The following is a 57438-nucleotide window of genomic DNA, read 5'->3' as shown; positions in this document are numbered from 1 at the left end:
GCCGAGATGGCGCTCGTGTCCCTCCGGGAAGGTCAGGTCAAGACTCTGGCCCAACGCGGTCGGCGCGGCGAGCGGGTGGCGCAGCTGACCCGGGACCCGAACCTGTTCCTGTCCTCGGTCCAGATCGGTGTCACGCTGTCGGGCTTCCTCGCCTCGGCATTCGCGGGCGCGAACCTGTCCTCGGACCTGGCGCCGGTGCTCCGACGGATCGGGGTGCCAGGTGGCGCCTCGGAGCCGGTGGCGCTGGTCCTGATCACCGTGGCCGTGTCGTACGTCTCGATCGTCCTCGGCGAGCTGGCTGCCAAGCGCCTGGCTCTGCAGAACGCCGAAACGTTCTCGATGGCGCTCGGCCCGTTCATCCACCGAGTGGCGCGCCTGTGCCGGCCGATCATCTGGTTCCTGTCCAAGTCCACCAACGTCGTCGTACGCCTGCTTGGTGGTGACCCGAACGTCGGCCGCGAGCAGATGTCCGACGAAGAGTTGCGCGAGCTCGTCTCCGCCCACGAGACCCTCGGTGAGGAGGAGCGGGCGATCGTCGACGAGGTGTTCGCCGCCGGTAGCCGGCAGTTGCGCGAGGTGATGCTGCCGCGGACCGAGGTCGACTTCCTCGACGCCGACATCCCCGTCTACAAGACCGTCAAGATGGTCAGCGACCGGCCGCACTCGCGCTACCCGGTCATGCGGGGTGACGCCGACGACGTGGTGGGCTTCGTCCACGTCCGCGACCTGCTGAACCCCGAGGTCGCCACCCGCTCGGTGCGGGTGGGCGACCTGGCGCGGGAGGTGCTGCTGCTGCCCGGCACGAAGCGGCTGCTGACGGCGCTGTCGGAGATGCGTTCGACCAGCCAGCACCTCGCGATCGTGCTCGACGAGTACGGCGGGACGGCCGGCATCGTCACCCTCGAGGACCTGGTCGAGGAGCTCATCGGCGACATCCGGGACGAGTACGACACGGTGGCCGAGGCCTCGTCACGCCGGCTGGTCTCCGGCGATGTCGAGGTCGAGGGTCGACTGGGGCTCGACGACTTCACCGACGAGACCGGGATCAGCGTTCCGGACGGCCCGTACGAGACGGTGGCCGGGTTCGTCATCGCCCGGCTGGGACATCTGCCGTCGGTGGGGGAGCAGGTGGAGTTCGAGGGGCACCTGTTCACGGTGATCGAACTCGACGGCCGCCGGGTTGCCCGGTTGCGGTTCAGCCCGCGCCCGCCGGACGCCGCGCCCGAGCCGGCTGCCTCCCGCCCCGCCGCAGCGGCGCCGCCCGCCGAGTGACGTCAGCCGGCAGGAGTCCCGCCGCGCGTGCCGCCCGCCGAGCCCGCAAATGACCACGCTGAGCAGGCCTCTGGTACCCGGACAAGGCGTCGGCACCTGTTTCGCGACCACCGGCATGGGCAGCGTGGTCATTTGCCGGCCCCGGGCGCAGGCCGGGTCGGGGCCCAGGGCGGAGGCCGGGTCGCTGGCCCAGGTGGCGGCCGCGCCGCTGGCCCAGGTGGCGGCCGCGCCGCTGGCTCAGGTGGCGGCCGGGTCGCTGGCCCGGGTGGCGGCCGAGGACAGGGCCGGTTCGGGTTGACCGGGTGGACTCGCGGATCGACGGCGTATCGAGCCCTGGCACAATCTTGGGCATGTCGCGACCGCGCGTGTTCTCGGGCATCCAGCCCACCGCTGACTCGTTCCACCTCGGCAACTATCTCGGCGCCGTCCGGCAGTGGGTGGCGATGCAGGACACCTCCGACGCGCTGTACTGCGTGGTCGACCTGCACGCGATCACGATGGGCCATGACCCGGCTCTGCTGAAGGAGCGCACGCTGCGTTCGGTGGCCCAGCTCGTGGCCGCTGGTCTCGACCCGGAGCGGTGCACGCTCTTCGTCCAGAGCCACGTCGCCGAGCACGCCCAGCTCGCCTGGGTCCTGGGGTGCCTCACCGGCTTCGGCGAGGCCAGCCGGATGACACAGTTCAAGGACAAGACGGCTCGCGGCGGCGCGGAGAGCGCAACGGTGGGCCTCTTCACCTACCCGGTCCTCATGGCCGCCGACATCCTGCTCCACCGCACCAACGCCGTTCCGGTCGGCGAGGACCAGCGTCAGCACCTCGAGCTCACCCGCGACGTGGCACAACGCTTCAACGCCCGCTTCGGCGAGACGTTCGTCGTGCCGGAGCCGTTCATCCTCGCCGAGACGGCGAAGATCTACGACCTGCAGGACCCCAGGGCCAAGATGAGCAAATCGGCGTCCGCGCCCGGCGGCATCATCGAACTGCTCGACGATCCGGCGGTGTCGGCCAAGCGCATCCGCAGCGCGGTCACCGACTCCGGCCGCGAGGTCCGCTTCGACGAGAACGAGAAGCCGGGCGTGTCGAACCTGCTCAGCATCCTCTCGGCCCTGACCGGCCGGCCCGTCCCCGAGTTGGAGGAGGCGTACGCCGGCAAGGGTTACGGCGACTTCAAGCGGGACGTCGCCGATGCGGTCGCGGAGTTCGTGACACCCTTGCGGGAGCGCACGATGGCACTTCTCGAAGACCGTGAGACCCTCGACGGCATCCTCGCCCGCGGCGCCGACCGCGCCCGGGACACGGCGGTGGACACCCTGCGCACCGTGTACGAGCGCATCGGATTCGTACCCTCGAAACGATAGGTGGTCGCGCGTGCGCACGATCGGCGTCGCCATCGCGATCCCGGAGCCGTACGGCGGCGAACTTCAGCGCTGGCGAGCGGCTCTCGGTGATCCACTGGCCGAGGCGATCCCCACCCACGTCACGTTGCTCCCGCCGACGCGGCTCGTCGACGAGGAGATGCCGGCGATCGAACGGCACCTTCTTGCGGTGGCGGAGTCGGGCCGTCCGTACGACATGCGACTGCACGGCACCGGCACCTTCCGTCCCGTCTCGCCGGTGGTGTTCGTCGCCGTGGCCGAGGGCATCTCGTCGTGCGAACGCCTCGCCACCGGTATTCGCAGCGGGCCACTCACGCGGGAGCTCGCTTTTCCGTACCACCCGCACGTCACCATCGCCCACGACCTGCCCGACCACATGCTGACGAAGGCGTACGAAGCACTCGACCTCTACGAATGCGCCTTCACCGTGGAGGCGTTCAGCCTCTTCGAACACGGCGCCGACTCGGTGTGGCGGCCGCAGCGGGACTTCGCTCTCGGCGGGCCCCTTCCCGGTCCGCATCCACCGCCCGATCCCGGGTAGCGATAGGACGTGAACCTGGAGCGGATCAAGGACCGGCTGCGGGCGGTCCTTGAGCGGGCCCGGGCGCGCTCCGGCCTGCTCGACCATCTCGTGCGGGCGGTCGAGCACTACTCGGCGGTGATGGGTACCCAGCTGGCGGCCGCCGTCACGTACTTCGCGTTCCTGTCGTTCTTCCCGCTGGTCGCCTTGTGCTTCGCCGCGGTCGGTTTCGGGGTCGCCTTCATCCCGGGCGTGGAGCAGGCGGTGACGTCGGGACTGGTGCAGACGTTCCCCGGCATGATCGGGAACGCACCGAACCAGATCGACGTCCAGGCGATCGCCCGCCAGAAGGCGAATGTCGGCGTGATCGGGCTCCTTGTCCTCCTCTATTCGGGGCTCGGCTGGGTCTCGGCGCTGCGTACGTCCCTGCAGGCGGTGTTCGAGTCCGCGCCGGAACGCAAGCGTGGACTGGTCAAGGGCAAGGCCTACGACCTCCTGGTGCTCGTGGTCGTCGGCATCGTGCTGGTCACATCGGTCGGTGTGGGCACGGCGGTGACGGGGTTCACCGAGATCATCCTCGACCTGCTGGGACTCCGCGGCGTGCCCGGAGCGGGCGCGCTGCTGTGGGTGGGCGCGCTGCTGGTCGGGGTTGCGGCGAGCGTCCTGCTCTTCTTCGTGATCTACCGGGTGCTGCCCCGGCACGACGTGTCCGACCGGGCGATCCTGGGGGGCGCGTTGCTGGCAGCCGTCGGGTTCGAGGTGCTCAAGCAGCTGGCGAGCATCGTGATCGGATTCGTGACGAGGAACCCGTTGTACGGCGCCTTCGCGATCATGGTCGCGCTACTGGTGTGGATCAACTACTTCTCCCGGCTGGCGGTCCTCGGCGCCGCCTGGGCCGTCACCACTCGCGACGAGCAGCCTCCGGACGAGCGAACCCCCGAGGGGCCCACCTCCGCCCCCGGCGACCCCACCACCACCCCGTGATCATGATCGTGATCATGAAGGGTTTGCGGCGTATATACGCGACATCTTTTCATGATCATGGGACCCCACGCGCGGCCACGCCGTCGCGGGAGCCACGCCGTCAGGTGGTCTGCTTACCGCGGGCGGTGTCGGGTGGCCTGCCTGCCGCGGGCGGCGTCGGGTGGTCTGCCTGCCGCGGGCGGTGTCGGGTGGTCTGCCTGCCGCGGGCGGTGTCGGGTGGCCTGCTAGCCGTGGGCGGTGTCGGGTGGTCTGCCTGCCGCGGGCGGTGTCGGGTGGTCTGCCTGCCGCGGGCGGTGTCGGGTGGCCAGCTAGCCGCGGGCGACGGCGCGGGTCCGGGCGTCGGACTGGCGTCGGGAACGGACGTAGCCGTAGACCCGCATGCTGGCCAGCACGATGAACAGCGCCCCGGCCGCCCAGATCCACAGCGGCAGGCGTTGCAGCGCTCGTGGAAGCACCGCCACCGTGGTGTCGACCGGTGGCGCCGCACCGACGGTCGGTGCTCCGGTTGCCCCGTCGGCCCCGGCCGCGGGTGCCTCTGCCGGGGCGGTGTTGGGTCCGGCCGTGGGGGTCAGCGCCGCCGTCTGGGCCTCGACCGCCTGGGTGACGTCCTTGGCGGTGACGAGGGTGCCGACGGGGGTGATGTCGCCGGCAACGGAGTAGCCCCAGTCGAGTAGGTCCGCTGCCTTCTCCCATGACGGGCTGTCGGTACGCATCAACGACACGACGAGGCGCCGGCCCTGCCGCTCGGCGGCGCCGATCAGCGTGTGGTGCGCCTTGGTCGTGTAGCCGTTCTTGACGCCGATGGCGCCTGGGTACTCCGTCATCAGGTCGTTGAGGTTCTGGATCTGGAACGTCTTGCCGTTCCGTCCGGGGAAGTCGTAGCGCAGGGTCGATGCGTACTTGCGGAAGTCCGGCCGCTCCAGGCCGGCCCGCGCGAAGAGCGCGAGGTCATAGGCCGACGACACCTGACCTGGTTCGTCGAGCCCGCTGGTGTTGACCACGTGGGTGTCGTACGCGCCGAGCCGGGCAGCTTCGTCCATCATCAGCCCGAGTGCGGTATCCATGCCGCCGCTGGCGTTGGCGAGCGCGTTGGCGGCGTCATTGCCCGACGGAAGGAAGAGGCCGTAGAAGAGCTGGTCGATCGTGTAGATGCGGTCGGCTTCCAGACCGACCTTGCTGCCCTCCATGTCCGCGTCGGCGCGGACAGCGGTGTAGCGGGCGCGTTTGTCCAACCTGGGCAGCAGGGTGAGTGCGGTGAGTGTCTTGAGTGTGCTCGCGGGGGGCAGCCGCAGGTGGGGGTTCTTGGCCGCGAGGATCTCGCCGGTGTCGATGTCGGCGACGACGTAGGACTTGACGTCGACGTCGGGCGGTTCCTTTGCCGCGCCGGGATCGACGATCACCTTGTCGAGCTCGGCGAGAGACTCACCACCGACGGGGCCCTGGAACGGGCTTCCCTCGCGGCCGCCGGGCGCGGGCGACTCCGTCGCGTCGGGACTCGCGCTGGGCTTGGCTGTGGGAGTGCCGGGGGCGAGGGGTACGACCGGCTGGGCGGTCGCGGGTAGCGTGACCACGCTGAGCGAGATCAGGGTGGCGAGGACGGCCACGGCGGCGGTGCGCGTGGCACGACGACAACGAGTACGGAAGTCCCGAGTCATGGTGCCGTCAGAGTAGTACGCCCAGTTCAGATGCCGTTTGTGTCGACCCGATCATTCCGCAATCCTGGGAGCAATATGAGAGCGCCTGACTTCGTAGTGTCACCAAGTCGTGATGATCTTCGCGCTGCCGCCGCCCGGTTGGCGCCGCATGTCAGGCGTACGCCGGTCATGGAGATCGACGGCGGCGACCTTGGCACAAAAGCGCGGGTCGTCCTCAAGCTCGAACTTCTGCAGCACACCGGTTCGTTCAAGGCCCGTGGCGCTCTCAACACGTTGCTCACCCGGTCGGTCCCCGTCGGCGGTGTCGTGGCCGCGTCCGGCGGCAACCACGGTGCGGCAGTGGCATGGGCAGCGAGCCGGGCAGGCGTACCCGCGCAGGTCTTCGTCCCCGCGACGTCCCCTCCGGTGAAGGCGCGCCGGATCGCGGCCTACGGCGCCACCGTCGTCGTCGTCGTGGACGGGTACTACCCCGACGCCCTGGCCGCGAGCCGGGAGTGGGCGGCCGACCGACAGGTCACCGAGGTTCATGCGTACGACGCTTCCGAAGTGGTCGCCGGGCAGGGCTCGCTCGGTCTCGAACTCGCCGACCAGGTCCTGGACGCCGACCAGGTGCTGGTGTCGTGCGGTGGCGGAGGACTCTTCGCCGGTGTGGCTCTCGCCCTCGATGGCGGCCCGACGGTGCTCCCCGTCGAGCCCGAACGGTGCCGCACCCTCCACGCGGCACTGGCAGCCGGCGGACCCGTCCAGGGCGAGGTGGGTGGGGTGGCGGCCGACAGCATGGGTGCCGCGACCGCGGGCCGGATCGCTTACGAGGTTGCCGCGAGCAGAAGCATCACTCCGCCACTTGTCCCGGACGACGCGATCGTGGCGGCGCGGGAGTTCCTGTGGGAGCGTTGCCGGATCCTGGCCGAGCCTGGTGGTGCGACCGCGTTCGCGAGCCTGTTCTGCGGTGCGGTGCGCCCCGCCGCCGGTACGACCGTCGTGGTCGTCGTCTCCGGCGGCAACACACTCGAGATACCGGACGCGACGTCCGAGGCGTGACGCGCCCGCTCAGCTCGCCGGGTCCCGGCGTCGCTCAGCTCGCCAAGCCCTCCAGCCAAGGATGGCGAGCACCACGGCGATCGCAAGATTGACCACGATGAGAACCGTGTGCGCGACGTAGAACCCGGTCGGCCGGCCCTCGGTCGCGGCGAGGTTACGGATGAACACGGCATAGGTCACGACATTCCACGCGGCGACGACGAGCAGGAACGCGGCGATCCTTCTGGTGATGCGCACCCGTCAAGTATGCGTACGTGCGCGGGCACTCGTACGCACGCGTGCCCTGCGGCCGGTGGCGGCGTGGACCTCGAGCATGGCGGATACGGACGCGCTCCACGGATAGCACTCCGCCTGCTCGCGCGCGGCCTTTCGGCGGGCGTCGCGGTCGCGCGCCAGCACACCGGTCACCGCGGCCGCGAGTGCCCGCGGATCTGGTTTCGCCCAGGCACCCGAGGCCAGCGTGACGAGCTCCCGGCCACCACCGGTGTCCGCCGTCACGACCGGCGTACCGCAGGCGAGCGCCTCGAGGATCGCCAGCCCGAACGTCTCGAACGGGCAGACCGACAGCGACACGTCCGCGACGGCGAGTTCGGCGGCCAGCGCGAGCCGGTCACCGACGTACGGATGGAACACGACCGGTGCGTCGCCGGCGAGGTCCTGCAGGGCCGCGCGGTCCGGTCCGTCACCGAAGACGTCGAGCCGGAACGCGAACCGCTGCCGGTGCAGCTCGACCGCGGTCGCGACGGCGAGGTCGGGCCGCTTCTCCTGCGACAACCGGCCGGCGTGGATGAGACGCGGGACCTCGCCATCGCGGTCGGCGCCTGCGGCAGCGGCGGCAGCGGCGGCAGCGTTGGCGGCGTGGGCAGCGTTGGCACGGGTGGCAGCGGGCGAAACGCGGTCCGGATGGAACGTCGTGAGGTCCACGCCAAGCGCGACCTGGCGTACCGGCCGCACCGCGACCCGCTCGAACTCCCGCGCCGCGAAGGCCGACGTGACCACCACCTGGTCGAACCGCCGCAGCAACGACCGGTTGAGGAGGTTGACGCCCGCGACCAGGCCGGGCCGCCACCCGATCCGCGGACTGAGGTGGGTGTCGAGGCGCTCGTGGGAGAGTAGGACACTGCCGCCGCCGTGCCGCCGCGCCCAGCTCGCGGCGGTCGTCATCGTGAGCTTGTCCGACACCTCGACGTTGGTGGGGCGCAGCCGGTCGAGTACGTCGCGGATCCGCCAGGTCTCGGGGACCATGCGGTAGGACGTACCGGGCAGGAGTGGGGCGCGGAACGTCACGACCAGGCCGTGCTCGGTCTCCTCCCACGCGTCGTGAGGCCCGGGAACCAGCAGGGACCGGCGGTGCCCAGCCTCGACGTACCCACGACCGAGCGCGTCGATGGCGGTACGCAGACCGCCGGACGAGGGGCCGTAGAAGTTCGCCAGCTGGGCGATGTGCATCGATGTCCTCCGGTCACGGGCGGCTGGTCGTGCGTATGGCGGCGACTCAGGCAGCGAGCGTCGGTGTCGCCGGCCGGCGGAGGACCGCGCGGTAGTGCACCTCGATCAGCTCGTCGAGGATGCGCTCCCAACTGCGCTCGCGCACCGACATCCGGGCGGCCTCGCCCATCTCCTGCCGCAGCGGCTCGTCGTGGGCCAGCTCGAGTACCGCATCCTGGAACGCCTGCACCGCCGCGTCGGACTCGACCGGCGGATACAGCAGGCCCGTACGCCCCGGAACGACGAGATCGAGCAGGCCGCCAGCGGCCGGGGCCACGACGGGTACGCCGCTGGCGAGTGCCTCCTGGGCCGCCTGGCAGAACGTCTCGTGCGCTCCGGTGTGGACGAAGACGTCGAGGGAGGCGATGGCCCGGGCCAGGTCGAGGCCGCCCTGCATACCGAGGAACGCCGCGCCGGGTGCCTGCTCGCGTACCTCGTCGATGGCAGGTCCGTCACCGACGACGACGAGCCGGACACCGGGCAGCCCCGCGATGTGCCGGAGCAGGTGGACCCGCTTCTCGGTTGCCACGCGTCCGACGTAGCCGACGAGGACCTCGCCGCCCGGCGCGAGGCGGTGGCGAAGGCCCGGGTCCCGGCGGGAGGGGTGGAACCTCCGCAGATCGACACCGCGCGGCCAGCAGTGCAGGCGCGGCACCTTGATCTCGGCGAGCTGTGCCAGTGCCGCCCGGGACGGCGCGAGCGTCCGGCCGGCACGGGCGTAGCTCCGCCGCATCCACGCCCACAGCGCGCGCTCGACCCCGACGAAGCCGTACTGCTGGGCGAAGCCCACCACGTCGGTCTGGTAGATGGCGACGGTCGGGATGGCGAACTTCTCCGCCGTACGCAGCGCTGACATGCCGAGCATCAGCGGCGACGCGAGGTGGATGACGTCCGGTGCGAACTCGGTCACCGCCTTGCGTAACCCCGCGTCGGGAAGCCCGAGCGGGAAGTCGGGGTACATCGGCAGCGGCAGGCTGCGCACCCGGACGACGGGGGTGGGACCATGAGCGTCCTCACCTGGGCCTGGTGCGACGATGAGTGCCTGGTGCCCCCGCTCGACGAGATGGTCCACCAGGTGTCGCACCGAGTTGGCGACACCGTTGACCTGGGGCAAGAAGGACTCTGCGATGACGGCGACTCGCACGACTCCCCACGTTCGTGGTTGCAGGTAAACGGGCGGGACTGATCGTATTGCCGATCCGGGTCGAGTCTATGAGCCCTTCTGACCTGGACGCTTGTGGCGCCGTACGCTGGCGGCATCCGTGTCGGCAGGATGACGCTGAGACACAATTGCCGCTGGGCTCCGCCCACTGGAGGCGTACCGCCTCCTGGGGCCGCCGAGGCACACACGCCGGAGGACGCCGGATGACTGATCGTTCCGAGCCGGAGGCGGTCCCGACGCCTCCCAGAGTGACCGAGTCGGGACTTCCGTTCCGTGCCGTCTACGGACCGTCAGATCTCGCCGGCTGGGATCCGGCGGACAAGATCGGCGAACCTGGACGGTATCCGTACACCCGCGGTGTGTACGCGTCGATGTACACGGGTCGGCCGTGGACGATGCGGCAGTACGCGGGGTTCGGGACGGCGGCGGAGTCGAACCGGCGCTACCACCACCTGATCGAGGCCGGCAACGCGGGACTGTCGGTGGCGTTCGACCTGCCGACGCAGATGGGGTACGACTCGGACGCGCCGGTCGCGCACGGTGAGGTCGGCAAGGTCGGCGTGGCCATCGACTCGATCGACGACATGCGGTTGCTCTTCGACGGGATCCCGCTGGATCAGGTCTCGACGTCGATGACGATCAACGCGCCGGCCGCGGTGTTGCTGCTGCTCTACCAGTTGGTGGGGGAGGAGCACGGTGTCGCGCCCGGCCGGCTGAGCGGCACGATCCAGAACGACGTGCTGAAGGAGTACATCGCGCGGGGCACCTACATCTACCCGCCCAAACCGTCGCTGCGGTTGGTGTCTGACATTTTTGCGTACTGTCAAGCGGAGCTTGCGCGGTTCAACACGATCTCGATCTCGGGCTACCACATGGCAGAGGCGGGGGCGACGCCGGCTCAGGAGATCGCGTTCACGTTGGCGAACGGGATCGAGTACGTCCGGGCGGCGGTCGCGGCGGGGCTTGCCGTGGACGACTTCGCGCCGCGGTTGTCGTTCTTCTTCGTGGCGCGGACGACGTTGCTGGAGGAGGTGGCGAAGTTCCGCGCGGCGCGGAGGATCTGGGCGCGGGTGATGCGGGAGGAGTTCGGGGCCGCGAACCCGAAGTCGATGATGCTGCGGTTCCACACCCAGACTGCCGGGGTGCAGCTGACCGCGCAGCAGCCGGAGGTCAACCTGGTCCGGGTGGCGCTGCAGGGACTGGCCGCGGTGCTGGGGGGCACGCAGTCGCTGCACACGAACGCCTACGACGAGGCGATCGCGTTGCCGAGTGAGAAGGCGGCGCGGTTGGCGGTGCGTACCCAGCAGGTGTTGGCGTACGAAACCGACGTGACGAAGACCGTCGACCCCTTCGCAGGGTCGTACGCCGTGGAGTCGTTGACCGACGCTGTGGAGGACGAGGCGGTCGCGCTCATGGAGCAGGTCTCCGACCTCGGGGGTGCGGTGGCGGCGATCGAGAAGGGCTTCCAGAAGGCCGAGATCGAGCACGCGGCCTACCGGATCGCCCGGCAGATCGACGACGGGGAACGCGTCGTCGTCGGGGTCAACCGGTTCGTGACGCCCGACGACGAGGCGTACCAGCCGCTGCGGGTCGACCCGGCGATCGAGGAGGCCCAGCGGGACCGGTTGGCGAAGCTGCGCGCGGACCGCTCCGGCGCCGAGGTCGATCGCGCACTGGCGGCGTTGCGAGAGGCGGCGGCCGGCGCCGACAACGTGCTCTATCCGATGAAGGATGCCCTCGCCGCCCGCGCCACAGTCGGCGAGGTCTGCGACGCCCTCCGCTCCGTGTGGGGCGTCTACCACCCCGCCGACGCCCTCTGACCCCTCGCGGGTATCCGGGCGGCGTCAGGGTGGGATCCCGGGTGTGGGCGGGATTCGGGCGTGGGCGGGGATTCGGGCGTGGGCGGGGATTCGGGCGTGGGCGGGGATTCGGGCGTGGGCGGGGATTCGGGCGTGGGCGGGGATCCGTACCAGATTCGAGTGGGATCCGGGCCGGGGCGGGTACTCGTGCCGAATTCGGCTGGCTGCACGTGTGCGGCCATCATGGTCACCGTCCTTCCCGTGATCATGATCGTGATCATGAAGGCCCTGCGGAGCTATAGCCCCTTCGGCCTTCATGGTCCGGTTTCGCTTCATGGTTCGGCCAGTTGGGGTCGCCGTGGCAGGTAGCGCGGGACCGACGTCGGTCCTGCGGCGGTGGGGCGAGGTCGTATGGATGGGTCCCTCCGGGCGTGTGCCGCCGCCGGGTTTGGTGCGGGATGGCGCCGCAGGGGTTGGTGCCGCCGGGTGCCGCCGTCCCGTGGTTGGTGCCGCGAGATGGCGTCGCAGGGGCTGGTGCCGCCGGGTTTGGTGCCGCGGGATGGCGTCGCCGGGTGCCGCCGCCGCGGGATGGCGTCGCCGGGTGCCGCCGCCGCGGGATGGCGCCTCAGGGTTTGGTGCCGCGGGATGGCGTCGCCGGGTGCCGCCGCCGCGGGGTGCCGCCGGGTGTGGCGGTCCATTGGGTGCCGTGCGCCAGAAACTGTCCACAGGTGCGAAATCGGCCCAGTCGTCCACAGCCTGGTCCCGGGCAGCCACCTGACTGCGTAGGGCCGTCCATGCTCGAACCATGGCTGAACACCGGATACCGCGAAGCCTCCGCGAGACCATCGCGGCGCAGGAGGGCGTCCTCACCCGCCAGCAGCTCACCCACGCGGGCCTTCCCGGGGCCTCGTGCGTAGCAACGTGAGAGCAGGGCGCTGGCAGCGCGTGCTTCCACGGGTATACGCCACCTTCACTGGCCCGCTGACACGCTCTGCGCAAGTCTGGGCCGCCCTGTTGTACGCCGGCGCAGGGGCGACCGTGAGTCATGAGACCGCGGCAGAGCTGTGGGTCCTCGTCGACCAGCCGGGGCACGGTGTTCACGTGACGATCGGCGTGGATCGCCGGGTGAGAAGCCTGGTAGGCGTACGAATCCACTACTCGTACCGACTCGACGCGACCCGGCATCCCCACCGAAGCCACCGGTGACGAACGTCGACGAGACCGTCCTCGACCTGGTGGATCAGGCCGAGCGTCCGGAGGACGCCGAGAAGTGGGTGATCCGCGCCTGCCAGCGCCGACGCACGACACCTGAGAGGCTCGGGATCGCGTTGGACGCTCGGAAGAAGATCCGCTGGCGGAGCGAGGTGCAGCGCCTGCTCGTCGACGTGTCGACGGGGGCCGAGTCGCCCCTCGAGATCGCCTACGCCCAGAGGGTGGAGCGTGCCCACGGACTGCCTCCGGGTCGTCGGCAGCGTCGCCGCCGGTTCGGCCAGCAGAGTCGACGGAGCGACGTGGAGTACGAGGACTTTCGGACAGTCGTCGAGCTAGACGGGCTGACAGGCCATACCGAAGAAGTGCGGTTCCGCGACTACCAGCGGGACAACGACACGAGTGTTCGCGGTCGCGTCACCTTGCGGTACGGATGGACGGACACGACGACGAGGAGCTGCCACGTCGCCTGGCAGGTGGCCGAGGTCCTGAAGGTGAACGGCTGGCAGGGCCGCCCGCGACCGTGCGGCCCCTTCTGCGCAGTCGGTGAGCTCGCTGCGTGAGCCAGCGCGGTCGGTGAGCTCGCGGCGTGAGCCAGCGCGGTCGGTGAGCTCGCCCGGACTTGAGTCCGTACTGCTGCGATCACGCCGCGGCGGAGCTTTGTAGGCCGTGGGTCTGGCTCGCCGCGGAACCACCACTTCTCGCCGACTCTCGTTCCGACGCCCCGGCCGAGATCATGAAGCGAAACCGGGCCATGAAGGGAAACAGGGCTATATGTCGCGAGGATCTTCATGATCACGATCATGATCACGGGAAAGGGGGCGTGGCGACAGTGACATGTGCGGGATGCTTGAAGGGGCCTACGCAGCGTGAAACGGGGGTGGCGTGCGTCACAAAAAGGATGGGGTGGACAATCGAAAGGTGCCCCTCGAGGAGGAAATCGCCGCCGAAGTCGACCGGCTCGCCAAGACCTACGCCGACGAGCTGATCCTGTTCCGGCGCGACCTGCATGCCCATCCGGAGCCGAGTCGCGAGGAGTTTCGCACCACGACGGTACTCGTCGATCGGCTCGCCAGCGCGGGTCTCTCACCCACCCGGCTCCCCATCGGCACCGGCCTGTACTGCGACATCGGCAAGCCCCCACCTGGCCTGGGCAGGATCGCCCTCCGCTCCGACCTCGACGCGCTCCGGGTCGCCGACGAGAAGACCGTGCCGTACCGCTCGACGAGGGCCGGTGTCTGCCACGCCTGCGGCCACGACGTCCACACCACGATCGTGCTGGGCGCCGGCCTCGTCCTCGCCGAGCTCGCACAGGCCGGGATGCTCCATCACGGCGTACGCCTGCTCTTCCAGCCCGCCGAGGAGATCATTCCCGGCGGGGCACTCGACGTCATCGCGGCGGGCGGCCTGGACGGAGTCGACCAGATCTTCGCCGTGCACTGCGATCCGCGCCTCGATGTCGGCAAGGTCGGGTTGCGCACCGGCTCGCTGACCTCGGCCGCCGACCGTGTACACGTACGGCTGACCGGCCCCGGCGGGCACACCGCGCGGCCGCATCTCACCGCCGATCTCGTACATGCGCTCGCCACCCTGGTGAGCCAGATGCCCGCTGCCCTGTCCCGTCGGGTGGATCCAAGGGCGGGCCTGACCCTTGTCTGGGGTCGCGTCCACGCCGGCGCGGCCGCCAACGCCATCCCGATGGAGGGCGAGGCAGAGGGGACTCTCCGTTGCCTCGACGCCAAGGTGTGGGCCTCCGCGGCCGAACTCGTCCCCGCTCTCGCGCGGGAGATCGTCGCTCCGTTCGGCGTCAGTGTCCAGGCCGAGGTGCACCGTGGAGTACCTCCGGTCGTCAACGACCCGCTCTCGGTCGCCATCATTCAGGACGCGGCCGAGTCGACGCTCGGCCGCAGTGCGATCGCGCCGACGGACCAGAGCCTCGGTGGCGAGGACTACGCCTGGTACCTCACGAAGATCGCGGGCGCGATGGCGCGGCTCGGCGTCCGCGCTCCGGGCAGCGACGGGCAGTTCGACCTCCACCAGGGGACCTTCGACGTGGACGAGCACGCCATCGCCGTCGGCGTGCGTCTCCTCGTGGCGACGGCACTGCTCGCCGCGACGGACGGCCTCGACGCGCCCGTCCGTCCCGAGCTTCTCTGAGGTCGCCAGCCGCGCGCTCTGCGACGGTAGCGGATGGTGCCTCCGGCACCCTTTTTCCTACGCCAAATGTCACGGGAAGGTTTCACGTGGCATCAACCGCCCCGGCGGGTCTTCCGTGGACGCCCACGCGGCCTATAGTCACCGAAGCGCAGTGCCCGAGTGCCGTCGAGAGCGGCACGCGACGTGGCAGGGCATCCACCCGAATGGTCAGGCGAGAAGGGGTGTCTCTTGACGAAGTACCTCAGGGGTCTTGCTGTCTTAGGCGTTCTGGCGCTTGTCGTCACCGCCTGTGGGAGCAGGCCAACCGAGAGCAACGAATCGGAGGGCTCGGGCGGCGAGAAACCGGCCGCGGACGCCAAGGACTTCCGCGCCTGCATGGTTTCGGACTCCGGCGGGTTCGACGACAAGTCCTTCAACCAGACGTCCTACAAGGGATTGCAGGACGCGGTGAGCGAGTACGGCATCGCAGAGTCGACAGCGGAGTCCGACTCTGACGGCGACTACCCGGAGAACATCTCCGGCATGGTCAATGCCAAGTGCAACGCGATCATCACCGTCGGCTTCAAGCTCGGCAACCAGACCGCGATCGCAGCGGCGGAGAACCCCGACGTGAAGTTCGGCATCGTCGACTTCGACATCAACGCCGTCGACCTCGAGGAGGTCAAGCTCGACAAGGCGCCCACCAACGTCAAGTCGCTGCTCTTCGACACGGCACAGTCGAGCTTCCTCGCCGGCTATCTCGCGGCCGGGATGTCGCAGACCGGCAAGGTCGGCACGTTCGGCGGACTGCCGATTCCGACGGTCACCATCTTCATGGACGGTTTCTCCGAGGGCGTGGCGTACTACAACGAGCAGAAGGGCAAGGACGTCCAACTGCTCGGCTGGAACGACAAGACCCAGAAGGGCCTTTTCACCAACGACTTCGAGAACAAGGGGATGGGCCGGAACACCGCCACGAACCTGATCAGCCAGGGCGCCGACATCATCTTCCCGGTGGCCGGTCCGGCTGGACTCGGTGGTCTGCAGGCCGCGAAGGCCTCCGGCGGCAAGGTCAACGCGATCTGGGTCGACACCGACGGCTGCAAGAGCGCGGCCGAATACTGCAGTGTGCTCCTCACCAGCGTCTACAAGGGCATGGACGTGGCGGTCAAGAACGTCATCACGACGACGTACGAAGACAAGTTCGACAACACGCCCTACGTCGGAACCCTGGAGAACAAGGGCACCGGACTGTCGCCGTACCACGAGTGGGACAGCAAGATCCCCGCCGAGCTCAAGGCCGAGATCGAGGAGATCGAGCAGCAGATCATCGACGGGACGATCCCCATCGAGTCCAAGGCGGTCCCGCAGGCGCAGTAACGGCCAAGGGACAGCGGTTCCCCGGAGATCCCAGGTATTTCGCGGTACGACACACGACGGCGGAGGAGCGGGAGCGTGCCATGAAGCTCGAGTTGCGCGGGCTGACCAAGCGTTTCGGCTCCCTCGTCGCGTGTGACCACATCGACCTCATTGTCGAGCCGGGCGAGATCCATTGCCTGCTTGGCGAAAACGGTGCCGGCAAGAGCACGCTGGTCAACATGCTCTACGGCCTGCTGCAACCCGACGAGGGAAGCATCGTCGTCGACGGTGAACCGCTCGTCTGCACCTCGCCGCGCGAGGCGATCGCCGCGGGCATCGGCATGGTGCACCAGCACTTCATGCTCGTTCCGGTCTTCACCGTCGCCGAGAACATCATGCTCGGGCGCGAACCCACCCGCGGGCTCGGCATGCTGGACCCGGCCGCTGCCAGCGAGCAGGTCCGCGATCTTTCGCAGCGGTACGGGCTCGAGGTCGATCCCCAGGCGATGGTCGAGGACATCCCGGTCGGGGTGCAGCAACGTGTCGAGATCCTCAAAGCCCTTGCCAACAACGCCAAAGTCCTCATCCTCGACGAGCCGACCGCAGTGCTCACCCCTCGCGAGATCGACGAACTCATCGAGGTGATGCGGGCGCTGAAGCAGGGCGGCACCTCCATCGTCTTCATCACCCACAAGCTCAAGGAGGTCAGGGCGATCGCGGACCGGATCACCGTGATCCGGCGCGGCAGGGTCGTCGAGACGGTCGACACCGACGCGACCGAGGGCGAGCTCGCCGAGCTGATGGTCGGTCGCCCGGTGCAGCTCACCGTTGACAAGGCGGACGCGACGCCGGCAGGTCCCAAGCTGCGCGTCGAGAACCTCCAGGTGGTCGACGCGCAGGCCTGCCTTGCCGTGGACGACGTGTCGTTCGAGGTCAACGGAGGCGAGATCCTCGGTATCGCAGGCGTCCAGGGCAACGGCCAGACCGAACTCGTCGAGGCGCTGGTCGGCCTGACGAGCATCGCCGGTGGCTCGATCGAGCTGGCCGGTCGCGAGCTCACCGGTGCCAGCCCGGGCGACCGCCTGGAAGCGGGCATCGGCTACATCCCCGAGGACCGGGCCCATGACGGATTCGTCGGTACGTTCTCGGTGGCGGAGAACCTCGTCCTCGACCTGTTCCGGCGAGCTCCGTTCGCCAAGCAGGGCAGGCTTTCGCTCGCCGAGGTCCGCGCGAATGCCGCCCTCCGCATCGAGGAGTTCGACGTACGCACCGAATCCGCGGAGACCGCGGTGAGCGCGCTCTCCGGTGGAAACCAGCAGAAGGTCGTCCTCGCCCGGGCGCTGTCACGACCTTTGGAGCTCCTGATCGCCGCGCAGCCGACGAGGGGCCTCGACGTCGGTTCCATCGAGTTCGTCCACCAACGGATCGTGCGCGAACGCGACCAGGGGACGGCCATCCTCATCGTGTCGACCGAGTTGGAGGAGATCGTCGCCCTCGCCGACCGGGTCGCGGTGATGTACCGCGGCCGGATCGTCGGCATCGTCGGTCCCGACACTCCCTGGGACCAGCTGGGGCTGATGATGGCGGGCGTACCACCGGAGGCGGCGGCCACCGAGGCGGAGGAGCACCCGACCGTGCTCGGCTCACTGGAGGACGCGTCATGAGGCCGGCAGCGCTGCCGCTACGTGAGGTGGCCGTGAGCGTGGCAGCCGTCGTGCTGGCCCTGCTCGTCGGCGCGGTTCTCGTCATCGTCAGCAACGCGGAGGTACTGGCGACGTGGGGATACTTCCTCGCGTACCCACCGGACGCCCTCGCCGCGTCGTGGACCGCCGTCGCCGATGCCTACTCCGCGCTGTTCTTCGGTGCGGTCGGCGGATGGCGGCCGCTCACCGAGACGCTCGTGCAGGCGACGCCGCTGATCTGTGCCGGTCTCGGCGTCTCGCTCGCGTTCAGGGCAGGGCTGTTCAACATCGGGGCGCAGGGACAGCTCATCGCCGGTGCGTTGTGCGCGGGGTGGGTGGGCTTCGCGGTGGACCTTCCGGTGGTGCTGCACCTGTGCGTAGCGGTGATCGCCGGCATCGCGGGCGGTGCGCTGTGGGGCGGTGTGGTCGGCCTGCTCAAGGCCCGTACCGGCGCCCACGAAGTCATCCTCACGATCATGCTCAACTACGTCGCGCTCTATCTCCTGCAATGGTTGCTGACGACCGACGCCCTGCAGCGACCTGGGCGCAACGACCCGATCAGTCCGGTCGTCGCCATGGCGGCGCAGTTCCCGCACTGGGCGGGCACCCGGTTGCATCTGGGCTTCGTCGTCGCCCTCGCCGCGGCCGCCGTGGTGTGGTGGCTGCTGGCCCGGTCGACGACCGGCTTCGAGCTCCGTGCCGTCGGCGCCAACCCGGACGCCGCCCGCACGGCCGGCATGAGCGTCGACCGCGCCTACACCGTCGCGATGCTCGTTGCCGGCGCGCTGGCGGGGCTGGCGGGTGCCCAGCAGGTGCTCGGCACCGACTACCCCCTGACGGACGGGATCGCCGGATCGATCGGCTTCGACTCCATCACCGTGGCGCTGCTCGGCCGGGCCTCACCGGCCGGCACGGTCGTCGCCGGCCTCGTCTTCGGTGCGTTGAACGCGGGCGGGTTGCAGATGCAGCTGCAGACCCAGACACCGCTGACCCTCACGACGGTGCTCCAGGCCACCATCGTGCTGTTCATCGCGGCACCCGCCCTCGTCAGGGCCGTGTTCCGGATCCGCGCCCGGGGCACCGGCACCGTTCTCGCGAAGGGGTGGACCGCATGAGCGTGAGGAGCCCCCGCGGAGGTACGGCGAGGTACGAGGTGTGCCGGAGCGAGGCACCGCAGCGGTCATGCAAAAAGGGGAAGAGCATGAGCGTGAGGAGCCCCCGCGGAGGTACGGCGAGGTACGAGGTGTGCCGGAATGAGGCACCGCAGCGGTCATGCGAAAGGGGAACCGCATGAGCCAGGCCGCACCCTCCACCACGGTTGCGCCGCCGCCTACTCCCGCCATGGCCATCGAGTCGCCGGACGAGCGCCGGCAACGGATCCGTACCGGCATCCTGATGCTGGTGCTCGCGGCCGTCGGCGCCGTCCTCGCGGTCTCCGCCTCGCCGGCGACGGTGACGTTCACGTTGTCGAGCCAGTTCTCCGAGCGGCCGCTGCCCAACCTCGGGCTCCCCGCGTTGCCTGTCGCGGTGACGCTCGCGGCCTACGCCGTGGTGGTCGCGCTCGTTCATCTCTTTCGCGGCCTTCCCCGGCGCTGGGCAGGCCTGCTGTGGGCCGGGTTCGGCCTCGCGTTCGTGGTGACGTTCCTGTGCTGGGCCGCCGCCGGCAAGACGTTCCCGTTGACCAACCAGCTCCAGGGCACGCTGAACGTCGCGACCCCGCTGATCCTGGGCGCGCTGGCCGGCGTGCTGTGCGAGCGGGCCGGTGTCATCAACGTCGCGATCGAGGGACAGTTCCTGGCGGGTGCGTTCGCGGCTGCGGTGCTTGCCACCGTGACCGGGAGCCTGCTGGCCGGGGTCGCTGCGGCTGTGGTGGCGGGGGTGCTGATCGCGGCGATGCTCGCGGTGTTCGCGATCCGCTACCGCGTCAACCAGGTGGTGCTCGGCGTCGTTCTCGTGGTGTTCGCCTCCGGCATCACCGGGTTCCTGTTCGACCAGGTAGCCGAGGGCAACGGCGACCGGTTCAACAACCCGGGCGTCCTGCCGGCCGTCCGCATCCCGCTGCTGGCCGACATCCCCGTCATCGGCGACACGTTCTTCCACCAGACGCTGCTGGTGTACGCGATGTACGCCGCGGTGGCGATCGTGACCTTCGTCCTCTTCAAGACCCGTTGGGGTCTGCGGGTCCGCGCGGTCGGCGAACATCCGCGCGCGGCGGACACCGTGGGCATCAGCGTCCTGCGGATGCGTTACCAGGCCGTCCTCGCGGGCGGGATCGCGGCCGGAATGGGTGGTGCGTTCTTCACCGTCGGGTTCACCGGCAGCTTCGACAAGGACCTCACGGCCGGACAGGGCTTCATCGCCCTGGCGGCTCTCATCATGGGCCGCTGGCATCCTCTCGGCGCGACGGTCGCCGCGCTGTTCTTCGGCTTCACCCAGCAGCTGCAGAACCAGCTGCAGATCATCGAGACCCCGATCCCTGGGGAGCTGCTGATCATGGCGCCGTACCTCGCGACCATCATCGCGGTCGCCGGACTCGTCGGCCGGGTACGCGCACCAAAGGCCGACGGTGAGCCGTACGTGAAATGATCTACGTATATGTGATCATTCCCGAATGATGCGCGGTAAATCTGCCGTGCCTCGTTGGGAATTGGCGTGCATCGTGACGAGAAGGCAGGCGGACGAACGACGTGGATGTGGACGTGGACTGGGCGGCGCTGCGCTCGGCGGCGCGGGACGCGATGGCCCGAGCCTATGCGCCGTACTCCCGCTTTCCCGTCGGGGCGGCCGCGCTCACCGACAGCGGCCGGATCGTGGTCGGCTGCAACGTCGAGAACGCCTCCTACGGCATGACCCTGTGCGCCGAGTGCGGACTGGTCTCCACGCTGCATGCGACGGGTGGTGGCCGGCTGGTGGCGTTCACCTGTTGCGACGGAGACGGTGGCCTCCTGATGCCATGCGGTCGCTGCCGGCAGCTGTTGTGGGAGCACGGCGGACCCGAACTGCAGGTCGATTCAGCGAACGGCGTAAGACCGCTGCGCGAGCTGCTTCCCGAAGCCTTCGGCCCGGACGATCTGAGGTCGGACCGGGGGTGAGTCCGACGGGGCGAGTCCGACGAAATGTGCACGGACGATCCGACCCGGCTGCGCGCCCGGAACGTTCCGACCCGGCTGCGCGCCCGGAACGATCCGAGCCGGCTGCGCCCGGACGATCTGATAGGAAGCTCCCGTGGGTGAGCAGGTCCGGCCAGAGTTGTTCGACGCCGTCGAGGTGATCCGCCGCAAACGCGATGGCGGCACCCTCTCCGACGCCCAGATCGACTGGGTGGTCGACGCCTACACCCGTGGTGTCGTTGCCGACGAGCAGATGGCCGCGCTGGCGATGGCGATCCTCCTCCGTGGCATGACCGCGGCCGAGATCGTCCGCTGGACCCATGCCATGATCGCGTCCGGCGAGCGCCTCGACTTCGCCGGCATCGGACGCCCCACGGTCGACAAGCACTCGACGGGCGGCGTCGGCGACAAGATCACCCTGCCGCTCGCACCGGTCGTCGCGGCGTGCGGCGCGGCCGTACCGCAACTCTCGGGCCGCGGCCTCGGCCACACCGGCGGCACCCTCGACAAGCTGGAGTCGATCCCGGGTTGGCGGGCGTCCCTGTCCTACGGCGACATCGTCCGGCAGCTCACCGACGTCGGCGCGGTCATCTGCGCGCCCACCGACACCCTCGCGCCGGCAGACCGCAAGCTCTACGCCCTGCGCGACGTGACTGGAACCGTCGAGTCGATTCCGCTGATCGCCAGTTCGATCATGAGCAAGAAGATCGCCGAGGGGACGTCAGCGGTGGTGCTCGACGTCAAGGTCGGCTCCGGTGCGTTCATGAAGAACGTCGACGATGCGCGCGCGCTCGCCACGACCATGGTCGAGCTGGGTATGGCCGCCGGGGTGCGGACGACCGCCCTCCTCACGTCGATGGACACGCCGCTGGGGCTCGCCGTCGGCAACGCGCTGGAGGTCCGCGAGGCTGTGGAGGTGCTCGGAGGCGGCGGCCCTCCCGACGTCATCGAGCTCACTGTCACGCTGGCGCGGGAGATGCTGGCCGCATGCGACATGTCCGGGGGCGTGGATCCGGCCAAAGTCCTCCAGGACGGTACGGCGATGGATGTCTGGCGGCGGATGATCCAGGCTCAGGGCGGCGATCCGGCAGCGGCCCTGCCCAGGGCGCCGGAGACTCACGTGGTCTACGCACCGGCCGAGGGTGTGCTGGTCCAGCTCGACGCCTACGCGGTGGGTGTCGCGGCATGGCGACTCGGGGCGGGCCGCTCTCGCAAGGAGGCTCCCGTGTCAGCCTCGGCGGGGGTGGAACTGCATGTGAAACCTGGTGCGTACGTCCGCGCCGGCCAGCCACTGCTCACGCTGCACGCCGAGGATCCGGCGCATTTCGACCGCGCCGTCGCCGCGTTGGACGGCGGGATCGTGGTCGCGCCGGACGGCGCTCGGCCGCACCAGTCACTCGTGCTCGACCGGCTCGGTTGACCCGCGTCGGCTGAGGCGCATCGGCTGGGGCGCATCGGTTGAGGCGCATCGGTTGAGGGTCATCGGTTGAGGTATCGGGTGCGGACCCGTGGTGACCGGACGTCGGGGAGGGCCTTATGCCCTGATCATGACCGTGATCATGAAGGCTGCGAGGAGCTATGGCCCGGGGAGTCCTCATGATCACCGACGGGAACAGGTAGCGTCCACGCGCCCGAGGTGGTCCGGGATGCGTCTGGCGAGCGGCCAGCCACGGGCACGGTGGAGCTGGCCAGGCCACCTGCCTGGGCGGGACCGAAGCCCTCGAGATCGGGACCGAAGCTCTCGAGATCGGGGCCGAAGCTCTCGAGATCGGGGCCGAAGCTCTCGAGATCGGGGCCGGGGAGGTCAAGGGCGCCGAGGTCCGGGACGCCGGGGTCCGGGACGCCGGGGTCCGGGACGGCGAGGTCCGGGGCGCCGAGATCCGGCGCATGGAGGTCCGGCGCATGGAGGTCGGGTGCATGGAGAGGGATATCAGTCCGCGCGTGCGGCAGTCGCAACCGACGTCGCGGCGTGTGACGGGCCCAGAGTTGGTCGATCGGGGCTGAGAGGGCGACCAGCGTGAGCGTGACGAACACCACGATCCCGAACGACGCCACCGGGTGCTGTCCGCCAGCCATCCACCACGGGGTGGCCGCGTTGGCGGCGAACAGCCCGCCGACGACCACCAGCCCGGCCCGGACGTAGTACTGCCATCGGACCGTCGTCCCGCCCGCCTCGGCCGAGCCGGCCGCCGGCAACTCCGTCGCGCCAGCTGGTGCCGACGGGCGCAGTCGGGCGTACGCCAGGATCCCTGCGTACCCCACTCCCAGCGCCACGGCGCCAACCGCGGGCATCCGGTGCGTCGGAACGCCGAGCAGGCCAAGACCCACGAGCAGCTCGGCCCATCCCGCGATCCGAATCGCCGTCGTCGCGGGCCCTTCGCCCATCAGGGGCGGCAACAAGGCGTGGGCAGCGGTCTGCTGGCTCGCCGAGCGGTCGAGCAGCGTCGTCGCGCCGATCCAGGTGAGGAGTACGCCGAGGACGAGCGGTGTCAGGTCTCGAACAAGAGCCAGCATCCAACCCCCAATCACCGTGCCGGCCTTGAAGGTGAGCGAAAGTAACTTACCTGTCAAGGTGCTGTGCCGACATTGACCTACCCATTGTGGTCAGGGTCTGCCGTCACCCGCCCAGGCCGCGCCGCCGACGCCGTAGCAGTTACCCCCGAGCCGGCGTACGTTCCATGATCATGAAGGAAAAGCGGCACATGACCCCCAGAACCCTCATGATCACGATCATGATCACCCGGTCGGGACAGCCCGCGCCCTGTCTCACACGGTTGCCGACGCCCAGCGGGCGGCGCAACCCAACGTTTGGGGGAGTACTCCACGAGCACGCTGCCAGCCTGGCCAGGTGGCAGCGAGTCCGGCGCCCGAGGATGCTGCCACGCTCAACCGGATCGTGCGCGGTCTCCGCGGTTCCCTCACCTGACCGCCCGGCCCGGGGACGCACGCCCCCACGTGCCCAGGCGCCGCCCGAAAGCTGGCCGCGACCGGACGTGAGACGGCGTATCGTCACGCTATGAAGGTCACTGCCCACGAGATCGCCCGGGCCCCGAAAGTTCTGCTCCATGATCACCTCGACGGCGGGCTGCGTCCGCAGACGGTCCTCGAGCTGGCGGCGGAAGTGGGGCACGAGCTGCCCGCGCCAACGGCGCCCGACCTGGGGCAGTGGTTCCGGGAGTCCGCGGACTCCGGGTCGCTCGAGCGCTACCTCGACACGTTCGTCCACACGGTGGGCGTTCTCCAGACTCCGGAGGCGCTTGCCCGGGTCGCCGCGGAAGCTGCCTTCGACCTGGCGCAGGACGGTGTGGTCTACGCGGAGGTCCGGTACGCCCCTGAACAACACCTGCAGGCAGGGCTCAGCCTGCCGGCGGTGGTCGAGGCCGTACGCGACGGCTTCGCCGAGGGTGAGAAGCGGGCAGCCGTCGCCGGTCGGCCCATCGTCGTACGCCAGATCCTGACCGCTCTGCGGCATGCGGCCCGGTCGCGGGAGATCGCCGAGCTGGTCGTGCACTACCGCGACCAGGGCGTGGTCGGGTTCGACATCGCGGGAGCTGAGGCGGGCTACCCGCCGACCCGGCACCTCGACGCGTTCGAGTACCTCCAGCGTGAGAACGCCCACTTCACCATCCACGCCGGCGAAGGGTTCGGCCTTCCTTCGATCTGGCAGGCGATCCAGTGGTGCGGCGCCGACCGGCTCGGTCACGGCGTACGCATCGTCGACGACATCGAGGTCAGCGCCGACGGGACCGCGCGTCTCGGCCGGCTCGCTGCGTATGTCCGCGACAAGCGGATCCCCCTCGAGCTCTGCCCCACGTCCAACGTCCAGACCGGTGCGGCACCTTCGCTCGCGCAGCATCCGTTCGGCCTGTTGACCCGGCTACGGTTCCGGGTGACGGTCAACACCGACAACCGGCTGATGAGCGGAACGTCGATGGGGCAGGAGTTCGCCGCCCTCGCCGAGGCGTTCGACTACGACCTGAACGACTTCGCGTGGTTCACCGTCAACGCGATGAAGAGCGCGTTCCTGCCGTTCGACCAGCGGCTCGCGCTGATCAACGACGTCATCAAGCCGGGGTATGCCGGGCTCGCTGCCGAGCGGGCGTTCGCCCAGATGCAGCGGCCTGTCGACGAACGCTGAACGAATTTCCGGGACCTTCGCGGAAGCCAAATCCCGCCGGATGGCGCATCCTTGAAGCACATAAGCGCGTGCAGAGGATGGGGCATGGCGGGCGGACGGGTGTTGGACTGGCTGGGGCAGGCGTTACGCAAGGGCATGGGCCCGACCCCCAACTGGAATGCGGCTACGGCCGGCATGCAACCAGCACAACGCCCAATCGAACGCCTGGCCGCCGATCTGCATCGGCTCGGCGAGGAAATCATGCGCCTGCACGCCGACCGGCGGGTGTCCGCCCGGGCGTTCCACCTGCACGTCACCGAACTCGCCTACGACGACACGCTGCTGCTTGCCTGCCGCGCCCTCGAGGTCGAGACACGGGGCGCGCGGAGCCCGTTGTCAGGCGTACGCCGGATGGAGCTCGAGATCGAACTCGCCCGCCGGGGCCTGCGCTGGTAGGGCACCCATTCATGCGGCCCCTGTCCCCGATGAGGGGACCCCACCTCAGGTGTCGTCCCGCGGGATGAGGATCCACAGCACGATGTAGAGGATCACCTGCGGCCCGGGTAGGAGGCAGGACAAGATGAACGCCAGCCGCACGAACCAGCGCGGCAGGCCGAACCGGTCGGCGAGCCCGGCGCAGACGCCAGCGATGACCTTTCCCCTGCGCGGGCGGACCAGGCGGGCCATGCGGAAGTCCTTTCCTCGACTGTCCTTACCCGGTAAGACGAGCCGCCCGCACGGAGTGTTTCCTGCGTACGCCGAAGTCGGGGACAGGCGAGGGTTCTCCCTGACTACGCCGGCCTGATGCGCGATCCCGATGTCCAGGCCGGCTACCGGGTGGTGAAGGCACCACCGTTGACGTGAATCGTCTGGCCGGTGATGTGCCTCGCACCGGGCGATGCGAGGAAGTAGGCGGTTTCGGCGATGTCGTCCGGAGTGCCCGGCCGCTTGTCGTGAGTCTCCTGCACGAGAGCTCGGTGGCGTTCGTCGGTCATCTTGCCTCGGAAGAAGTTGGTGCCCTCGATGTATCCGGCGGAGATGACATTGCTGGTGACGCCGCGCGGGCCGACCTGGGCGGAGAGAGACGCGTTCCAGGCTGCGAGGGCGGCCTTGGACGCGCCGTACGCACCCCCGCGACGCTCGGCCCCGATCGAACCGATGCTCAGGATCGAGCCGCCCCGGTCGAGCTTCGCCTGGACCGAGGCGGTGGTGAGGACCGCGCTGAGCAGGTTCTGGGCAAGACTCGACTGCCACTCGGCGGCCAGTGTGTCCAGCGGATCCGGGGCGGTCGAGCCGGGGCCGGTGGGGTCCACCTCGGCCAGGCCGCCGGCGGCATTGACGAGGACGTCGAGCCGTTCGCCGAGTTGCGAACTCAGGGACGACACCTGGTCGGGCCGGGTGGCGTCGCAGACGAGGCCGTGGACCTCGAGTGCTTTCGCGGCCGCCTCCACCGTGTTGGTGTGGCGCCCGGTGATGAAGACCTCGGCGTCGTCAGCGGCGAACCGAGCGGCCACGGCGCGCCCGATGCCGCTGGTACCGCCGGTGACGAGAACGATGCGGGTCAAGGCTCCTCCTGCCTCCTGGTACGTTTAGGTCTAAACATAGCGGAGACGAGGAGTATGCGCCGTGGCCGACCACCCCGCCCCGGGGGATGCTGGTTCGCCCGTGGAGAGTCCCGGCTCCCCCGCCGATGCTGCCGGCTCGCCCGCCGATGCTGGCTCACCGCTAGGAGCCGTTTCGCCGTATCCGGCCGCGGAGATCGCCGCAGCCTGGCAACGCGAACGCCCGGGCACCCCGACAGACTCCATCGAGATCGTGACACCCCTCTGGCGCCTTGCGAAGCTCTTCGCGGACGACCGCAACCGGGTGCTACGGAAGGCGGGAATCGACGCGGCGACGCTGGACCTGCTGTCCGTGATCCGCCGCGCGGGTCCGCCGTACGCCCTCACGACCCGACAGATCGCGGAGCGGACGCTGGTGACGGCCGGCGCGATCTCTCAACGCGTAGCGCGGGCCGAACGCGATCGACTCGTCCGGCGCGCCCCGGCACCGACCGGCCGCCGTACCGTCCTCGTGTCGTTGACGGCCGACGGGCACGCCCTCATCGAACGTTCGGTCGACGCGGTACTCGCGCGCGAAGCCTCGCTCGTCAGCAGCCTGTCCGCGAAAGAGCGCGACACACTCATCGCCCTGCTCGCGAAACTCACGGCCGACGTCAGGTCGCGCACCCTCGACGTCAGCTCAGCAGGTCCACTCGACGTCAGCTCCGCTGATCCAGATGCGCCGTGAGGACGGGGAGCACGGCCTGCCACCCGGCTGCCGCCGCTTTCACGTCGGCCGTGGCCAGCGCCTGGGCGGCACCCGGCCGGTCCTGGGCCAGGTCGACGGCACAGGAGATCACGAACCTGCCGGCCGGCGACTCGGGGCTGAGCAGTTCCGCGAGGTCGGTCCAGCCACCCCAGTCGGCCAGTCGCGACAGCTCGGTCCAGGCGCTCACCAGCTTGTCGGCGGCCTCGTGGTCCATCTCCTCGGTGAGGGAGTCGGCGACGAGCACGAGGTCGAAGATGGAGTCGTCGTGCGGGGTGAGGCTGACGTCCGGACGGTCAAGGACGCTCAGCAGGTTGAGCGCCACCTCACCGCCGCGTCCGTCGCTCAGGCCGGCGACCGGACCGGACGTGAGGTCGGTACGCATCCGGTCGAGGTCGGTCCAGACCGTCAACCGGGGGGTGCCTGCGTCGTCGGGCGTACCCGCATAGTGCGGGATGCCGTCATGCAAGCTCGTGCTGCGTACGGCGTAGAACCCCTCCTCGGCAAGGCCGAACCACAACGTCATCGCGTCGGTGGCGTCCTCGAGCGGTACCGAGCCGTCGCCCTCCTCGCTGACCGCGGCACTACCGGCAGCGCCGCCCAGCAACGGTGAGCTACTGACCGGCGACTCCGGAAGGTCCGGGACGACGATTCGGCGGGAGACCTCGGCGAGACACCACGACCAGTTCGCGTCGAGGATCTCGACAACGTGCTTGCGGTGGTGCGCCGCGCGGAAGATCGACAGCACCTCATCGCCGGAAGCGAGCTTGCTGATGTCCTCGTCGTCGTGCAGCGCCTGCGCGTGCGGGTCGTCGACGTCCATGTAGTCGAGCAGGTCGAGCATCAGCGCGAGCGTCGACCCGAGGGAGGCCTGTTCGTCGGCGTCGAGTTCGCCGTCGGCGATCTCCGGCAGGTTGATGAGGTCGTACGAACACAGTTTGCGGGCGTACTCCTCCGCCGGCCAGATCCGCAGCGGCCGCAGGTGCTGGCTCGGCGACAGGTCGGTCTGGGTGCTGGAGTCGACGAAACTGACGAGGTCGTCGAGGGTACGGAAGCCGTAGACCTGGCCCTTCGTGCCGAGGAAGCCGGCGGAGCCGTCGTCGGCGGTGTACCACCCCGGCTGGTACAACGTGAATCGCTTGCCGCCGGTGATGGTCAGCTCGAGCGGCACGATCGGATCGTTCAGGAATTCTGTCGTCACAGCGTTACATCCCGGTCTTATCTGCCGATGGGGTGCCAGACGGTCTTGGTTTCGAGGTAGGCCGTCATCCGATCGAGGCCCGGCTCGGCGTACCAGTCCGGACGTTCGTGGTCGAGCGGCGGCCGCGTCACGCGCTTGAGGTTATCGGCAGCCGCCCCCTCGAGTTCAGCCGCCACCTTCGGATCGTCGACTCCGGTGAGATCGATGCCGTCCACGTCCATGTGGCTGGCGAGCCACGGAGCGACCTCGGCGACCCGCCCGGTGAGGAGGTTGACGACCCCGCCGGGCAGGTCGCTCGTCGCCAGCACCTCGGCCAGGGTGACCGCCGGCAGGGGGGTGCGTTCGGCGGCGAGGACGACACAGGTGTTGCCGGTGACAATCACCGGGGCGACGACGCTGACCAGGCCGAGCAGGCTGGAGTCCTGTGGGGCGACGACGGCCACCACCCCGGTGGGTTCGGGGAGGGAGAAGTCGAAGTACGGCCCGGCGACCGGGTTCGACCCGCCGACGACCTGGGCGATCTTGTCCGACCATCCGGCGTAGGACACCCAGCGGTCGATGCTCTCGTCCACCTGCGCGATGGCGCGCTCGGTGTCGAGTCCCTCACCGGCGGCAACCTCGGCGACGAACTGCTGGCGCCTACCGTCCAGCATCTCGGCGATCCGGTAGAGGATCTGGCCGCGGTTGTAGGCGGTCGCCCCAGACCAGCCGCCGAACGCCTTCCGCGCTGCCACCACGGCGTCGCGGGCGTCCTTGCGCGAGGCGAGCGCGGCGTTGGCGACGAACCGGCCGCCGGCGTCGTGGACCGCGTAGCTACGGCCCGACTCGCTGCGCGGGAACGCGCCGCCGACGAAGAGCTTGTACGTCTTGCGCACGTCCATGCGTTCGGGTCTCGTCGGCTGTTCAGGCATCGAGGTACGCCTCCAGGCCGTGTCGGCCGCCTTCGCGCCCATAACCGGATTCCTTGTAACCGCCGAACGGCGACGTGGGATCGAACCGGTTGAACGTGTTCGCCCACACCACCCCGGCCCGGAGCTTGTCGGCCATCCAAAGAATGCGCGAACCCTTTTCGGTCCAGACGCCGGCGGACAGTCCGTACGGCGTGTTGTTGGCCTTCTCCACCGCCTCTTCTGGCGTACGGAAAGTGAGAATGGAAAGCACCGGCCCGAAGATTTCCTCGCGCGCGATCCGGTGTGCCTGGGTCACTCCGGTGAAAATGGTCGGCGCGAACCAGTAGCCACGATCGGGTAGTGCGCAGGGTGCCGACCAGCGTTCGGCACCTTCGGATTCGCCGGCGTCGCTGAGCATCCTTATCTTCTCCAGTTGCTGGGGAGAATTGATCGCGCCGACGTCGGTGTTCTTGTCGAGCGGATCACCGACGCGCAGTGTGCCCATCCGCCTTTTGAGCCTGGCGAGCACGTCGTCGTAGACGCTTTCCTGCACGAGGAGGCGGGAGCCGGCGCAACACACGTGGCCCTGATTGAAGAAGATGCCGTTGACGATGCCTTCGACGGCCTGGTCGAGTGCTGCGTCGTCGAAGACAATGTTGGCGGCCTTTCCGCCGAGTTCAAGGGTGAGGCGTTTCCGGGTGCCGGCGAGAGCGCGGGCGATGGCCTTTCCCACCTCCGTCGATCCGGTGAAGGCTATTTTGTCGATCCCGTGATGAGTGGTGAGTGCCTGCCCAGTTTCGCCGGCACCGGTCACGATGTTGACCACACCGGGCGGCAGGTCGGCTTGCTGGCAGATCTCGGCGAACATCAACGCGGTAAGTGGTGTCGTCTCGGCCGGCTTCAGTACGACGGTGTTGCCGCACGCCATGGCTGGCGCGATTTTCCAGGCCAGCATGAGGAGGGGAAAATTCCACGGGATGACCTGGCCGGCGACGCCGATCGGCAACGGATTCGGGCCGAGGCCCGCGTACGCGAGTTTGTCCGCCCACCCGGCGTAGTAGAAGAAGTGCGCGGCAACCAGGGGGATGTCGACATCGCGGGACTCGCGGATCGGTTTGCCGTTGTCGAGCGACTCGAGCACGGCGAGTTCGCGGGCCCGTTCCTGGATCAGACGCGCGATCCTGAAGAGATACTTGCCGCGGTCGCGCCCGGACATCGTGGACCAGGTGTCGGAGTAGGCGGTGCGCGCGGCGGCGACGGCGCGGTCGACGTCGCGCGGCCCCGCCTGCGTCACCTCGGCCAGCACTTCCGCGGTCGCCGGGCTCACGGTCTTGAACGGACCGCCGTCGACCGACTCGACGAACTCGCCGCCGATGAACAGGCCGTACGACGGGGCGAGGTCGACGATCGCCCGCGACTCCGGAGCCGGGGCGTAGTCGAACCTGGGCATGGCAGGCGCCCCCCTTTACATCCAGCGTGATGTCCGGCGTGATGCAGCGTGTCGGCTCGAGGGTGATCCCGGGGTGAACGGGAACGGACCCGTGTCTACCACCCTAAGCCCGGCGGGACGACCGGCCAGGGTGCGGCGCCGGACGGCGCCGCGGGGCCGCCTCGCGGACGTCGACCTTGGCGGCGTTCGACCATGATCATGAGGGAGAAACGGGGCGCGTTCTGCGTGGGAATCGCCCAGTTTCTCTCGCATGATCATGGCGGGGCGGCCTGTCTTCGGGCTGCGTACGGTGGACGGTCCAATGGTCGCCAGCCCCGCGAAACGGTCCAGGACCGCGACCGCAGCTGCGACGTTCCTGGTCAGTCGAGGGTGAAGTAGTCAGGACCTGCGTACCGGCCCGTCCGCATCTTCGTTCGCTGCATCAGCAGGTCGTTGAGCAGGCTGGACGCGCCAATCCGGAAGCCGGCCGGATCGAGCCAGTCCTCGCCGGCGGTCTCGTTCACGAGGACGAGGTAGCGGATCGCGTCCTTGGCCGTACGAATGCCGCCCGCCGCCTTCACCCCCACCAGCCGGCCGGTGGCGTCGCGGAAGTCGCGCACCGCCTCCAGCATCACCAGCGTGACCGGCAGGGTCGCGGCCGGCGACACCTTGCCCGTGCTGGTCTTGACGACGTCGGCCCCGGCCAGCATGGCGAGCCAGCTCGCGCGACGTACGTTGTCGTAGGTCGCCAACTCGCCGGTCTCCAGGATCACCTTGAGATGCGCCTCGCCGGAGGCCGCTTTGATGGCGACGATCTCGTCGTACACGGTGGCGAACCGCCCGGCGAGGAACGCTCCACGATCGATCACCATGTCGATCTCGTCGGCGCCGGCCGCTACCGCGTCGGCCGTCTCGCGCACTTTGACGTCGAGACTGGACCGCCCTGACGGGAACGCCGTCGCGACGCTCGCCACCTTGACGGTGCTGCCGGCGAGGGCGGCCTTCACCGTGGGTACGAGGTCGGGGTAGATGCATACGGCGGCGACGGGTGGGCAGGTCGGATCGGCCGGGTCCGGACGCTGGGCCTTCGCGCAGAGCGCCCGCACCTTGCCGGGCGTGTCCTGGCCCTCCAGCGTGGTGAGGTCGATCATCGTCACGGCCAGGTCGAGGGCGAACTCCTTCGCCGACGTCTTGATCGACCGGGTGGCCAGCGTGGCCGCCCGCGCCTCCGCGCCCACCTGGTCGACGCCTGGCAAGCCCGCCAGAAACGCGCGCAGACTCGCATCGGAACCGGTGATCGCCGAGATCCGTTCCGGCGACAGCGCGGCGGTCATGGTCACCCGCCAGAGTCTATGTCGCGTACAGGTCCCGCCTCAGGGCTCCGCGTCCGCCGCAGTCGCCTTGATCGGCGCCCAACGTGTCGGGAACCGGACAGTCCGTGAGCGTGAGACATCCCCGGGCTGGCCGAAAGTGGCCACTGCCGAGCAAGCGCTGATTCTCTGCAACCGGGTGCCGAGCAGGCGTGTATAAAGATCCGTCACGCACGTGGCGCCTGGCGCCGGCGGCTGGACGTTTCTCACGGGGGTTCACGGATCATCTCAGTTTCCTCGAAAGGGAACCATGAACGCCAGTCCTCCTTTTCAGCGTCGCCTCTCCGGCGCCGCACGCAGCATCGGCACGCTGATGCTCGGCCTCCTCCTCGCCGTCATCGGCGCACTCCTCCTCGTCCAGCCCGCGGCAGCCGACCACCAGCCGGCGGGCGCCAATGGCTCGGTCAAGATCGACGGCACTCCGGTCGATGCGGACCCGTCCAACGAACCGCACGTGGTCTGCGGCTTCGATCTGCAGTTCTTCGGGTTCGATCCTGAACCCGGCACCAACACGGCCGACGTGACCTTCAACGTCTGGTCCCCGACCAATCCCACGCCTCCGGTGGTGGTGCCACTCACGGACAAGGGACGCTCGTCGTTCGACTTCGTGGGAGGAAACGATCCGAGCAACGTCCTCAACCACACCGAGTCCTACGAACTCGACCTCACCGGTCTCGAGGTGAACGACAAGGGCCAGGTGCACATCAAGGTCGACGTCACCGTGACCGACGCGGGCGGCAAGGTCGCGTTCCACAAGTACAAGGTGTTCTGGGTGCAGGCGTGCGGCACCGAGCCGACGCCGGAGCCGACCGACACGCCCACCCCGGAGCCGACGGTGACCGACACACCGAGCCCGGAGCCGACGGTGACCGAGACGCCGGAGCCGACCGACAGTCCTGAGCCGACACCTTCGGACAGCCCGGCACCGACAAGCACACCCGTGCCGGGCCCGGGTCCGACCGCGTTCGAGGGTGGTTTCGGCGGTAGTGGTGACGGACCGGCAGGGGGTCTCGGTTCGGTTGCCCTTCTCGGTTGGGTTGTCCTGTTCACCGGCCTGGCGGTGATGGCGCTCGGCGGATTCCGGCTTGTCAGGCCGGCGCACCAGGGTGGACATGGCGCCGCCTAAGGCAGCGCGTTGGCTGTTCCTCGCCGTCGGCATCGTGCTGGCGGTGACGGGATGCTTCCTCGCGAGTGGGTCCCTGCCCGGGGCCCACTCCGGGGAAGACTCGAACTCCGGGGGCAGTGCCAGGTCAGGGGCCGCGGAGGCTGAGGACCAGGCCACGGTGCATCGAGATCGAGCTGAGGCAGGTGTCCCGTCCCGGATCGAGATTCCCCGGCTGCACGTCAGTGCTCCGGTCCAGGGCATCAGCATGAGTAATGACCCGGCGAGCAAGAAGTACCGCACTCTTGTCCCGCCCAGTGATCCCGCCACCGTCGGTTGGTGGCAGGACGGTCCGATCCCTGGTGCAGGCGTGGGCAGTTCGCTGATCGTGGGTCACACCCTGAAGCGACAGGGTGTCGAAGGCGTGGGCGGCGGAGCCCTCGGATATGCCGCCCGGTTGCGGCAAGGCGACGACGTCGACGTCTACACCAACCGTGGTGTGGTCAGGTACGAGGTCACCAGGGTGGTCCCGGACAAGGCGTTCGAGCAGGTGGCCGAGGAGGCGAAGGCGATCGACGACCGGCACTTCCCGGGCGGGAGGCTGGTCCTCATCACCTGCTGGTACGACGGCTCACGCTTTACCGGGAACACGTTCGTCTTCGCCCAACCGGTCTGACCGACACGCACGCTCCGGGACGGATTTGATCGGGGGTGTCCGTTCAGCTCGTCTACGTCGGGGCGGTCAACACGGAAGTTCTCCCGTCGTCATGGTCAGTCGACCGACTTGAGGAGTTGCTCGATGGACTCCAGCCGCATCTTGATCTCGGTCGCCTCGTCGCGGAGCTTCGCCACGTCCTGCCTCAGCTCTTGCTGCGTGTCCAGGGACGTCTGCGCCAGCATCTCGTACTGCTGCTGATCCTGGTGATGAGCGACAGGCCAGGGCACGCCGCGGCGTCGGCTGATCCTGGAGACGAGTGCGAGAAGCACGATGAACGCGAGGATGCCGAAGACCCAGATCTGTGCGTCGGACACGGTTACCGTCCTTCCTCGCCGTCGCTGAGCGTGTGGACGGCACGGGCGATGGTGTCGGGGGAGAGGTGCAGCGCGAACGGGGTGAGGCTGTAGTAGTTGACCGCCTTGCCGTCATCGGCCAGCTCGAGTTGCGCGGTGACGAGGCCTGCGGCCTGGAGCTTGCGCAGGTGCATCTGCAGCAGTGGTCGGCTGATCCCGAGCTGGCGTGCCATCGCACTGACGTACTGCCGGCCCGGCCTCAGCGCCGCGACGACCCGCAGCCGGTGCGGGTTGGCCAGCGTGCTCAGCGCCTGGAGGAGCTGATCTCCGGTCAGCTCACTCTCACGCATGATCAACCTTGCACATGCCAGAAATTATTGGCAGGTGCTTCCAGTGCTGTCAACGGCACGGCACAATCGACTCACCGAACGCCCGATGCAGCCGCCCAGCTGGCCCGCCCCGAGCAGGCCCCACGGGAGGGAGCACGCGGGCGGTCATGATGTCGGGAGGGCAACCAGTGAGCCGGCTTTCAGTGCGTACGGCGGACAAGGCGTCCAAGATCGAGAGCTTCGCGCCGACCGCGGGTCGGGTGCTCGGCGTGCTCACCCTGGCGATCGGGGCCGTGATCCTCGTCGACATCGTTCTCGAGTGGCGTACCTGGGACGGGTTCACGGCCGCCACGGTCGTCATCGCGGTGAGCGCGGTCGTCTGGCTCGCGTTGGTCCGCCCCTGCGTCGTCGCGTACGAAGAAGCCCTGGTCCTGCGCAACATCCTGAGCGACACGTGGATACCGTGGCACCTGATCGAGTCGGTCGCCATCGCCCCGGTCCTCCAGGTGAAGGTGGCCGGCGCGGAACACCGCTCGGTGGCGATCGCGTTGACCGGCGCCGACCGGCGATCCCTGCGCCGGCGAGCCAAGCGCGGCGCTTTCCAGGCGAGCCAGGCAGCCATGATGGAGTCCTCTGACGCGTCCGCGTTCCAGGTCGCGCCGGGCGCATTGCGGGAATCCGTCGGGCCGGGCGCCAACGTCGCCCCCGCCGACTACACGCTGCAGCGGATCGACGGGCTGTCGCGGAAGTATGCGGAGACGACCGCACAACAGACCGGCGGATCGGCGAAGGTCGAGCGGCACTGGCGGTGGCCGGAGTTCGGGGTGATCGCCGCCGCGATCCTGGTCGCCGTGGTGGCGAGCCAGTTCGGCTGAGGCCGACGAGGGGCGCGCGCCTTCCCGCATGCCGGGGTCACCCGCAGGCTGACCTTCGCAGCGCTGACCTTCGCAGCGCCGGCGTTCGTGGGCAGCCTCTGGTTCCTCGCGCCCCAGAACCGGCACTATGCGAGTCCTGGCCATTGCTCGCGGAGGCCGGGCACAGTCGTACGGCTCTGACCAGTGGAGGCAACCGATGACGCGGTGGACGCACCGACCCGACGGTTCGACATGGGGCGACTGGGGGGAGGACGACCAGCTCGGCCGGCTCAACCTGCTGACGCCCGCGAAGGTCCGCGAGGGCATGGCCGAGGTGCGGGAGGGCCTGACGTTCTGCCTCAGCCTTCCACTCGACGCCCCTGGCGGCAACGTGGTCAATCCCCGCCGGGTGCCTCCGGTGCTGTCGCCGACCAGTGACGAGAACGGTTTCCGCTACAACTTTCGTACCGGACGGTTGGACGCGCGACACCTCGACGTCGTCTGCGATGACAAGGTCACCTTGACACTGCAGTACTCCTCCCAGTGGGACAGCCTCTGCCATGTCGGGGCGATGTTCGATGCTGACGGTGACGGTGCTCCGGAAGCCCTTTTCTACAACGGGTTCCGGTCTGGTGCCGATGTGGTAGGCCCGTTGGCGCAGGTGGGCGCCGACGGCCATGCCTGTTATGCGTACAAGCTCGGTGTCGAGAACATGGCCGAGAAGCCGATCCAGGGTCGCGGCGTCCTGGTCGACCTCGAGAAGCACTTCGGCCGTACGCAGACCTACGTCGGCTATGACCAGCTGGCCGCCGTCATGGACGCCGACGATGTCGTGGTCGAGCCTGGCGACATGCTGCTTTTGCACACGGGCTACGCGACGGAGTTGCTGGCGATGGGCGGTACGCCGCACCCGGAGCGGGTGCACGCGATGTGCGCGGTGCTCGACGGACGAGACGAACGCCTGCTGCAGTGGATCAGCGACAGCCAGATCGCGGCCCTGATCGCGGACAACTACGGCGTGGAGGCGTTTCCCGCCAAGGACGGTGGGCCGGATCCGCATGCGGCGTTGCCCCTCCACCACCACTGCCTGTTCAAGCTCGGCCTCAACCTCGGGGAGATGTGGTACCTCGAGGAGCTGGCGCTGTGGTTGCGCGAGCACGAACGATCGAGGTTCCTGTTGACGGCTCCGCCCCTGCGCCTGCCCGGCGCAGTCGGTTCCCCTGCCAACGCCATCGCCACCGTCTGACGGCGCACCGGTCTGAGGGTGTGCCGGTCTGACGGTGTGCCGGTCTGACGGTGTCCCGGGCTGAGGGTGTGCCGGGCTGAGGGTGTCCTACCTCGGCGAAATGACCACGCTGAGCACCCGTGCGCCTCGGCGAATGACCACGCTGAGCATGCCTGTGTACTTCAACCAGGCATCCACACATGTTCCGGCTTCCACAGGCATGCTCAGCGTGGTCATTCGCCGAGGTCACTCGCCATGGGTCGGCGTGGTCATTCGCCATGGGTCAGCGTGGTCATTCGCCGAGGGACTCGCGAGGGATTGGCCGAGGCGTCGGCTGCGCATCAGGTGCCCAGCAGGTCCTGGATGTCCCTGCCAATGGCGGCAAGGGCATCGTCGGCTGCGGTTCTCGCAGCTGCCAGGTCTACCGTGCCCGCTCCCGGATCCTCGACCGGTACGACGACCTCGACGTAGCACTTGAGCTTCGGCTCGGTACCGCTCGGGCGGATGAGGACCCGTCCCCGGTCGGCCAGAACGAAGCGGAGCCCGTCTGTCGGAGGCAAACCGCCGGGCTCGGGAGCGGCGAGGTCGTCGACCCGTTCGACGGGCCGGCCGCCGAGCGACCGGGGCGGATCCTTCCGGAGGCGTTCGAGCGTGGGGGTGGCGTCGGCGACGGTGCGCAGCCGAACTGAGTGCTGCTGCGTGGCATGGATGCCGTACTCCGTGGCGATGTCGTCGAGCAGGTCGAGGAGTGTCCGGCCCTCGGCCTTCAACGCGGCCGCCAACTCGGCCATCCGGACGATCGCCGAGATGCCGTCTTTGTCGCCGACGGCGCCCGGGTCGACGCAGTAGCCGAGCGCTTCCTCGTAGCCGAACATCAGCCCCGGCACGCGGCCGAGCCACTTGAAACCGGTCAGCGTCTCGACGTAGGGCACATCATGGCGCGCGGCGATCGCTGACAGCAGGGAACTCGAGACGATCGTCGTCGCGAGCGTCCCGCGGATTCCGGACCGCAGCAGATGGACGGCGAAGAGCGCGCCCACCTCGTCTCCGGACAGCCGGCGGAACCCGCCGTCGCTCGGCACCGCGACCGCGCACCGGTCGGCGTCCGGATCGTTCGCGAGCACGATATCCGCGCCGATGTGTGCTCCCAGCTCGAATGCGAGGTCCATCGTTCCGGGCTCTTCGGGATTCGGGAAGGCCGTCGTAGGGAAGTCGGGATCAGGCTCGGCCTGGGCAGAGACGACAGTGGAGGCGGAGAACCCGGTCCGTTCCAGTGCCGTCCGTACGACCGCACCTCCCACGCCGTGCAGTGGGGTGTAGGCGATGCGCAGGTCCCGGGGACCGGGGGCAGGTAGCGAGGCGACCCGCGCGAGGTACGTTTCCACGATGGTGTCGTCGAGCGTCTCCCATTCCTCACCGCGGGGGACGGACGTGAGCCGTCCGACCGCCGCGATCTCGGCCGCGATGTCGGCGTCAGCGGGCGGCACGATCTGCGTACCGTCGCCGAGGTAGACCTTGTAGCCGTTGTCCTGAGCGGGGTTGTGCGAGGCCGTGACCATCACGCCCGCGACGCATCCGAGGTGTCGGATCGCGAACGCCAGAACGGGTGTGGGCAACGCCCCGGGCAACACCAGTGGGCGCAGCCCGGCACCGGCGAGAACGGCCGCTGTGTCGCCTGCGAAGGTGCGGGAGTTGTGGCGGGCGTCGTAGCCGACCGCGACGGCGCCACCTGCATGTCCGTGCGTACGCAGATGGGCGGCGAGTCCGGCGGCGGCCCGGATGACGACGACGCGGTTCATCCGGTTGGGCCCTGCGCCGAGTGCGCCCCGCAGGCCGGCAGTCCCGAACTCCAACGTTCCCGCGAACCGGTCCGCAAGCTCTGCCCGCGCGCCTTCGTCATCGTTCTCGGCGGCGGCGACGAGCGCGGCGAGTTCCGCACGGGTCACCGGATCGGGATCCTCCGCGAGCCATTCCCGCGCCTTCTCGACCAGACCGCCGAGCTCCATCGTGCCCACCTCGTTCACCCGACCCACAGCGCCCCCTCAATCCGGTGATCATGATCGTGATCATGAACGTTTTTCAGCCGGACAGCCGACAAATCCTTCATGATCATGGACGAGTGGCGCCGCCACTGCATCATGGGCGAGTGGCGCCGCCACTGCATCATGGGCGAGTGGCGCCGCCACTGCATCATGGGCGAGTGGCGCCGCCACTGCATCATGGGCGAGCGGCGACGCCACTGCATCATGGACGAGCGGCGCCGGCACTCCGCCGGGGTGCCAACGCCGGATCGGTGAGCAGCGCCGCCGCCGCCGGGCTCGGCCGGCGCCCGGCGGGGACCGCCACGACCGTCCGCCACTCCGGGACCGGCGCCCGGAGGGGTACGAAGCGCGCCCGGGTCTTCTTCTTCGTGAAGCTGTGCGGCACCAGCGCTACTCCGAGACCGGCACCGACGAACTCGAGCAGCGAGTGGACGTCGTTGACCTCCAGCGCCACTCGCCGTTCGATCCGCGCGTCGGCGAGCGATCGGTCGGTGACGTCGCGGGTGATCCAGCCGGGGTGGAAGTCGACGAACCGCTCGTCCTTGCAATCGGCGAGGTCCAGGCTGTCCCTCCCGGCGAACGCATGGCCGGGCCCACACGCCAGCACCATCGGCTCGCGCGCCAGCGGCGTCACAGCGACCCCCGCCGGTTCGCCGGGCGGCTCGGACACCAGGGCGACGTCCATGTCGCCGGCCCGGACCTGCGCGAGCAGTTCTGGCGTACCGCCCTGCTTCAGCCGGATCTCCACACCCGGATGTGCCTGGTGGAAACGGGCGAGCAGGTCGGGGACGCTCAGCGCGCACAGGCACTGCAGCGTCCCCACCACAAGTCGGCCGCTCACCAGCCCGCGGACGGCGGCGACGGCTTCGCGCGCGGCCGCCACGTCACAGAGCGTGTGTCGCGCCTCGACGAGTAGTGCCCGCCCGGCGTCGGTGAGCTCGACGCTGCGGGTGCTGCGGATGAAAAGCTCGGCCTCCAACTCCCGTTCCAGTGAACGAATGGACGCGGAGATACCGGACTGCGCCACGTGCAACCGCTGGGCCGCCCGGGTGAAATGACGTTCCTCGGCAACGGTCACGAAGTACTCGAGTTGGCGTAGCTCCATGGCAGGTCATCACCTGGCCTGATCAGCTGGATCGGTTTCTTCTGTTGGACAGCTTAATCGTGCTCGGGCACCCTTGACCGCGAAGCTCGGGTCCGGACTGTGCCTGCTCAAGCCGCACGCCCGGGACCCCTCGGATGGAGGTACGCATGGAATATCGCACGCTGGGCGGCACCGGCACGATCGTGTCGTCGCTGTGCCTGGGCACGATGACGTTCGGTACGGAGAGCGACGAACGTGTCTCGCACGCGCAGCTCGACCGCTTCGTCGAGCAGGGCGGCACCTTCATCGACACGGCCAACGTCTACTCCTCCGGCGCGTCCGAGGAGATCATCGGTCGCTGGCTCGCCGCCCACCCGGAACTGCGCGAGCACCTTGTCATCGCCACGAAGGGCCGATTCTCCCGCACGGGTGTCCGCAACGAGCTCGGCCTCTCCAGGCTGCACCTGACCCGCGCCCTCGACGCCAGCCTCCGCCGGCTCCAGGTGGAGACCATCGATCTCTACCAGGCCCACGCCTGGGACCCACTGACGCCGATCGAGGAGGCGCTGCAGTTCTTCGACGACGCGGTACGTGCCGGCAAGATCCACTACGTCGGCGTTTCGAACTTCCTCGGCTGGCAGCTGCAGAAGGCCGCGCTACTGACCAAGCACCTCGGACTCGCGCCGATCGTCACCCTGCAGCCGCAGTACAACCTGCTCCAGCGCAACATCGAGTTCGAGCTGGTGTCCGTCTGCGAGAACGAAGGCATCGGCATCCTGCCCTGGTCCCCGCTCGGAGGCGGCTGGCTCACCGGCAAGTACACCCGCGACTCCACGCCGACCGGCGCGACCCGCCTCGGCGAGAATCCTGAGCGCGGCATGGAGGGCTACGCCAAGCGCAACGCGGCCGAACGTACCTGGCAGGTGATCGACGCCGTACGCAAGGTCGCCGAAGGTCGAGGTGTCTCGATGGCACAGGTGGCCCTCGCCTGGCTGGCCGACCGCCCGGCCGTCACGTCGGTCATCCTCGGTGCTCGTACGGTCGAGCAGCTCGACGACAACCTCGGTGCGGCGGGCCTGCACCTGTCGGAGGAGGAGACCGCCCTGCTAACTGACGCGAGTACGCCGATCGTCGACGACTACCCCTACGGCGTACCAGGAGTGGCTCAGCGCAACCGGGCCGTCTGACTCACGGTCGGCGAGAGACCGCAAATGACCACGCTGCCCATGCCTCTGGACTCTGACCAGGCATCGACGCCTTGCTGAGTTCGCAGAATCATGGGCAGCGTGGTCATTCTCCGCGCCCCGACGCAGGCGCCCCGACGCAGGCGCCCCGACGCAGGCGCCCCGGCGCTGCTCGCCCGGCGGCACGCCCCCGCGGTTACAGGCGTCCGACGAGGGCGGAGAGGAGGCGGCCCATCCGGTCAGCGGCGGACTGGCCGGCGGCCAGCACCTCCGTGTGGGAGAGGGGTTCGCCACTGAGGCCGGCCGCGAGGTTGGTCACCAGGGACAGGCCGAGCACCTCGGCGCCACCTTCGCGGGCGGCGATCGCCTCCAGCGCCGTCGACATGCCGACGAGGTCGGCGCCGATCGTCTGCAGGTAGCGGATCTCCGCCGGCGTCTCGTAGTGCGGTCCCGGCAGCTGTGCGTAGACACCCTCGGGTAGCGCCGGCTCGATCTCGCGGCACAGCGCGCGAAGCCGACCGGCGTAGAGATCGGTGAGGTCGACGAAGTGCGCGCCCACGAGCGGCGACTGTCCAGTGAGGTTGAGATGGTCGGCGATCAGGACCGGAGTGCCAGGCTCCCATTCCTCGTGGAGCCCGCCGCAGCCGTTCGTGAGCACGACCACGCGGCAACCCGTCGCGATGGCGGTACGTACGCCATGGACGACGGCCGCGACGCCGTGGCCCTCGTAGAGGTGCGTACGACCGAGGAACACCAGCACCCGCCGACCGCCGGCGACGATGCTGCGGACCTGACCGGCGTGGCCCGCCACCGCTGGGGGTGCGAACCCCGGCAGCTCGGTGAATCCCACCTCAGCCACGGTGTCGCCGAGCAGGTCAGCGGCGGACCGCCAACCAGAGCCGAGTACGACGGCCACGTCGTGGCTGGCCACTCCGGTGCGTTCGGCGAGGAGCGCGGCCGCGGATGCCGCCACGGCGTAGGGATCAATCGGTACGTCCGTCACGGAAAGCGACCCTACTTGCCGCCACCGGCGCGGCAGTCCGGGCCGGGAGGTCGTTGGGCGGCGGTCGGGTCGCCTACAGCCCCACGTTGCGGCACGGGCGGCGGCGAAGCTCGGCGGCGTAGTCGTCCGGGGCGCCGGCCGCCTCCGCCGCCTCGGCGAGGATGCCGAGATAACGGGCCGAGGGTAGCCCGCCCTCGAACGCGTCCAGGACGTAGCTGACCGCCGTCACCGGACCTTCGAGGGTCTGCACCAGTACGCGGATCTTGCGGTAGAGACCGAGGTTCGCACCTTCCCACACCTCCAGCGTGGGTTCGTCGGCCGGTGCGACGTCGTAGAGGGCGACGAAGACCTGCGCCTTCTCGTCCTCGACGACAGTGGCGAGTGCGCCTTCCCAGCCGTGGTCCTCGCCGCCGAAGGTGAGCCGCCAGCCGACCAGCCACCCCGTGCCACGAAGGGGCGAGTGCGGGCAGCGGTCCGCCATCTCGAGCGGACTGAGGTTGGCTGCGTACGCGGCGTACAAGGTCACGATCTTTGAGGGTAACGGCCCCACGCAAGGGTTGGGGGGAGAACTGCGGGGTCACCTCGCCTATCTGGCTGACGGAGTACCGGTGAGAGAGGATGGGACACCGTGACCAGAGTGGTGATTGTCGGAGGCGGACCTGGCGGCTACGAGGCGGCGCTGGTGGCGGCGCAGCTCGGCGCGGAGGTGTGCGTCGTCGACCGCGACGGGCTCGGCGGCTCGGCGGTCCTCACCGATTGCGTACCCAGCAAGACCCTGGTGGCCACCGCCGAGGTGATCGCCCAGGTCCGCGAGTCTGGCGAGCTGGGGCTGCGGATCGGCCGCGCCTCACCGGAGGTCGGGGGCGTCACCGTCGACGTCGCGAAGGTCAATTCCCGGGTCAAGGCTCTCGCCCGCACCCAGTCCGCCGACATCGAGCGCCAGATCCAGCGGGAGGGTATCCAGGTCCTCCATGGCACGGGAAGTCTCGACGGACCCGACCGGGTGATCGCCACCCTCGCCGACGGAGGCACCGAACTCCTCGACGCCGACGTGATCCTCATCTCGACCGGCGCCCATCCACGGGTGCTCCCCGACGCCGTACCCGACGGGGAACGCATCCTCACCTGGGAGCAGGTCTATGACCTGGACGAGCTTCCCGAACGCCTCATCGTGGTCGGTTCGGGTGTGACCGGTGCGGAGTTCGCGGGTGCCTACAACGCGCTCGGCTGCGACGTCGTGCTGGTGTCGAGCCGCGACCGGGTGCTGCCGAGCGAGGATGCGGACGCCGCCACGGTGATCGAGGACGTGTTCACCCGGCGCGGCATGACGGTCCTGTCGCGGTCGCGGGCGGCGTCGGTGCAGCGTGGTCCGGTCGAGGGCGGCCGCGACGGCGTCGTCGTCACGCTCACCGACGGGCGCGTGGTGGAAGGCTCACACTGCCTGCTGGCCGTCGGCTCAATTCCCAACACCGCCGACATGGGTCTGGACAAGGCAGGCGTACGACTGGACGACGCCGGCTTCGTCGAGGTCGACCGAGTCTCGCGGACCACCGCGCGCGGCGTCTACGCGGCGGGGGACTGCACCGGTGTGCTCATGCTCGCGTCCGTCGCCGCGATGCAGGGCCGGATCGCGATGCGCCACGCGCTGGGCGACGCGGTCCAGCCGCTCGACCTCGATCAGGTGTCCGCGACCGTCTTCACCGACCCCGAGATCGCCACCGTCGGCTGGTCGCAGGCCGACGTCGACAGCGGGCAGGTGCAGGCGGTGAGCGTCAAGCTGCCGTTGGCACGCAACGCCCGCGCCAAGATGCAGGGCATCCACGACGGGTTCGTCAAGCTGTTCTGCCGCCCGGGCACCGGGATCATCGTCGGCGGCGTCGTCGTCGCTCCGCGCGCCAGCGAACTGATCCATCCGGTGTCGATCGCGGTGTCGGGACGCATGACCGTCGACCAGGTGGCCAATGCGTTCGCGGTCTATCCGTCCCTCTCCGGGTCGGTCGCCGAGGCGGCCAGGCGGCTGCACCTTCGGGGCGAGTCCCCTGGTACCGGACATGGGTGACGTACGCCGCCGCCAAGTGTGCGACACCAGAGGTCAGGGAAAACTGGAATTGGGTCCGACAAGGGTCTGACGTAACGCCTCAGCGAACGGGGGAGCTGAGATGCGCGGGACACTCACGACGGGACCATCCACCGAGAACAGCAGCCGGCAGACCACCATAATCCGGAGGCGCTGGGCGCACTATGTCGTCCTGGTCGTCGTCGCTCTCCTGATGTTCGGCCTGACGTACGCCGCAAAGGTGACGCCGGCCGCCGGCGCCGACTCTCCGGACATAGCCCGCTCCGCTCCGCACCAGCGTGCCGGCACCGGTACCTGAGTCTCCGCACCAAGGCGCGCCGGTGGATCGTCAGAAGCCGAAGTCGCCGCCGAAGTCGAAACCACCGCCGTCGCCGCCACCGCCGAAGTCGCCGCCACCGTCGCCGCCGGCGTCTCCACCACCGTCGCCGCCGCCATCGCCGGCGTCGCCGCCGCCGTCGCCGCCTTCATCGCCGTAACCGCCGTCGCCGTAGCCGCCCCACATGCCGCCCATCATCGAGCCCATGAGGAACGCCGGAAGCAGGCCGGACGTCGCGAAGCCGGCGAAGTAGCCCTGCATCCAGGGGGCGTAGGCGGGCCCGCCCTGCCAGTAGGGCACCCGCTCGCCGTCGGGGCCGGTCACCTTGCGAATGTCGGGTTCGGCGCCAGCGCGGACCCGCTCGGCGTCGGCGGCACAGACCGGCACGGTGCGGTAGGCACCGCCGGCGGGCGCCCACTCGACGTCCTCGAACGACGGTCCGTGCTGGGGGTTGAAGAAGCATGGCGGCCGCCGCTGCGGCAGACCTTCGCCCTTGATCCGCGCGCGTACGCAGGCGACGGCGTACTTGCCGTCTTCGAGGATCGACGTGATGTGCTTGATGTCGTCAGGCCGCTGGGCCGTGTCGAGGGCCTTCTTGGCGGTGTCGTACTCGTCCAGCGCGCGTTCGTAGTCCTGCCGGGTGGCCTCGTCGAGGTCCTGCCCGGCGACGTCGGTGTCGAGGCGCTGCAGCTCTTCGCCGAACTTCGTGACGTCTTCGGCGGCGAACGCCTTGACCTTCTGCAGCTCGGCAGCCTCGAGCTCTCGGCGCTGCGTCTGCGCCCGCCGGTTGGCGACGAACGCGACGATGCCGATGATCACCACTGCGACAAGTAGAAACTCCACGAGCGGCCTCCCTCAACCAGCTTTCAGCTTAGACGCTCGAACCCTCCCCTCGTGTTCCCCGCTCCCCGGGATGATCCGCGGCGGTCGGCTGCACGCCCAGGAACCGCCCAGGATCAGGGCAAGTCCGGCGAAGGTACCGATTCCCAGCGGCTCGTCCAGGAGCGCCGCGCCGTAGCCGATGGCGAACACCGGCGTGAGGTAGGCGACCAGGCTGGCGCGCTGCGGCCCGACTTCGGCGATCAGCCGGTTGAACAGGACGAACGCACCCGCCGTGCAGGCGACGGCGAGGGCGAGGAGGGCGCCCCCAGCCGTCCACCCGGGCGCCCGGGCGGGCAGGTCGAGAGCCGCGGGCGGCACCAGCAGCAGCGCCGCGGTCCCCATGGTCGCCCCGGTGAGCGCGGTGGCGTGCACCCCGTGCATGAAGCGCCGGACGAGGGTCAGCGCGACGGCGTAGGACATGGCGGCAGCGACCACCATGCCGGCGCCACCGAGGTCGACGGAGGCACCGGTGCCGATCCCGCCCAGCAGGAGAGCGACGCCGACCAGGCCGACGAGGGTGCCGACGAGCGCCTGGACGCTCGGGCGCCCGAGCGCCATCACCGGACCGAGGACGACCAACCACAGCGGCGCCGTGGCCACCAGCGTTCCCGCGAGGCCGGAGTCGATGTGCCGCTCCCCAGCGGAGATGAGGACGAACGGCACCGCGACCTGGAAGAGGCCGACGAGTGGGAGGTACTTCCACCGGCCCTCGAGCGCGGACCGCCGCCGCCAGGTGAGGGGGAGGAGGACGAGTGCCGCCCCCGCCACCCGTACGAACGCGAGGAACGCCGGCCCGACGTCGCGCAACGCGATGCTGATGAAGAGGTACGACGATCCCCACAGGGCGGAGAGGGCGAGCAGTTCTGCCCAGGCACGACGTGGCATGGCCCACTCATTCCCGCCCTGCCGGGCCTGGAGGTCAGTCCTTGATCTCGCAGAGTACGGCGCCCGCGGTCACGGTCGCGCCGACCTGGGCGGCGAGCCCGGCGACCTTGCCGGCCTTGTGCGCGTTGACCGGCTGTTCCATCTTCATCGCCTCGAGGACGACGACGAGGTCACCGGGCTGCACGGTCTGGCCGTCCTCGACGGCGACCTTGACCAGGGTGCCCTGCATGGGCGAGGTGAGGGCGTCGCCCGACGCGGTGGCCTGGGACTTCGCGCTGTTGCCGCGCCGAGGCGGTCGCCGGCTGCCGGCGTCGGACGCCTGCGAGGCGCCGAGCCCGGCCGGGAGGACGACTTCGAGCCGCTTGCCGCCGACCTCGACGGTGATGCGTTCCCGCGGGGGCGTGGCGGCGATTTCGGCGGTGCCGTCGTACGCCGGAATGGGGGTGTCGAACTCGGTCTCGATCCAGCGGGTGTGCACCTCGAAGGCGCCCCCGGGCGCCGCGAACGCGGGCGTGTCCAGGACGGCTCGATGGAACGGGATCACCGTCGGCATGCCCTCGACGACGAACTCCGCGAGTGCCCGCCGGGCCCGCTCCAGCGCCTGTGCACGGTCGCGTCCGGTGACGATGAGCTTTGCGATCAGCGAGTCGAAGACGCCTGGCACGGTCTCGCCCTGGTCGTAACCGCCGTCGAGGCGTACGCCCGGACCGGACGGCGCGTGCCAGCGGGTCAGTGTGCCCGGCGCCGGGAGGAAGCCGCGGCCGGCGTCCTCGGCGTTGATGCGGAACTCGATCGCGTGGCCGCGCAGCGGGGGATCGTCGTAACCGAGCGGCTCACCGGTGGCGATCCGGAGCTGCTCGCGGACGAGGTCGATGCCGGTGACCTCCTCGGTGACCGGGTGTTCGACCTGGAGTCGGGTGTTGACCTCCAGGAAGCTGATGGTGCCGTCCTGGGCGACCAGGAACTCACACGTGCCGGCGCCGACATAGCCGGCCTCGGCGAGGATCGCCTTGCTGGACTGGTAGAGCGTGTGTACCTGCTCGTCGCTGAGGAATGGTGCCGGCGCCTCCTCGACGAGTTTCTGGTGCCGACGCTGCAGCGAGCAGTCGCGCGTCGACACCACGACCACGTTGCCGTGCTGGTCGGCGAGACACTGCGTCTCGACATGTCGCGGCCGGTCGAGATAGCGCTCCACGAAGCACTCACCACGCCCGAATGCCGCCACCGCCTCGCGCACGGCCGAGTCGTAGAGCTCGGGGATCTCCTCGGCGGTGCGGGCCACCTTGAGTCCCCTCCCGCCGCCTCCATAGGCCGCCTTGATCGCCACGGGGAGTCCGTGTCGGCTGGCGAAGATCGTCACCGCCTCGGCACCGGACACCGGATCGGGGGTTCCGGCCACGAGAGGGGCGCCGACCTTGGCGGCGATGTGGCGGGCCCGCACCTTGTCGCCGAGCGCGTCGATCGCCTCCGGCGGCGGGCCGATCCAGGTGAGGCCGGCGTGGATGACGGCTCGGGCGAAGTCGGCGTTCTCGGCGAGGAAGCCGTAGCCGGGGTGGACGGCGTCGGCGCTCGCGCGCTGCGCGACCTCGAGGAGCTTGTCGACCGCGAGGTAGCTCTCCGCCGGCGTCGTGCCGCCGAGCGCGTACGCCTCGTCGGCGACCCGGACGTGAAGTGCGTCCCGATCGGGTTCGGCGTAGACCGCGACACTCACGACGCCGGCATCGCGGCACGCGCGGGCGATGCGGACGGCGATCTCGCCGCGGTTGGCGATGAGCACCTTGCTGATGGTCGACACCTGTTTGCACCTCACCGAGCCAGCTGGTCGCACGACTCCCGTGAGTCTATGGGGCGGTCAGGTCGCGTCGGTGCGGCCTACGGCGCGGCCGGATGGCGCTGTGCCGCCGCGCGCCGCAGCCGGAGAGTACGTACGCCGGAGAGGACGACCAGCACCAGCACAAGGCCGGTGAGGGCGAGGACCGCGGCGACGCGTCCCGGCGACATCCGCTCCTTCGGCGCCGACGGCGCGGCCTGGTCCTCCGCGGGGCCGACCCCCTCGGCGGCCGGGCCATCGGCGTCTGCGTCCGTCGAGACCGGGGCGACGTCCGGGGTGAACTCGGTCGCCTCGCCGTCAGGTCCGGGGACGAGCATCGCGGCGCCGTCCGGATAGCTCGGTGCGCCCGCGCCCGAACGACCGGTCACGCCGAGGACGATCTCGATCGGGACGAGATAGGTCTCGCCGTCCTGGTCCTCGCCGAGCGCGACCGCGACGTAGTAGTCGCCCGGCACGGTGAGCCGCCGCTGCGCGTCGCTTCCACCGTCGCGGTTCTCATAACGCACGTCGACCGTCGTGGCGCGAGCCATGGCGGTGGCGGTGTCGTCGAGGACGGCCTGGTTCTGGCCGGCCACCTCACTCAACGGCGCCGTCGCCTTGCCGCGCGTCGGGCTGATGATCGAGACGTCGAGGAGCTGCGGGTTGTCGGTGAGCTTGGCGAGCTTCCGTGACGGTTTGGGTGCGCGAGCGGCCGCTTCGAGCCGCTGGCCCCAGCCCAGGCGGACCTTGAAGAACTGCACCTCACCGGGAAACAGCGACGACTGGTACCGCCCGGCGGTGACGAGCGGAGCATCGGAGAACGACGCGCCCGCGACGACCGGGCGCGCTGGAGCACTCGGTGGGCCGACCCACGACGGCCGGTCGTCGGCCGCTTCCGGCAGCCCTTCGCGCGACGTGACGGGCGGCTCCTCGATGACGGCGAGCTCGATGGGTACGCCGTCCAACGTCGTCCCGGTGCTGTTGGACTGCCGCAGGGTCAGGACGATCTCGTCGGCCTTCTGGCACCGCTCGTCGAATGCCGTGGACTTGTCATAGCTCGACGTCGAGGCCGTGACGATCGGGTTCGTGCGTTCGTAGCTGACCGCCGTGCCGAGGCCGTAGCCGCAGACGTTCCCGTCGACGGTGGTGGTCTCGAGCGCGAGGGAGGCGACGGCGTTGCCGGGCGCGGGGCGGGCGCTCGCGCCGACGTGCAGGGTCGAGCCCTTCGTAGACCGCTTCATCCGGTAGCGCTTCACCTCACCGCGGCGGGGAGCGGTGTCGACGTACTGGCCGGCGGTCAGCACCGGTGCGTCATCGACCGCACCCGCGCCGGTGACCGTCTGACCGCTCACCCGGAACGGCCGGAACGCGCGGATGGACAACCTGTGCAGACTCGCCGCGAGGTTGGCCGCGTCGTCGGTCTCGTAGAACGTCCCGCTGCCGGCGTCGGCGATGCACCGCAGCTGGTGCCGGGCGGTGGCGTCGACCCGGAACCCGACGACGTCGACCTTGAGGTCGATACCGAGCCCGGCGATCTTCTTCGCGGTCGCGCACGGGTCGGGATCGCAGGTTTCCTCGCCGTCGGAGACGAGCAGGATCGTCCGCTTGCCGGTCGTGCCGAGATCCTTCGCGGCCTGCTGCAGGCTGTGGGAGATGGGAGTCTCGCCGTACGGCTTGAAGCCGGCGACGGCCTTCGTCAACGCCGGCTTGTCAGCGGGCCCGATCGGGACCGAGAGCTGGCTGTCCGTACACGCGCCGGGATCGGTCTCGCCGGGCACCGTGGCACCGTAGACCCGCAGGCCCACCCGCCCCTCGGTAGGGAGCCGTGGGATGAGTGCGTTGAACGCGGTGCGGGCGGCGTCGATCTTCGTCGACCCGTCGGCGTCAGGTTCCTGCATGGACCCGGACGAGTCGAACAACAGCAGCAGCTTGTGGGGTCCTTCGTCGGAGGCGGAATCGGCGGATGCCGCGGGCACCGAGGACACGGTGAGCACGGCGGTGAGCATGGCAAGCAGGCTGAGAGTGCTGGCTGCCGCGAGGAGTCTGGGCGGCGGGGTCGACATGGTTCTCCGTGCGTGGATGGCCAGTGATCACGAGGACGTGGGGGAGCTTGCCAGACAGTGCGGTAGTTCTGCCATCCGGCAAGGGCGACCGTTCGCCATCCGGCTGGGGCCGCGCATCGCCATCCGCTTGGGCCCGACGCCGACTCAGGACCGCGGTGTCCAGCCGACGAGGACGGCGAACCGGAGGTCCCGGTACGGGCAGCAGACGTCGCTGAATCCCGCCTTCGTCAGCCACCGAAGCTGGTCGTCGACGGTCGCCGGCCGATCGAACGCCATACGTGCGCGCGCCGCGGCCAGTTCGCCGTCGTCGCTGCCAAGGGCGCGGGCGCCGGCCTCCCACATCGCGTCGTAGTGCTTGTCGAGCCGGGAGGTGTCACCCGCCACCTGCTCGGCGTTGACGAAGACACCGCCGGGGGCGAGGACCGCACGGATCCGGTGCATGAGGTCGCGTTTCCCGGCATCGGGCAGGTGGTGGATGGCCAGGGCGGAGACAACCGCGTCGTACGTACCGGACGGCAGCGGATCGGCGAGGTCCTGCAGGCGGATCTCGTGCGTGATCCCGCGGTCGGTCAGCATGCGCTCGGCCTTGGCCAGCATCGGTGCGGCCGAGTCGACGAGGGTGAACGACGCATCCGGTCGTACGCCGGACAACAGGAGCGAGAAGAGCCCGGTCCCCGCCCCGAGGTCGAGCACCCGCGGCGCCACGGCCGGCAGGTCGAGGGTCGCGAACCGGACCGCGGTCGCGTAGAAGTCGTCGAAGCACGGCACGAGACGGCGCCGGCTCTCGTCGTACGTCCCTGCCGCTGCGCCGAACGCCTCGGCCACCGACTTGCCATGTGAGACTCGGGTCTCGCTCATCGGACAAGCCTAGGGCATTGCGCGATCAGCAGATCGTTCCCGGTTGGGCGGCGGTGGCCCGCAGCAGGTCGCGTAGCGCCGGCCGGTGCTTCCATGAGGGGCACAGGGATTTCGTTGATGTAACTACATTTGATAGGTACATTGGACGGATGGAAACCATCGGGCTGCGGGAGCTCAACCAGAACCCCTCCAAGGCGGTCGCACGGGTGCGCGCCGGAGCGTCGATCCTGGTGACAGACCGGGGCAAGCCTGTCCTCCGCATGGTCCCCGAGGTCGAGGATCGCGGAACGCTGGAGCGCATGATCGCTGCTGGCGAGGTCCGACCGCCGGTCGAGCATGGGCTACCAGAGCTCGTTTCCGATCTGGCCGAAGATGTCGGAAGTCTGTCCGACCTGCTCATCGCCGACCGCGACAGGGAGCGGCGGCGTTGATCTATCTCGACGCCTGCGCGCTGCTCAAGTTCATCAAGCCGGAAAAGGAGTCCGAAGCCCTGCGTACGTGGCGGCAGGGGCTGGACGAGGACGTTGCGCTGATCACGAGCGAACTCGCACAGCTCGAGATCACTCGCACCTTGATCCGCGCGGGCGTCGATCACCAGCGGGTGCCTTACCTCGCCGGCCAGGCGCTGCGGGGTGTCTACGTTGCGGACCTCACCACGACGGTCCTGGCCCGGGCCATTGCCTACCACACACCGAGGCTGGGGTCCCTCGACGCGATCCACCTCGCCACCGCCGATCCGTTCCGCGCCGACCTCACCGCGTTCGTCACGTACGACACCGAACTCGCCGATGCGTCGAGCGAGCTCGGCTTCCCGGTCAGCGCGCCGGAGTAGCGGACGTAGCAGCCGCCCGGTCCGGCGCGGGCGGGGCGAGCCGGACGCGGCGGAGGAGCTGTGCGTTCAGGGCGACGACGATCGTCGAGAGGGACATCAGGATCGCGCCGACGGCCGGACTGAGACTGAAGCCGGCCCAGGCGAGCACGCCGGCGGCGAGCGGAATCGCGACGACGTTGTAACCCGCCGCCCAGCCGAGGTTCTCGATCATCTTGCGGTACGACGCGCGGGACAGCCGGATCACGCCGGTGACCGCGCGCGGATCCGAGGTGGCGAGGACGACGCCCGCGGACTCGATCGCGACATCGGTGCCGGCGCCGATCGCGATGCCGACGTCGGCCCGGGCGAGTGCCGGTGCGTCGTTGACCCCGTCGCCGACCATCGCGACGGTGAGGCCGCGCTCCTGCAACTCGGCGACCGCGCGGTCCTTGTCGGCGGGCAGGACCTCGGCGAAGACCTCGTCGACGCCTTCGCGGAATCCGAGGTCGGCGGCGACCGCTTGGGCCACCTGGCGGGCGTCGCCGGTGATCATCGCGATCGTACCGAGCCCCAGCTGCCGCAGCTCCGCGATCGCCTCGCGCGCCTCCGGGCGTACCTCGTCCTCGAGTCCGAACGCCCCGAGCACGACAGGGGTCGCGGAGTCGCTCGGCGACGGCAGGCGGAGGAGGTAGAGGACGGCGGCACCGCGCTCGGCCCATGTCTCGGTCGCGTTACGCAGGTCCGGCGGGACCTGCGCACCGTGTTCCCGCATGAGCGCGGGGCCGCCCACGGCGTACGTCGTACCGTCGATGTCGGCCTGCGCACCACGACCGGTCAGCGCGCGGAAGCGGGTCGCGGCGGGCGGCGGAGTGGCTCCGTCGCGGCGGGCGGCGGCCGCGACGATCGCCCGCGCGAGGGGGTGTTCGCTGTCGGCCTCCACGGCGGCGGCGAGGCGGAGCACGTCAGACTCGGTGGTGCCGTCGGCGGCGGTGACCCCGGCCACGACGTGCTCGCCCCTGGTGAGGGTGCCGGTCTTGTCGAAGAGGACCGCGTCGACGGTACGCATGCGTTCCAGTGCCAACCGGTCCTTGACGAGGATGCCGGAGCGGGCCGCGACCGCGGTGGACAGCGAGATGACGAGCGGGATGGCGAGACCAAGGGCGTGGGGGCAGGCGATGACGAGGACGGTGACCGTGCGCGTGACGGACTCGCCGAGGTTGCCGAGCGCCCACCAGGTGAGGAACGTGAGGAGACCCGCACCTGTCGCGACGTAGAAGAGCAAGGCGGCGAAGCGGTCGGCGAGGACCTGCGCACGGCCACGGGAGGCCTGCGCCTGCGCGACGAGACGCTGGATGCCCGCGAGGGCGGTGTCGTCGCCGACGGCGGTGACCTCGACCCGGACCGCCGCATCCGTGGCGACCGTGCCGGCGACGACGCGATCACCTTCGCCGCGTGCCACCGGCCGGGACTCGCCGGTGATCATCGACTCGTCGAACTCCGCGCCGCCGGTGACGATCGTGCCGTCGGCGGGCACCCGTGCGCCTGGGCGGACGAGGACGATGTTGCCCGGCCGCAGGTCCGTGACGTCGACGCGTTCGACGCCGCCACCGGGGGTGACGCGTTCGGCGTCGTCGGGAATCAGCGCGGCGAGGGCGCTGAGTGCGCCCTGTGCCTGACCGATCGCCTTCATCTCCTGCCAGTGGCCGAGCAACATGATGGTGACGAGGGCCGCGAGCTCCCACCAGAACTCCAGCTGGAAGAGCCCGGCGGTGCTGGCGAGCGAGGCGACATAGGCGACGACGATCGCCATGGAGATCAGGAGCATCATGCCGGGCGCGCGGTCCCTGATCTCGGTGACGCCACCGGCGAGGAACGGCCAGCCGCCATAGAGGAACACGACCGAGCCGAGCACCGGGCCGATCCAGCTGACGCCCGGGATGTCGAGGGAGTAGCCGAACCAGCCCATGACCATCTCGCTGGTCACCACGATCGGGATGGTGAGGACGAGGCTCAGCCAGAACCTGCGGCGGAACATCTCCGGATCATGTCCCGCGTGCTTGTCATGGCCGGCGTGCTGGTCCTGCCTGGCGTGCTGGTCGCGGCCGGCGTGCTGGTCGCGGCCGGCGTGCTGGTCGTGCCTGGCCTGTCCCACATGCGTGTCGTGCCCGTGGTGCCCTGCGTCAGCGTGCGTCATGGGTACACCATACCCCCCTAGGGTAATCGTGCAAGGTCTTCCCGGCAGCGGCGTTCCACCTCGGCGAGTTCGTCCAGCGTCTCCTCGATGTCGCGGCGGCGCTGCTCGAGTTCTTCCCGTCGTACGGCGATCTGCTCCAGGAGATACCGCAGCTGCCCGGCCTCCCCGGGTTCCGCGTCGTACATATCGACGATCTTGGCGATCTCCTGGAGGGAGAAGCCGAGCCGCTTGCCGCGCAGGATCAGGCCGAGGCGCACCCGGTCGCGCGCGCGGAAGACCCGCTGGCTCCCACGCCGCTCGGGTGAGATGAGGCCTTGGTCCTCGTAGAACCGGATCGTCCGCAGTGTCACCGAATACTCTGCGGCCAGTTCCGTGATGGTCCAGGTTTCCTGCGTCGATCGGGCGGGAGCGTTCATCGGATATCCCTTGCGCCGAGGTAGAGTCAGGCTTACGTTTACGTAAGCGTAAGCGAAGCGTGGCCTCGCGGCCACCGAGCGGCGGGGAGCTCTGGGGACCATGACGTTCGAGCTTTCACCTGAGCACGAGGCTTTCCGTGCGGTCGTGCGCGAGTTCGCCGAGGCGGAGATCGCGCCCCATGCCGCCGACTGGGACGAGCGGCACCACTTCCCGGTCGAGACCGTCCAGGCGATGGGCAAGCTGGGACTCTTCGGGTTGCCGGTGCCCGAGGAGTACGGCGGATCAGGCGGCGACTTCACCAGCCTCTGCGTCGCGATCGAGGAGATCGGCCGGGTGGACCAGTCGCTCGGCCTGACGCTGGAGGCCGCGGTGGGGTTGGGGATCGGGCCGATCCTTTCCTGGGGTACGCAGGAGCAGAAACAACGCTGGCTCCCGGACCTTGCCGCCGGGGCCGCGTTGGCGGGTTTCGGGCTCACCGAGGCCGAGTCGGGTTCGGACGCGGCGGCGACGAAGACGCGTGCCGTCGTTGCCGATGACCACTGGGTGGTCAACGGCTCGAAGCAGTTCATCACCAACTCCGGTACGCCGATCACCTCTCTCGTCACCGTGACGGCGCGGACCGGTGACCTGCCTGACGGAAGTCCGGAGATCTCCGCGATCATCGTTCCGTCAGGCACGCCAGGCTTCGTCGTCGAGCCGGCCTATCGCAAGCTTGGCTGGCACGCGTCCGACACGCATCCGTTGACGTTCACGGACGCCCGCGTGCCTGTCGACCACCTCTTGGGGCGGCGGGGTGAGGGGATCAAGCAGTTCCTCGCCATCCTCGACCATGGGCGGATCGCCCTGGCAGCGCTGTCGGTGGGGCTCGCGCAAGGGTGCCTTGACGCCGCTCTGGACTACGCGAAGAGCCGGACGTCGTTCGGCAAACCGATCGGTGCCAACCAGGGCGTGGCGTTCCAGATCGCCGACCTGCAGGTCTCGGTCGAGGCGGGGCGACTCCTTACGTACAAGGCCGCAGCGGCCAAGGACGCCGGCCGGCCGGCCGCCGAGGTGAAGCGCGCCGCCGCCATGGCGAAGCTGTTCGCCAGCGAAGCTGCCGTATCCGCTGCGAGGACGGCGACGCAGGTCTTCGGTGGGTACGGCTTCATGGAGGAGTACCCGGTCGCCAGGTTCTATCGTGACGCGAAGATCCTGGAGATCGGTGAGGGAACGAGCGAGATCCAACGGCTCGTGATCGCCCGCGACCTGGGCCTGCCGGTCCGTTAGTGTTCTGACAAAGGACACTGGGGGCGACGCGATGGGTGAACGCAAGGACCACGCCAAGGCGGTCGCGGCCGCCCGGGAGGCGACGTTGCGCCCGTCCGACAAAGGTGCCGCGCGGCTTGCGAAGGCGCAGAAGCTCTATGTCCGTGACCGGATCGCCCTGCTCGTCGACCCGGGCACGTTCGTCGAGGACGGCCAGTTGGCCAATGCAGCGGCCGCTGACCTGCCGGCCGACGGCGTGGTCACCGGCCGCGCGCTCGTGGGTGGACGGCCCGTGCTGGTGGTGGCCAACGACTCCACCGTGAAGGCGGGCTCCTGGGGTGCCCGCACGGTGGAGAAGATCGTGCGTACGACCGAAATCGCCTTGCGTGATGAGCTTCCCATCTTCTGGTTCATCGACTCCGCCGGTGCCCGGATCACCGACCAGGTGGAGCTCTTTCCAGGTCGTCGTGGCGCGGGAAGGATCTTCGCCAACCAGGTGGCGCTGTCGGGCAAGGTCGCCCAGGTCTGTTGCCTGTTCGGCCCGTCCGCTGCCGGCGGTGCGTACATCCCGTCGTTCTGCGATCTCGTGATCATGGTCGAGGGCAACGCGTCGATGTATCTCGGCTCTCCCCGGATGGCCGAGATGGTCGTCGGCGAGAAGGTGTCACTGGAGGAGATGGGCGGCGCGCGGATGCACGCGTCAATCTCAGGTTGCGGTGACCTGCTGGCGGCCGACGACGCTGAGGCGATCGACCTCGCCAAGGCGTACTTCTCTTATATACCGGCACATTGGCGCGATCGTCCGCCGTTGTACGCCGCGAGTCCGCCCGCGCGTGACTTCACCGCCGACCTCGTGCCGGAGCAGGACAGCATCGGCTATGACATGCACGAGGTGCTCGACGCCCTTCTCGACGGCGACTCGTTCTTCGAGATCAAGCCGTTGTACGCACCAGAGCTCATCGTCGGATTCGGTTGTCTGGAAGGTCAGGTCGTCGGGGTCGTCGCCAACAATCCCGCGGTCAAAGGCGGAGTGCTGTTCGTCGACAGTGCGGACAAGGCGGCGCGGTTCATCTGGCTCTGCGATGCGTTCAACGTGCCGTTGGTCTACCTCGCCGACGTTCCGGGATTCATGATCGGCAGCGAGGTGGAACGCCAGGGAATCATCCGCGCGGGTGCCAAGATGATCACCGCGGTGGCGGAGGCGAACGTTCCTACCGTGTCGGTGATTGTGCGCAAGGCCTATGGTGCCGGGCTCTATGCGATGTGCGGGCCCGGATTCTCACCCGATGCATGCCTCGCCCTGCCGACGGCGAAGATCGCGGTGATGGGACCGGAGGCGGCGATCAATGCCGTGTACTACAACAAGATCGCCGAGATCGAGAATCCGGTCGAGCGGGAAGCCTATGTGGAGCGGCTGCGGGCGGAGTACGAAGACGACATCGACATTCTGCGGCTCGCCTCTGACCTCGTGATCGACGCGGTGGTCGAACCGGGCGCCCTGCGTGGTGAGCTGGTGGCGCGGCTTGCGGCTGCCCAGACCAAGGACCGTCGTACGCCGGACAAGCGGCACGGCGTCCCTCCCGTGTGAGGGAGTTCAAGCGCCCCGGCCACGTCCGTTACTGGCACCGGCCGAAGCTCCACTATTGGCACCGGCCGAAGCTCCGCGATGAACCCTGTCCGTGTCGGCTGGGGTGGTCGTCTGGATGAATGGCAGACGGCGAACCCCTTGAAAACAAGCTGGTTCTGGCCTGTGGTCGTGATCAACTTCTGGTAGACTCGCTCCTATGTTCGATCCTCGGGTTCTTGACCTCGGCGCGTTGGCTTCGGCTGCGCCGGGTCCTGAGCTTGCCGCTTTGTTGGCGGGGATCGATGTTGCTGCGGTGAATGGTCATGTGCGGGTTCTGGTGATGGCGGCGTGGGAGCGGCAGGTGTCGTGGTC

The 57438-nt window shown here is 69.4% G+C and carries 54 protein-coding genes (1 of these 54 only partly in view); 30 read left to right on the top strand and 24 right to left on the bottom strand.

The features are described 5' to 3' along the window. The 5 genes in view from ABN034_RS17485 to ABN034_RS17465 are tightly spaced (at most 52 nt apart) and all read left to right on the top strand, a layout consistent with a single transcriptional unit that may run on beyond the window. Positions 1-1272, top strand: the 3' portion of a protein-coding gene (locus ABN034_RS17485) for a hemolysin family protein (protein WP_349692065.1). It extends 69 nt beyond the left edge of the window; 1272 of the gene's 1341 nt are visible here — the last part of the coding sequence; its start codon lies beyond the left edge, outside the window; its stop codon occupies positions 1270-1272. A 49-nt stretch (positions 1273-1321) separates the two neighbouring features. Continuing rightward, positions 1322-1570, top strand: coding sequence for a hypothetical protein (locus tag ABN034_RS17480; RefSeq protein WP_349692064.1), 249 nt, complete (start codon positions 1322-1324; stop codon positions 1568-1570). Positions 1571-1622: 52 nt separating this feature from the next. After that, a complete protein-coding gene (gene trpS / locus ABN034_RS17475) occupies positions 1623-2630 on the top strand; it encodes a tryptophan--tRNA ligase (RefSeq protein ID WP_349692063.1) in 1008 nt (335 codons plus the stop codon). Positions 2631-2640: 10 nt separating this feature from the next. Continuing rightward, on the top strand, positions 2641-3189 hold the full coding sequence (locus ABN034_RS17470; RefSeq protein ID WP_349692062.1) for a 2'-5' RNA ligase family protein: 549 nt from the start codon (positions 2641-2643) through the stop codon (positions 3187-3189). Positions 3190-3198: 9 nt separating this feature from the next. Further along, complete coding sequence (locus ABN034_RS17465) at positions 3199-4152, top strand: YihY/virulence factor BrkB family protein (RefSeq protein ID WP_349692061.1); 954 nt, start codon at positions 3199-3201, stop codon at positions 4150-4152. Between the two features lie 308 nt (positions 4153-4460). Here ABN034_RS17465 and ABN034_RS17460 read toward each other — a convergent pair whose 3' ends face one another. Continuing rightward, complete coding sequence (locus ABN034_RS17460) at positions 4461-5807, bottom strand: D-alanyl-D-alanine carboxypeptidase family protein (RefSeq protein ID WP_349692060.1); 1347 nt, start codon at positions 5805-5807, stop codon at positions 4461-4463. Positions 5808-5837: 30 nt separating this feature from the next. On the opposite strand from ABN034_RS17460, the gene ABN034_RS17455 reads away from it, so the two are divergent. Continuing rightward, entirely contained in the window at positions 5838-6848 is a 1011-nt protein-coding gene (locus ABN034_RS17455; protein ID WP_349692059.1) for a serine/threonine dehydratase, read from the top strand. Between the two features lie 9 nt (positions 6849-6857). Here ABN034_RS17455 and ABN034_RS17450 read toward each other — a convergent pair whose 3' ends face one another. Genes ABN034_RS17450 through ABN034_RS17440 form a run of 3 tightly spaced genes read right to left on the bottom strand, consistent with a single transcriptional unit; the run spans position 6858 to position 9480 of the window. Next, on the bottom strand, positions 6858-7085 hold the full coding sequence (locus ABN034_RS17450; protein ID WP_349326905.1) for an SCO4848 family membrane protein: 228 nt from the start codon (positions 7083-7085) through the stop codon (positions 6858-6860). A 3-nt stretch (positions 7086-7088) separates the two neighbouring features. Beyond that, positions 7089-8297: a glycosyltransferase gene (locus ABN034_RS17445; protein WP_349692058.1), complete on the bottom strand. Its 1209-nt coding sequence runs from the start codon at positions 8295-8297 to the stop codon at positions 7089-7091. Positions 8298-8343: 46 nt separating this feature from the next. Further along, positions 8344-9480, bottom strand: a complete 1137-nt coding sequence (locus ABN034_RS17440) for a glycosyltransferase family 4 protein (protein ID WP_349692057.1) — start codon at positions 9478-9480, stop codon at positions 8344-8346. 221 nt (positions 9481-9701) lie between these two features. On the opposite strand from ABN034_RS17440, the gene ABN034_RS17435 reads away from it, so the two are divergent. The 10 genes from ABN034_RS17435 to ABN034_RS17390 all read left to right on the top strand — a co-directional run bounded on the left by ABN034_RS17435 (position 9702) and on the right by ABN034_RS17390 (position 22213). Next, a complete protein-coding gene (locus ABN034_RS17435) occupies positions 9702-11318 on the top strand; it encodes an acyl-CoA mutase large subunit family protein (RefSeq protein ID WP_349692056.1) in 1617 nt (538 codons plus the stop codon). A gap of 1017 nt (positions 11319-12335) precedes the next feature. Next, a complete protein-coding gene (locus ABN034_RS17430; RefSeq protein ID WP_349692055.1) occupies positions 12336-12503 on the top strand; it encodes a hypothetical protein in 168 nt (55 codons plus the stop codon). Beyond that, complete coding sequence (locus ABN034_RS17425) at positions 12500-13069, top strand: hypothetical protein (RefSeq protein ID WP_349692054.1); 570 nt, start codon at positions 12500-12502, stop codon at positions 13067-13069. The genes ABN034_RS17430 and ABN034_RS17425 overlap by 4 nt, the downstream gene beginning before the upstream one ends. Positions 13070-13412: 343 nt before the next feature. Next, a complete protein-coding gene (locus ABN034_RS17420) occupies positions 13413-14663 on the top strand; it encodes an amidohydrolase (RefSeq protein WP_349692053.1) in 1251 nt (416 codons plus the stop codon). Positions 14664-14891: 228 nt separating this feature from the next. Continuing rightward, positions 14892-16022, top strand: a complete 1131-nt coding sequence (locus ABN034_RS17415) for a BMP family lipoprotein (RefSeq protein ID WP_349692052.1) — start codon at positions 14892-14894, stop codon at positions 16020-16022. Positions 16023-16102: 80 nt separating this feature from the next. Beyond that, positions 16103-17665 carry an ABC transporter ATP-binding protein gene (locus ABN034_RS17410; protein WP_349692051.1) on the top strand — a complete coding sequence of 521 codons (1563 nt, stop codon included), beginning with the start codon at positions 16103-16105 and terminating at the stop codon, positions 17663-17665. Next, the gene (locus ABN034_RS17405; protein WP_349692050.1) at positions 17662-18798 is read left to right on the top strand and encodes an ABC transporter permease; all 1137 of its coding nucleotides are present in this window, start codon (positions 17662-17664) and stop codon (positions 18796-18798) included. Before ABN034_RS17410 ends, ABN034_RS17405 begins: the two co-directional genes overlap by 4 nt. A gap of 175 nt (positions 18799-18973) precedes the next feature. Then, positions 18974-20269: an ABC transporter permease gene (locus ABN034_RS17400; RefSeq protein WP_349692049.1), complete on the top strand. Its 1296-nt coding sequence runs from the start codon at positions 18974-18976 to the stop codon at positions 20267-20269. A gap of 107 nt (positions 20270-20376) precedes the next feature. Further along, positions 20377-20775, top strand: a complete 399-nt coding sequence (locus tag ABN034_RS17395; protein WP_349327328.1) for a cytidine deaminase — start codon at positions 20377-20379, stop codon at positions 20773-20775. Between the two features lie 133 nt (positions 20776-20908). Next, on the top strand, positions 20909-22213 hold the full coding sequence (locus ABN034_RS17390) for a thymidine phosphorylase (protein WP_349692048.1): 1305 nt from the start codon (positions 20909-20911) through the stop codon (positions 22211-22213). 137 nt (positions 22214-22350) lie between these two features. Here ABN034_RS17390 and ABN034_RS17385 read toward each other — a convergent pair whose 3' ends face one another. Further along, positions 22351-23307: a hypothetical protein gene (locus tag ABN034_RS17385; RefSeq protein ID WP_349692047.1), complete on the bottom strand. Its 957-nt coding sequence runs from the start codon at positions 23305-23307 to the stop codon at positions 22351-22353. A gap of 502 nt (positions 23308-23809) precedes the next feature. Between ABN034_RS17385 and ABN034_RS17380 the strand changes: the two genes are divergently transcribed. Together ABN034_RS17380 and ABN034_RS17375 are read left to right on the top strand one after the other, a co-directional pair. After that, entirely contained in the window at positions 23810-24931 is a 1122-nt protein-coding gene (locus ABN034_RS17380; RefSeq protein WP_349692046.1) for an adenosine deaminase, read from the top strand. Positions 24932-25015: 84 nt separating this feature from the next. Next, positions 25016-25366 (top strand): hypothetical protein, encoded by a 351-nt coding sequence (locus ABN034_RS17375; RefSeq protein ID WP_349692045.1) that lies wholly within the window; start codon positions 25016-25018, stop codon positions 25364-25366. Positions 25367-25411: 45 nt separating this feature from the next. Here the strand turns inward: ABN034_RS17375 and ABN034_RS17370 are convergent, their stop codons facing one another. Both ABN034_RS17370 and ABN034_RS17365 read right to left on the bottom strand, forming a co-directional pair. After that, entirely contained in the window at positions 25412-25597 is a 186-nt protein-coding gene (locus ABN034_RS17370; protein WP_349692044.1) for a PspC domain-containing protein, read from the bottom strand. Positions 25598-25740: 143 nt separating this feature from the next. Further along, entirely contained in the window at positions 25741-26475 is a 735-nt protein-coding gene (locus ABN034_RS17365; protein WP_349692043.1) for an SDR family NAD(P)-dependent oxidoreductase, read from the bottom strand. 61 nt (positions 26476-26536) lie between these two features. On the opposite strand from ABN034_RS17365, the gene ABN034_RS17360 reads away from it, so the two are divergent. Further along, on the top strand, positions 26537-27199 hold the full coding sequence (locus ABN034_RS17360; protein ID WP_349692042.1) for a MarR family winged helix-turn-helix transcriptional regulator: 663 nt from the start codon (positions 26537-26539) through the stop codon (positions 27197-27199). Here ABN034_RS17360 and ABN034_RS17355 read toward each other — a convergent pair. The 4 genes from ABN034_RS17355 to deoC all read right to left on the bottom strand — a co-directional run bounded on the left by ABN034_RS17355 (position 27171) and on the right by deoC (position 32071). Then, complete coding sequence (locus ABN034_RS17355) at positions 27171-28418, bottom strand: SatS C-terminal domain-containing protein (protein WP_349692041.1); 1248 nt, start codon at positions 28416-28418, stop codon at positions 27171-27173. The genes ABN034_RS17360 and ABN034_RS17355 overlap by 29 nt on opposite strands. Positions 28419-28435: 17 nt before the next feature. Then, complete coding sequence (locus ABN034_RS17350) at positions 28436-29329, bottom strand: aldehyde dehydrogenase family protein (protein WP_349692040.1); 894 nt, start codon at positions 29327-29329, stop codon at positions 28436-28438. Beyond that, the gene (locus tag ABN034_RS17345; RefSeq protein WP_349692039.1) at positions 29322-30758 is read right to left on the bottom strand and encodes an aldehyde dehydrogenase family protein; all 1437 of its coding nucleotides are present in this window, start codon (positions 30756-30758) and stop codon (positions 29322-29324) included. Before ABN034_RS17345 ends, ABN034_RS17350 begins: the two co-directional genes overlap by 8 nt. Before the next feature lie 359 nt (positions 30759-31117). Beyond that, positions 31118-32071: a deoxyribose-phosphate aldolase gene (gene deoC / locus ABN034_RS17340; protein WP_349692239.1), complete on the bottom strand. Its 954-nt coding sequence runs from the start codon at positions 32069-32071 to the stop codon at positions 31118-31120. A 286-nt stretch (positions 32072-32357) separates the two neighbouring features. On the opposite strand from deoC, the gene ABN034_RS17335 reads away from it, so the two are divergent. Continuing rightward, a complete protein-coding gene (locus ABN034_RS17335) occupies positions 32358-33233 on the top strand; it encodes a hypothetical protein (protein WP_349692038.1) in 876 nt (291 codons plus the stop codon). Continuing rightward, positions 33220-33885 (top strand): class F sortase, encoded by a 666-nt coding sequence (locus tag ABN034_RS17330; RefSeq protein WP_349692037.1) that lies wholly within the window; start codon positions 33220-33222, stop codon positions 33883-33885. The genes ABN034_RS17335 and ABN034_RS17330 overlap by 14 nt, the downstream gene beginning before the upstream one ends. Before the next feature lie 95 nt (positions 33886-33980). Here ABN034_RS17330 and ABN034_RS17325 read toward each other — a convergent pair whose 3' ends face one another. After that, positions 33981-34241, bottom strand: a complete 261-nt coding sequence (locus ABN034_RS17325; RefSeq protein ID WP_349692036.1) for a hypothetical protein — start codon at positions 34239-34241, stop codon at positions 33981-33983. A 2-nt stretch (positions 34242-34243) separates the two neighbouring features. Further along, positions 34244-34570, bottom strand: a complete 327-nt coding sequence (locus ABN034_RS17320; protein ID WP_349692035.1) for an ArsR/SmtB family transcription factor — start codon at positions 34568-34570, stop codon at positions 34244-34246. Positions 34571-34737: 167 nt separating this feature from the next. Between ABN034_RS17320 and ABN034_RS17315 the strand changes: the two genes are divergently transcribed. Next, on the top strand, positions 34738-35424 hold the full coding sequence (locus tag ABN034_RS17315) for a hypothetical protein (protein WP_349692034.1): 687 nt from the start codon (positions 34738-34740) through the stop codon (positions 35422-35424). A 196-nt stretch (positions 35425-35620) separates the two neighbouring features. Then, positions 35621-36649 (top strand): cyclase family protein, encoded by a 1029-nt coding sequence (locus ABN034_RS17310; RefSeq protein WP_349692033.1) that lies wholly within the window; start codon positions 35621-35623, stop codon positions 36647-36649. A 320-nt stretch (positions 36650-36969) separates the two neighbouring features. Here ABN034_RS17310 and ABN034_RS17305 read toward each other — a convergent pair whose 3' ends face one another. After that, positions 36970-38634 carry a phospho-sugar mutase gene (locus ABN034_RS17305; protein WP_349692032.1) on the bottom strand — a complete coding sequence of 555 codons (1665 nt, stop codon included), beginning with the start codon at positions 38632-38634 and terminating at the stop codon, positions 36970-36972. A gap of 238 nt (positions 38635-38872) precedes the next feature. Next, the gene (locus ABN034_RS17300; protein ID WP_349326937.1) at positions 38873-39775 is read right to left on the bottom strand and encodes a LysR family transcriptional regulator; all 903 of its coding nucleotides are present in this window, start codon (positions 39773-39775) and stop codon (positions 38873-38875) included. Between the two features lie 146 nt (positions 39776-39921). Between ABN034_RS17300 and ABN034_RS17295 the strand changes: the two genes are divergently transcribed. Beyond that, the gene (locus ABN034_RS17295; RefSeq protein WP_349692031.1) at positions 39922-40941 is read left to right on the top strand and encodes an aldo/keto reductase; all 1020 of its coding nucleotides are present in this window, start codon (positions 39922-39924) and stop codon (positions 40939-40941) included. 193 nt (positions 40942-41134) lie between these two features. Here the strand turns inward: ABN034_RS17295 and ABN034_RS17290 are convergent, their stop codons facing one another. Together ABN034_RS17290 and ABN034_RS17285 are read right to left on the bottom strand one after the other, a co-directional pair. Beyond that, positions 41135-41941: a purine-nucleoside phosphorylase gene (locus ABN034_RS17290; protein WP_349692030.1), complete on the bottom strand. Its 807-nt coding sequence runs from the start codon at positions 41939-41941 to the stop codon at positions 41135-41137. 73 nt (positions 41942-42014) lie between these two features. Then, the gene (locus ABN034_RS17285; protein ID WP_349326943.1) at positions 42015-42467 is read right to left on the bottom strand and encodes a gamma-glutamylcyclotransferase; all 453 of its coding nucleotides are present in this window, start codon (positions 42465-42467) and stop codon (positions 42015-42017) included. A gap of 102 nt (positions 42468-42569) precedes the next feature. Here ABN034_RS17285 and ABN034_RS17280 point away from each other — a divergent pair, with 102 nt between their 5' ends. Together ABN034_RS17280 and ABN034_RS17275 are read left to right on the top strand one after the other, a co-directional pair. Beyond that, the gene (locus ABN034_RS17280; protein ID WP_349326944.1) at positions 42570-44000 is read left to right on the top strand and encodes an NAD(P)H-quinone dehydrogenase; all 1431 of its coding nucleotides are present in this window, start codon (positions 42570-42572) and stop codon (positions 43998-44000) included. 100 nt (positions 44001-44100) lie between these two features. Continuing rightward, entirely contained in the window at positions 44101-44316 is a 216-nt protein-coding gene (locus tag ABN034_RS17275) for a hypothetical protein (RefSeq protein WP_349692029.1), read from the top strand. 30 nt (positions 44317-44346) lie between these two features. On the opposite strand, the gene ABN034_RS17270 is transcribed toward ABN034_RS17275, so the two are convergent. The 5 genes from ABN034_RS17270 to ABN034_RS17250 all read right to left on the bottom strand — a co-directional run bounded on the left by ABN034_RS17270 (position 44347) and on the right by ABN034_RS17250 (position 50832). Continuing rightward, entirely contained in the window at positions 44347-45177 is an 831-nt protein-coding gene (locus tag ABN034_RS17270; RefSeq protein ID WP_349692028.1) for a hypothetical protein, read from the bottom strand. Positions 45178-45189: 12 nt separating this feature from the next. After that, positions 45190-46101 (bottom strand): DMT family transporter, encoded by a 912-nt coding sequence (locus ABN034_RS17265; protein WP_349692027.1) that lies wholly within the window; start codon positions 46099-46101, stop codon positions 45190-45192. A 34-nt stretch (positions 46102-46135) separates the two neighbouring features. After that, complete coding sequence (locus ABN034_RS17260) at positions 46136-47896, bottom strand: acetyl/propionyl/methylcrotonyl-CoA carboxylase subunit alpha (protein ID WP_349692026.1); 1761 nt, start codon at positions 47894-47896, stop codon at positions 46136-46138. Positions 47897-47973: 77 nt separating this feature from the next. Next, a complete protein-coding gene (locus ABN034_RS17255; RefSeq protein WP_349692025.1) occupies positions 47974-49974 on the bottom strand; it encodes a VWA domain-containing protein in 2001 nt (666 codons plus the stop codon). A 144-nt stretch (positions 49975-50118) separates the two neighbouring features. Then, positions 50119-50832 (bottom strand): class I SAM-dependent methyltransferase, encoded by a 714-nt coding sequence (locus ABN034_RS17250; RefSeq protein WP_349692024.1) that lies wholly within the window; start codon positions 50830-50832, stop codon positions 50119-50121. 149 nt (positions 50833-50981) lie between these two features. Between ABN034_RS17250 and ABN034_RS17245 the strand changes: the two genes are divergently transcribed. Next, on the top strand, positions 50982-51263 hold the full coding sequence (locus tag ABN034_RS17245; RefSeq protein WP_349692023.1) for a type II toxin-antitoxin system Phd/YefM family antitoxin: 282 nt from the start codon (positions 50982-50984) through the stop codon (positions 51261-51263). Then, on the top strand, positions 51260-51664 hold the full coding sequence (locus ABN034_RS17240) for a type II toxin-antitoxin system VapC family toxin (protein WP_349692022.1): 405 nt from the start codon (positions 51260-51262) through the stop codon (positions 51662-51664). Before ABN034_RS17245 ends, ABN034_RS17240 begins: the two co-directional genes overlap by 4 nt. Here ABN034_RS17240 and ABN034_RS17235 read toward each other — a convergent pair. After that, complete coding sequence (locus tag ABN034_RS17235) at positions 51648-53837, bottom strand: heavy metal translocating P-type ATPase (protein ID WP_349692021.1); 2190 nt, start codon at positions 53835-53837, stop codon at positions 51648-51650. The two genes, ABN034_RS17240 and ABN034_RS17235, sit on opposite strands and share 17 nt — an antisense overlap. Positions 53838-53854: 17 nt before the next feature. Next, positions 53855-54253: a MerR family transcriptional regulator gene (locus tag ABN034_RS17230; protein ID WP_349326956.1), complete on the bottom strand. Its 399-nt coding sequence runs from the start codon at positions 54251-54253 to the stop codon at positions 53855-53857. A 100-nt stretch (positions 54254-54353) separates the two neighbouring features. Here ABN034_RS17230 and ABN034_RS17225 point away from each other — a divergent pair, with 100 nt between their 5' ends. Both ABN034_RS17225 and ABN034_RS17220 read left to right on the top strand, forming a co-directional pair. Next, on the top strand, positions 54354-55520 hold the full coding sequence (locus ABN034_RS17225; RefSeq protein ID WP_349692020.1) for an acyl-CoA dehydrogenase family protein: 1167 nt from the start codon (positions 54354-54356) through the stop codon (positions 55518-55520). 31 nt (positions 55521-55551) lie between these two features. Further along, a complete protein-coding gene (locus tag ABN034_RS17220) occupies positions 55552-57087 on the top strand; it encodes an acyl-CoA carboxylase subunit beta (protein ID WP_349692019.1) in 1536 nt (511 codons plus the stop codon). Positions 57088-57438 lie beyond the last annotated feature (351 nt).

It is taken from the genome of Actinopolymorpha sp. B11F2 (assembly GCF_040195635.1).
Lineage (GTDB): Bacteria > Actinomycetota > Actinomycetes > Propionibacteriales > Actinopolymorphaceae > Thermasporomyces.
Note: the sequence above shows the minus strand (reverse complement) of the source record. Positions and strands in the feature narration are given on the sequence as shown.

Coding starts and splice junctions, on each gene's coding strand:
- trpS (WP_349692063.1), top strand. CDS start 1,623: ATGTCGCGACCGCGCGTGTTCTCGGGCATCCAGCCCACCGCTGACTCG.
- ABN034_RS17380 (WP_349692046.1), top strand. CDS start 23,810: ATGAAGGTCACTGCCCACGAGATCGCCCGGGCCCCGAAAGTTCTGCTC.
- ABN034_RS17265 (WP_349692027.1), bottom strand. CDS start 46,101: ATGCCACGTCGTGCCTGGGCAGAACTGCTCGCCCTCTCCGCCCTGTGG.
- ABN034_RS17375 (WP_349692045.1), top strand. CDS start 25,016: ATGGCGGGCGGACGGGTGTTGGACTGGCTGGGGCAGGCGTTACGCAAG.
- ABN034_RS17435 (WP_349692056.1), top strand. CDS start 9,702: ATGACTGATCGTTCCGAGCCGGAGGCGGTCCCGACGCCTCCCAGAGTG.
- ABN034_RS17410 (WP_349692051.1), top strand. CDS start 16,103: ATGAAGCTCGAGTTGCGCGGGCTGACCAAGCGTTTCGGCTCCCTCGTC.
- ABN034_RS17300 (WP_349326937.1), bottom strand. CDS start 39,775: ATGGAGCTACGCCAACTCGAGTACTTCGTGACCGTTGCCGAGGAACGT.
- ABN034_RS17370 (WP_349692044.1), bottom strand. CDS start 25,597: ATGGCCCGCCTGGTCCGCCCGCGCAGGGGAAAGGTCATCGCTGGCGTC.
- ABN034_RS17350 (WP_349692040.1), bottom strand. CDS start 29,329: ATGCCTGAACAGCCGACGAGACCCGAACGCATGGACGTGCGCAAGACG.
- ABN034_RS17305 (WP_349692032.1), bottom strand. CDS start 38,634: ATGGAGCTCGGCGGTCTGGTCGAGAAGGCGCGGGAATGGCTCGCGGAG.
- ABN034_RS17330 (WP_349692037.1), top strand. CDS start 33,220: ATGGCGCCGCCTAAGGCAGCGCGTTGGCTGTTCCTCGCCGTCGGCATC.
- ABN034_RS17230 (WP_349326956.1), bottom strand. CDS start 54,253: ATGAACGCTCCCGCCCGATCGACGCAGGAAACCTGGACCATCACGGAA.
- ABN034_RS17275 (WP_349692029.1), top strand. CDS start 44,101: ATGCGCGGGACACTCACGACGGGACCATCCACCGAGAACAGCAGCCGG.
- ABN034_RS17460 (WP_349692060.1), bottom strand. CDS start 5,807: ATGACTCGGGACTTCCGTACTCGTTGTCGTCGTGCCACGCGCACCGCC.
- ABN034_RS17335 (WP_349692038.1), top strand. CDS start 32,358: ATGAACGCCAGTCCTCCTTTTCAGCGTCGCCTCTCCGGCGCCGCACGC.
- ABN034_RS17445 (WP_349692058.1), bottom strand. CDS start 8,297: ATGCACATCGCCCAGCTGGCGAACTTCTACGGCCCCTCGTCCGGCGGT.
- ABN034_RS17295 (WP_349692031.1), top strand. CDS start 39,922: ATGGAATATCGCACGCTGGGCGGCACCGGCACGATCGTGTCGTCGCTG.
- ABN034_RS17310 (WP_349692033.1), top strand. CDS start 35,621: ATGACGCGGTGGACGCACCGACCCGACGGTTCGACATGGGGCGACTGG.
- ABN034_RS17245 (WP_349692023.1), top strand. CDS start 50,982: ATGGAAACCATCGGGCTGCGGGAGCTCAACCAGAACCCCTCCAAGGCG.
- ABN034_RS17480 (WP_349692064.1), top strand. CDS start 1,322: ATGACCACGCTGAGCAGGCCTCTGGTACCCGGACAAGGCGTCGGCACC.
- ABN034_RS17255 (WP_349692025.1), bottom strand. CDS start 49,974: ATGTCGACCCCGCCGCCCAGACTCCTCGCGGCAGCCAGCACTCTCAGC.
- ABN034_RS17225 (WP_349692020.1), top strand. CDS start 54,354: ATGACGTTCGAGCTTTCACCTGAGCACGAGGCTTTCCGTGCGGTCGTG.
- ABN034_RS17455 (WP_349692059.1), top strand. CDS start 5,838: ATGCCGTTTGTGTCGACCCGATCATTCCGCAATCCTGGGAGCAATATG.
- ABN034_RS17400 (WP_349692049.1), top strand. CDS start 18,974: ATGAGCCAGGCCGCACCCTCCACCACGGTTGCGCCGCCGCCTACTCCC.
- ABN034_RS17385 (WP_349692047.1), bottom strand. CDS start 23,307: ATGCTGGCTCTTGTTCGAGACCTGACACCGCTCGTCCTCGGCGTACTC.
- ABN034_RS17235 (WP_349692021.1), bottom strand. CDS start 53,837: ATGACGCACGCTGACGCAGGGCACCACGGGCACGACACGCATGTGGGA.
- ABN034_RS17345 (WP_349692039.1), bottom strand. CDS start 30,758: ATGCCCAGGTTCGACTACGCCCCGGCTCCGGAGTCGCGGGCGATCGTC.
- deoC (WP_349692239.1), bottom strand. CDS start 32,071: ATGACCGCCGCGCTGTCGCCGGAACGGATCTCGGCGATCACCGGTTCC.
- ABN034_RS17405 (WP_349692050.1), top strand. CDS start 17,662: ATGAGGCCGGCAGCGCTGCCGCTACGTGAGGTGGCCGTGAGCGTGGCA.
- ABN034_RS17320 (WP_349692035.1), bottom strand. CDS start 34,570: ATGCGTGAGAGTGAGCTGACCGGAGATCAGCTCCTCCAGGCGCTGAGC.
- ABN034_RS17250 (WP_349692024.1), bottom strand. CDS start 50,832: ATGAGCGAGACCCGAGTCTCACATGGCAAGTCGGTGGCCGAGGCGTTC.
- ABN034_RS17220 (WP_349692019.1), top strand. CDS start 55,552: ATGGGTGAACGCAAGGACCACGCCAAGGCGGTCGCGGCCGCCCGGGAG.